This is a genomic window from Clostridium sp. OF09-36 (assembly GCF_003481985.1).
In the GTDB taxonomy this organism is placed as follows: domain Bacteria; phylum Bacillota; class Clostridia; order Lachnospirales; family Lachnospiraceae; genus Brotaphodocola.
Map to the genome: position 1 here is coordinate 57,672 of NZ_QUMD01000006.1, position 57,671 is coordinate 115,342.

Consider the following 57,671-nt stretch of genomic DNA (forward strand, 5'->3'; position numbering starts at 1 on the left):
TCAAAAACAAAATCGGATTATATCTATTTTTGAGGACACAATTTGTATTCGTTGATTTTTCGCAACCGGTAGTGTGGTCACTTATAGATTATCTGCTTGTGAGCATTTTATTTATAGTCCTGGGATATGTTTGTACTTACCTTATATGTCTTAAGCATATCCATAAATATAACCACTGACAATTGTCGGTGGCTCAGACTGTAGAGAAAATAGCTCTTTTATTAATGCTATTTTTTTATAAATCGATCATACAAGTACAGCGCCACAATGATTGCCGGAGCATAGACAAAAATATTTACAATAGCCTGAATGAGAATACCACCGAGATAAGTTGATATAAAACCAAATGCCATTTTTCGTTTGCACCGTCCTTCCCTGTTTGGTAAAAAAGAGAATATCTAATGTATCTTTAATGTTATAGAATCCTTTATGCATTGTCAATCTGCTTTCATCAATCTTATATTATTTATAAAAATATGTAAGAAAATGGTAAGCCCATTGTTCTTGTCAGACAGGAATATTCCTATCTATAATAATGGCAGAAAGAGTATTGCTGGCTATATCTGTAATTGTTCATGGAAAGAGAAGTGGGGAAATTTATGAGAAAATGGATTTGCATCTTGTTGGCAGCAGGAATTGCAGCTGGCCTTATGAGTGGCTGCAGCAGAAATGTGGGAACGCAGGAATCGGCAGTGTGGCAGGTACTTGAAACCGAAATTCTGGCAGAGAAAGCAGATGCATCAGGAGAGGTGGATTTCACGCATGATTATTCGGAAGAGATCAAAGCGGATATTGAAGATGTGGTATCGAAGTCGGAATCTCTGCAGAAAGAGCTGGAACAGATCAATACGATCATTCAGAAGTTTACTCCATTGGCAGAGAAAGCAGAAACGCAGGGAGAAATGAATGCATCTTCCAGATGGTTTTATGTGATCTGGGATACGGAGCTCAATAATCTCTGGAGCAGATTTATGAATTTGGCTGACCAGAAGACAAAGGAGAGCGTTCTTGCAGAACAGAGAAACTGGGTAGCCATGAAGGAAGAAGCAACATTGCTGAGTATCGGAAGCAGCGAAGAAAATGGCAGCATTTATCCTCTCCTTCAGAATTCTTTTCTGGAAGAAATTACGAAAAACAGAGCCTGTATTCTTGCCAGTAAGCTGGCTGGGATAAAAGGAGAAGATTTCATGCTGCCGGACAGATCAAACAAATACGGCCTGTTTGTTGATAATCAGGGGACAGGAAATGTATATAGCGCATTGGTAACCAGGGAGGGATTGAACGGAGAGAATGAAGCGGTCATTTCGGTATACCGGACAGGAGAAACAAGAGGAACCTTTACGGATCATGGAAATGGAGAACTGGCCTTCGCATCGGATGATGGAAATGTACGGGGAATCATTCATATTGACGGGTGGAAGGGGGCAAGTTTTCATGTTACGGAAGTGACTGGTAACTCCGCTTTCACCGTTGGGGAAGAACTGGAATTTCCGTTCGCATTCTGATGAGGATGAAGTACATAGATAAATTCCTGCATGGAGCATTTCGGCATAGCTGTCCCGGAAAGGAGATGACCATATGAAGCAGAAAAAACGGATCTGGTGGACGTTCAATTTATGGGAAGCAGATGCATTTCAGCAATATCTGGAAGAAATGGCGCTGCAGGGCTGGTTCCTGGAAAACGTCGGCGGTTCTATCATGAAATTTTACAGGGCACAGCCGGAAAAAAGAAGATACGCGGCGCTTCTGGTTCCGGGAAGCTCTTCCCTTACCGGCGCGGACAGCTGGAAGGCAGAACAGTTTCGCAAGGAGTGCCAGGAAGCAGGATGGGATTTTCAATGCAGCGGAACTTACTGGCAGATATTTTATACCACCGATGAAAGCGTGAAGCTGACCTGAGATATGACGGAAGAGAGGCAGTTCCTGATTCAGAAATCTCTTTTCTGGAACGGGTCTGCGAAAATTTCCTATCCTGTACTGGTAGTATTAAGTTTGTGGTCGTTATACAGCAATCTGCAGAATCCGGGAAAAATGTTTGCGGATCCCGTGGCGCTTATGCTAAATCCCCTGCTGCTTGGAATCTGCATTTCCTGGACGGTAACCTATGCGCGGCTGTTTCGATGGAACTGTGGGAATACAATGGCTATAAAAGAAGGCAGGCCGTTTCCGAGAATGAATCTGCAGCGGAAGGTAAGCTTTAAAAAGCGTATCATTCTATTAGATGAAATCCTGATTCTGGCAGTTCTGGCGCTGGCATTTTCTTCTTCCATGAGAGCCCTGGCCGGAACCATGCTTTCTTCCATTCTCATTGTAGTGATTTCCCTGTTTGTAAGGAACCTGCTCAGAAATAACGGCAGCGGAAATGCCCGGGATGACTGGATGCCATATGCGGTTGGCGTTGGTGTGCTTTGCATGATTCTGATTCCCTTGTGTAATGCGGCAGCAACTCACTTTCTGGGAGCAGATGAACCGGATACCGGGAGAAAACATACGGTATTCGCTAGCTATCAGGCAAATGATGTTCAGATGAGCAGTTCTGGAAAGTCAGTAGGCGTTACCGTATATACCAGTCCCATTTCCTGGATCATTGCGAAAACCAGAAAATGCTATCCAAAGGATATGACAAAGTGGTGGGATCAGATGGAACTGGAACTTCCGGCAGAGCTGGGGGAACTTCCCGAGGGGACAGAAGTGTCCTGGTGCCGGTACATGGTCCGCAAAGATGGGGCTGAGCCTGTTTCGGAAGAAAATTTCTATCAGGATGAGCCGACTCTTGATGAAGTGATATTAAAAGACAGAAATCGTCTGGTTGTGCTGGATTATGGCGGTGGTATGAATCTTACCGACATGAAAGAAGCGGTAGACGTTTTTTATCAGGGGCAAACAGAGTAAATGCAAATGGTGCAAAGGAGATTATATTCATGAAAAAAGTATTCGGAATCGGAAGCTGTATGGTCGGAATAGTACTGGTTATTTCTGGTGCTGTGATGAAGCTGAAAGGACAAACAGCGGTTACTGTCATTGGAGGCGCAGATGGTCCTACCGCTGTGTTTGTTGCCGGAAAACTGAATGGTGATTTCTCTATCATACTGATTCTGATCGGAATTGTATTGTTGGCTGTAGCAGCAATTGTTTATTGGAAGAAAAATGGCGGAAATCCATAAGAAAAGCAGCTCGCATGGTATTGGCAGCAGGAACGGTGTGAAAAGGGGGCGATTACATGGAAGAGAGTTTCTGGAAACAGACGTACGAGAAGATTCTGATTGGAATGGGTCTCTTTGGGATTACATTGAAATTTCTCTTTCTCAATCAGATTCTCCCCTTCATTGGCGCCCTTTTGCTGTTTACAGGATTTCGAAAACTGAGATCAGAAAACCGCTGGCTGAAAGCCGGATATGCAGGCGCCGCGCTCGAAGTTGTGATTACCATTGTGACAATTGTGCTTGGAAGTGTGCTCGAACGGGAGAAAATCTATGCTTTGTACGCATGGAAAGGAATTGATTTCTGTGGCGGAATCCTGCCGGTCGTGCTGATGATTTGTCTTTTCCTTGGAATGCGTGAGGAGTTGGAACAGCGTGATGAAAAAATAAAAAGTGAAGTTCTGCTCCATATCATCATCTGGTATGCGGTGGTGACGGTGCTTGCGATTCAGGAATATGAGGGCTGGATCCTTGGTTTTGTAATCGTTGCTGCATACATTGGAATCCTTGTAGAGTTAAAGAATATAGCAGAAAAACTGGAAGAGGCCGGATATGTACTGGAAGAACATTCGGTGCGGATTTCAGACAGTAGATGTGCAGCAGGAGCAGCAATTCTGACTGCGGCAGGTCTGTTCGTCAGCTATACATGTTTTGGTGCTTATCATATGGAGTGGACAACTGCAAATGAAACCCAGGATCCGGCATGTGAAGAAACCAAAGCACATCTGTTATCCCTTGGTTTTCCGGAAGATATCTTGCATGACTTAAAGAAAGAAGATATTCTGGCGTGCAAAAATGCCAGACAGGTTCTGCTGAATCAAAGCGATGATTCGCTGCGGGGCAGGGATGGGCAGTTGCAGCTTGACGGCTTGGCAGTAGAACTGGAACAGGAAGGCCAGTGGAAGGTGATCCATCATTCTTATGGAATGGAAATCCGGGCTTTCGCGGGACAGAAGCAGTACAGATCAATCCGGCATATCAGGAAATGAACGGGGAGTTTCCCATAGTTAAAGATACCACACCCAATATCACAAACTCACGCTTAAACAATATTCCTTAGTCAACCACATACAATAACAAATACAAAAAAGCTGGAAGCAGACTTAATTTTGCTCCCAGCTTTTCTTTATTGTTTTGATGAAGTCGTTCAATGATACTTGTTTTTGCTATCTGCTTACATAATGTGCATACTTGTCACTTGTGTTCTGATATATCTGTCCCTCTTATTGCCTAAACTCATATTAAGGGTGTGATATATCCAAGTGCAATAGCCTTGTTATAGGCTTCGATAGCATTTTTAGCCCCCAGCTTATCATAGATGCTTTGGATATGGTTGTAAAGTGTCCGTTCACTGATATACAGTTCTTGCGCTATTTCATGCTTTGTTTTCCCTGTTCCAATCGCCTTAATAATTTCCGCTTCACGATCTGTCAGGGGATCTAATAAAGGGGGCGTAGTGGACTTGTGACCTTTACTAATAGCTGTGAGTTTTTTTACCAACTCGTCAGCAGAAGCAGACTTATCAATATAACTTACGGCGCCTTTTTTAAGTGCCTCCTGTCTATAAACTGGCATATCATAAGAGGATAGCATAACCACCTTTATTTTTGGCTTTTTACTATATATCGTTTCTATCAGATCAATGCCAGAACTTTTTGACTGCTCTCTTAGGTTGACATCAAGTAATACAATGTCCCATTCGTCTACGGAAAGAATATTCCAAAACTCTGTTTCATTACTTACATAGCGACAGATAGAGATTTCATCCCAATCTTCCAGAAGTTTGCTTAAACTCTCTCCAAATATCCTGTGATCATCAAATAGTAATATCTTCATTTTTTCTCCCCAAAACTGCCGTTGCAGTTAAAATACCATCTTTCTCTAAATACTGAATGTTACCACCATTCCCATTTATCAACACCGTCAAGAACAGCATACCACCTTTGGAAGAAAGAATATTTTCAATGTCATTTGGTTTCGCTCCATCATTTTGACAGGTAATTACGAGTCTACTTTCTTCATTTAGCGCGATTTCCAAATGAATAAAAGTAGCGGCAGCGTGTTTATAAACATTGTTGACAAGTTCTTTGATTATCTGCATAGTCTGTTCCAAACTGTTATCTTTTTTCAAAGCAATCCTGCTTCGCTGTCAATCGTGAAATCTACAAGTATATTCTTCTTTGGGTACAGCTTCTTAATCGCGTCAAGCATATATCCGATATGTTCCCATGAAGCATACCCCGAAAAGATATTAGAGGAATAGAAATTCATCATATTTCTTACCCGCAATTCCAAATCAGACAATATCCTTTTTGTTTCATCAACATCTGGTGAGCGAAGCGACAGGAGATTTTTGGCACCTCCAATGTCTTGAAGCACATCGTTATGAAGCAGTCTTGAGAAATCTTCCCTCTCATTTGCAATATAGTTCGTTAATTCATAATACTTTGTCAACTCCTTGTAACGGGCTTCCATGTCGCCAAGATGAATGACAGCAAAAGCCTCAAATAAAAGCATTATAAGCTGAAAAAATACATTGACTTGCAGGGTGGACAAATCAAAGCAATAAAGTACGATTGTAAGCAAAGGAATCATGAAAACAAGGACATATCTTGCTTTCCTCTGGGCAATCGGAAGAATATTAACCTGTTTCAAATTTATATATTTATAATCAAGGAAAATTCCCACGAACATTCCAATTAACATAGTTACCGCAGGTAGAATTCGGAAATTGAAAAACGACAGTATGATAGACGCAATTCCAAACAGCAAGCGAACCATTTTTCCCCGGCTTGCGTCAGTTCTTACCAGCATTATTCCGATAATCAATGCAAAAACCAGAAATGCACCCGTGTATAAGGTGGAAAATCCATCATACATCAGCGCCGCAATAAAGGAAACAGAAAGCAGGTTCCAGCCACATTCAGATATTGTTGCCTTTCGCCGTGATGTCATTACATGTAGATAGAGCAGATTGAAATAACAAAGCAAGACGGCAATCGACAATAAGTTGATGGCTCCGTCATTCGCAATTCCTTTATGTGTTCTATCCAATATAACCCATAAAGTCACAATACCCGCATGAAGAAACAGATACGGATAGAAGCGTTTATCCTGCATAGACCCCCCTCCTTTCAGCTAAAATTCATTATGTTAGTAATATGATGATACGATCCGTTCTTTAGTCATCAGACATAAACCACACGCAGTCAAAACTATTATACTCACTGGAGAAAATAGTAGCAACACCCACACATTATTCGTTTTCATAAATATCCCACATTTTAAGAAAACCAGCAAAATATGAAGCAGTGTTGCAAAGATAGGAATACTCTTAAACCAGTTCATATTTCTAATCCAGAGAATCAAAACATTTATAAATGCCGAATACAATATGCTAAGGATCAGAAAATAGGTGCCTGATAACAAGATAAGGTTTGGCAGACGAATGGAAATCATCAAAAGCAGAGGAAACAAAAGAATCAGCGTTCCAATCCATAGTGATAGCAGATTCTCTTTAACAATACTTGAGATTTTAATACCATTAGCAAGTTTCCATTCTATTCTCTTTGTAATTTTTTCTTGCTGCAACATATCCTTGCTTATTTCTCCGGCAAAAAAGATAAATAAGCACAGGTAGCCATCAAGCATAAAATACTTTATATCAACGCCAAATACAATGTTCTCTGAAATATCCCCAAAGTTCATCAGAGAGATTATGCCGAAGATAGTTGCTACCGCACTCATAAATATAAAATTCCAGTTCAATACCCTTTTAAGGTTTAAGGTTATCAAACCCATTCGCCATCCCTCCTGATAACTGTTTCGTTGCTCATGTGCCGAGTCTTAAAGAAACTTAATAGTGCAAACATCATGCAAAGTGCAACATCAACCACAATAATCAAATAGTCAATTCCTATATGATGTTGATTCACAAGCTCTGTAATTCGTTCTGCCGACATCGCAATCAAATAAACCAGTGCAAAATTACCAAAGAACAGAACATTTTTGAACAGTTTTACTCGTTTCACATCCAGTACAATGATATTCAAAGCGACAATCTCACAAAAACTAAGTACAAGAATACTAAGATAAACGCATACGATCCGCCCAAAGCTCATTGTCCAGTCGGTAAAGTAATAGCAACTCATAAAAACAAAGAACGGGATAATACCAGAAAAGCGGAAAATCTGTACCGAATACTGTTTTATAATCTCTTTTACCGCAATTCCAGAAGCTGCAAAAAATTCAATTCTCCGGCTTAACTTATCCTTTGCTGTCAAATCTACAATCATAGCACCGGATTGCAGGGAGGTAAGACCCAAAATAACCGCATAGAGCATTAAGACTAAATAATCCTCTCCCTTAGACTGCAAGGCGTCCATCTGCATTGCAAAGCTCATAAAAGTTGCCAGAATGGCAACAATCGCAGTATCAATTAGGAGGCTTTTGCTTCTGGTAAGATAGTAGACTGCGCCTTTTCCCATGTTACTCATACCGATTGCCCTCCTTAATAAAGATTTCTTCCAATGATTGTCCTTGCATTTCTTGAATACCCTTATCAAACAGCAATCTGCCATTTTTAATCATAGATACATCATCAGCGCACTTTTGAATCTCGCTAAGGTCATGTGAAGTGATAATAACCGTTTTTCCGTCAGCTTTTAGAGCCTCTATCAAACTACGGATTTCTACTCTGGATATGGGGTCTACACCCGATGTTGGTTCATCCATGAGCAGAATATCCCGTCCCATCATAATCACAATCAAAAGGGACAGTTTTCTTTTCATTCCTTTAGAATAAGTGCTAACACGCTTTCCTAAATGCTCGGTCAATCCTAATTGCGTACAATAACTGTCTGAACGATCATTTATTTCAAATCCAAAGTATTTCCCAAAAATTCTCAAATTTTCAAGACCAGTCTGTTCTTCATACAGATAGTCATTTTCAAGCTCCATTGCATATTTCCCTGCAATGTTGATTGTCCCTGCATTTGGCTGGTATACCCCTGTAATCAAGCGTAGCAGTGTTGTCTTTCCAGAACCGTTCGGGCCAATAATCGCATGGATTGTATTTGCTTTTACATTCAGGCTAAAATTCTCAAACAAAACTCTGCCACCAAAACCTTTTTTTAAGTTCTTTACTTCAATCGCATTTTGAATCTCAGACATATTTTTTGCTCCTTTCATTTGGTGCTCCACCATATAGGTATAGTGTATAAAACGAAGAAGCATTTTGCATGAGTAATTACTGCAATTTCGATACTGCCATCAGGCAAATGTCACAGAAACCTCACAACGAGAAAAAATTTAGTATTCAGTCAGCTTCACAATTACATTACTCTGCTGATACAGCCAGTCCGTAAATTCTTTCGGGCTGGCCGTTCCTGTTTTTACAGCCTTTTTTCTCTGTAAGGCTTCTTTCTTAAAGTCGGAAAAGGCAGCCTGTATTTTTTCCAGACGGTCAGCCGGAAAGCCTGCGGTATTTTTTACCCGGTTTATTTTGTTGCGCCAGTTCTGGCATTCATTTTTATAAAGCAGGTCATAGTTATTTTCTCTTGCCCTCTCGTCAAATTCCCGCTTGTTTTGAAGTGCCTGTGCTTTTCGGCACTTGTCGCTGCACAGCTCATACCGCTGGCTCTTTGCCAGAAAATATTTCCCGCAGACCTTGCACCGCCGGAAGCAAAGCCCCCAGTCATTCAGCCTGTTCAGATAATAGGTAATCAACGGGTAGAGGGACGCATAGGCAGACACACATTCTTCTGTGCGCCGGTTGTCCGGTAACCAGAGGTCAAGCCGGGTATCTTCTGACGGTGCGCCTTTGAAATAAAGGCTGCCAGCTTGAAAATGTTTCGGTTTTCCTGTCTCCCTGTCAAAGCTCATGGCTTCGTTATGGAATACCCCGGTCAGGCTGCTCATTTTATCCATGAAGCGGTCACAGGCAGCGTTACGGTCACGGGGTTCTCTGGCAAGCAGATAGCTGTTCCAGATACGGAACGCCACATACATTTTCAGAGGGTCATTGCTAAGATATTTTCCCCAGAGAAATTCGCTTGCCGTCTGCTCCAGCTCCGGCTGTTTCCGTCGGTTGGAGTGGAGGGCTTGCCGCAGCGGAGAAAGCCCGTATAAGTTCCAATCTCTGTCCGTGTCACGCTCAAAGTTTATCAAAAAAGTTCCCAGCGGGCGTGTCATATCACAAAGCACCTCTGCGTTTTGGCTCCCGTTCAGCCGGAAGCGGATCTGCTGTTCTTCCCCAATCAAAATCCGCTCTTTCATTTTCTTCCTGTCCAGCGTCAGGACAAACAAAATCCTCTCAAAACATGGCTCATGCCGTATAAACTGATTCTCCATCCCTATCCCCTGCCTTTGTTTATGGTAATTATATAATTCAGTTATATCAGTTACACTCATGGTATCGCAGAATCATTGTTTTGTCAAGGATAGTACGCTATGATGATTGCGGTTGGTAATTTCGTACCGCACAGTACCTTGACAAGTGAATGACCGTCCAAAAAGGATATGACCGGCAGGAGAAGTGACGCATCCGGCGCACCAATGCAGGGAAACACCGCAGGAATGGGGCAGGAAAACGGCTTTTGGGGAGAGCGGCAGCAGGAAGCATTTTAACCTATTTGATTTATGGGAGGAACAGAATGAACGATAAAAAGAGATTGAACAGCTACGAGGATTTACCGCTGGTTCTGGATGTGGCGGACATTCAGCGGATTATGGGAATTTCAAGAGCGAGCGCCTATGAGCTGGTACACACCCCCGGCTTTCCGGCGTTCCGCAGGGGGAGGCTTATCAAGGTCAGCAAAATTGCTTTCTTTGAATGGATGGCAAAAGGCTCCGAAACCGTACCGGGAAGCGACAAATAAGCGTGAGGTATCATTCCCTGACTGCAATACTGCCGCACTTTCCAAAGGGGCATACAGAGAGAAAAAACCTTAAAAATGATACCGAGACGCTACACCAAAACAGCCTATCTGCGTACATCAGATAGAAACGGAGAAAGGAGCCGGTTATGGCAAGAATGAGCAACAAGCGGCGGCTGGAATGGTCTTTCTTCTTAAATGACCGCAGCCGTATCACTTACAACGAACTGTGCCGGAAATGCCAGCACGAATGTAAACAGAGCTTCCGGGCGGTTGTGGTTGACTGCCCGAAGTATCTTTCCAAGCGTTCCAAGAAAAAGGACAAGACTGCCGGAAACGGAAAAATCCCTTAGGAACTAAGGGCGCACTTCTATACATAGTCTAAAGACCATGTATCGTGCGTCCTGCGGAGCTACCTCTGCCGCTGATAAAATCAGCAATCCGAGGTCTGCGTTCGCTTCGCTCCGACAAGGCGGCTGCACCCCCTTGCGCCGCTAAAGCGGCTATCCCCTGTGTACCCGCCGCAAAGAGAAATCCGCTCTGCGGTTTTCCCTTTTCATCGGGTTTTATAGAAGCACTGACACACGGACTGTCTGCGGATGGTCTTTCTTTATCTTATCAGCAAAGGATGTGAGAACATGGAAAAATCTTTGGAACAGTTGAAGCAGGAATATGAAAAAACCACTGTCCTGCTGGAACAGGAAAAACGGAAAATGCAGCGTTTGAAAAACCGGCAGGCGTATCTGGAAAGCGGTTCCCGGAAACAGAGGACGCACCGGCTGATTACCCGTGGGGCAGCTATTGAGAGCATTGCACCACAGACAAAGGAGCTATCCGAAGCGGAATTTTATTCCCTCATGGAAAGCATTTTGAATCTGCCGCAGGCGGAGCATTTCATCCGGTCTGCCGCAGAGAACCACGCCCGTATTTCCGGGCAGGAGAAAGGCGGTGACTAAGGATAGCACTTTATCATTTTTCAATCGCACAGATCAAGCGCAGCGCCGGTCAGAGCGCCATTGCCAGCGCAGCCTACCGAGCCGGGGAGCGTCTTTACAGCAGCTACTATGGAGAAGTCAGCGACTACACCAAAAAGGGCGGCGTGATCGCTTCGGAAATCATGCTGCCGCCCCATGCGCCGGAAATATATCTTGACCGGGCGACCCTCTGGAATGCTGTGGAGAACTGCGAGAAACATCCAAAAGCACAGCTTGCCTATTCCTTTGATATTGTCATGCAGAATGAATTGACGCTGGAAGAAAACATGGAGCTGGCGAGGAAGTTCGTACAGGAGCAGTTTGTGACAAAAGGCATGATTGCCGACCTTGCTTTTCACAGCCCGGAGAAAGAGGACGGCGGCATCCCTAACCCGCATTTTCATGTGATGACAACCATGCGCCCTTTGAACCCGGATGGCACATGGGGACAAAAACAGCGTCGGGAATATCTTCTTGATGAAGATGGAAACCGAATCCGGGATAAAAACGGCGATTATATGTTTAACGCTGTCCATACAACAGACTGGCATGAGCCGGAAACGCTGGAACACTGGCGGGAGCAGTGGCGGCTGCCGTTAATACAAAATTTGAGGAAAAAGGGCTGGATGTGCGTATCGACCACCGTTCCTATGTGCGGCAGGGGCTTGACCTGATACCTACTGTCCACGAGGGAGCTAATGTCCGGCAGATGGAAGCAAAGGGCATCCGCACCGAGAAAGGGGAACTGAACCGCTGGATTAAAGCCACCAACCGGCTCATGCAGGATGTGAGGAAGAAGATCAAAGCCCTGTTTGTCTGGATGGCAGAGGTAAAAGAAGAACTTTCCAAACCCCAGACACCGAGCCTTGCCGACCTGCTGATCGCTTATTACAACCAGCGCAACGCAGGGGCATGGAGCAATAAAGCCAGAACCGGAAACTTAAAGCAGTTTGCCGAAGCCGTCAATTATCTGACGGAAAACAAGCTGCTCACATTAGAGGATTTGCAGGAGCGTCTTTCCTCTGTCAGTGAAGAATTTGAAGCATTAAGCGGCTCCATGAAAAAGAAATCTGCCCGGATAAAGGAATTGCAGGAATTGATACGGGAGGGCGAGAATTACCAGCGGCTAAAACCTGTCCATACGGAATTGAACAATATCAAGTTTAAGAAACAGAGGGAGAAATTTGAAACATCCCACGATGCGGAGTTACGGCTGTTTTATGCCGCCCGCCGTATTCTGAAAGAAAAACTGGACGGAAAACCCATTGCCCTGAAAGCATGGAAACAGGAATATGCACAGTTAAAAACAGAGTATGCCGAACTGTCTCCGCAGCACAAGCCACTCCGGGAGGAAGTCATACGGCTGCGGCAGGTGCAGAACGCCGTAGATACCGCACTGCGCCGGAGGGAGCAGCCACAGGCAGTACAGAGAAAGAAACATGAGATGGAGCTATGATATAACCGGCAGCTTTACCGCTACCGGTATTTTTATGGAGGGAGTATTTGAATGTATTTGAAGCGGTGAAACAGTCTGTTACCACCCGGCAGGCTGCTTCATTCTATGGAATCCGGGTGGGAAGAAACGGCATGGTCTGCTGTCCATTCCACAATGACCGCACGCCCAGCATGAAAGTGGACAGCCGCTTTTACTGCTTCGGCTGCGGGGCTTCCGGGGATGTGATCGACTTTGCCGCTTTGCTGCATGGATTGGGGAAACGGGAAGCTGCGGTCAGGCTTGCGGAGGACTTCGGCGTTTCCTATGAGAAATCCGGCAATGCGCCGCCAGATAGGAAGCGTCACAACAGGTCACAGCCCCGACAAAAATCAGCGGAGCAGAGATTTCAGGAAACGGAACGGTATTGTTTCCGGGTGCTATGCGATTATCTGCGCCTGCTGGAGCATTGGAAAACAGCACACGCCCCACAGCCGCAGGATGCCATCTGGCATCCTCTTTTTGTGGAAGCGTTGCAGAGGATAAGCTACACAGAATACCTTTTGGATATTTTGTTATACGGAGAAATAGAAGAAAAAGCGACATTGATCGCCGCACAGGGAAAGGAGGTGTTGCGGCTTGAACAGCGAATTTCAGAGCTTGCCGCCGGAAACGCAGGAAGCGGTCAAAAGGACGATGGACACAATGGAACCGGCGCAGACACCGGAAGAAATCCGGGAGACGTTAGAGGGGACGCAGAAAGGCGGCGTGAAGAACAGCATCCGAAACTGCCTGACGGTGTTCCAGCGTGACCCGCTGTTTCGTGGGGCACTGCGTCTGAACCTTTTGACGGAGCAGATTGACATTGTGAAGCCGCTGGGCTGGGAGCGCACCAGTACCACGCTGACCGACATGGACATGAACTACCTGCTTTTGTATCTGGAAGAAAATTACGGGCTTACCAGCGAGAAAAAGGTGCAGAGCGCCATCAAGATTGTTGCCAATGAAAACCGCTACCATCCGGTCAGGGATTACCTGAACAACCTGCAATGGGACGGCACAGAGCGCATCCGTTACGCCCTGCATCACTTTCTGGGAGCCGATACGGACGAATACACTTATGAAGCCTTGAAACTGTTCCTGATGGGAGCCATCCGGCGGGTATTCAGACCGGGGAGCAAGTTTGAGGTCATGCTCTGTCTGGTTGGTGGTCAGGGAGCCGGGAAATCTACCTTTTTCCGGCTGCTGGCAGGCAGGGACGAATGGTTTTCAGACGATTTGAAGAAGCTGGACGATGAAAATGTGTACCGCAAGCTGCAAGGGCATTGGATTATCGAGATGTCGGAGATGATCGCCACAGCCAACGCCAAGAGTATTGAGGAAATCAAGTCATTCTTAAGCCGCCAGAAAGAAACCTACAAAGTGCCGTATGAGACACATCCGGCAGACCGGCTGCGGCAATGTGTATTTGGAGGGACGACCAACCGGCAGGACTTTTTACCCCGTGACCGCACCGGCAACCGGCGCTTTCTCCCTGTGACGGTGTACCCGGAACGGGCGGAGGTTCACATACTGGACGATGAAGCGGCGGCGAGGGCGTATATCGAACAGATGTGGGCGGAAGCCATGACGGTTTACCGCAGTGGGAAGTATAAGCTGTCATTCAGCATGGAAATGAACCGATACCTGAACGCCCATCAGCAGGACTTCATGCAGGAGGACACACAGGCTGGCATGATCTACGCCTATTTGGAGGACTACACCGGCGACAGGGTATGCTCCAAGCAGCTTTATGAGGAAGCATTGGGGAACTTAAATTCCCCGGCAGACTGGGAGACACGGGCAATCTGCGAGATTATGAATACCGGCATTGCGGGCGGCATCATACAGGGCTGGGCAGCCTACAAAAGCCCAAAGCGGTATAAGAAATACGGTTCTCAAAAAGGGTGGGAGCGTGTCAACCAAGCCCCGCCGGAGGGGGACGGTTTTCAGGAAATCACGGAAGAAGAAGCCCGGCAAATGGAACTGCCATTCTGAAAAGCCACCGGTTGACAGTTTGGTTGACGCTTCGGTTGACAGCCGGTTGACGGGGAAAAGCCTGATATTTGGGGCATTTCTCCCCTTTGTCAACCATGTCAACCAAGAAATTAAAGAAAAAGTAAAAAGTAATCATAGAGCGCCTATGGATTGTTTTCAAAGTCTTTTCTGCCGGTTGACACGGTTCGGTTGACATGGAGACAGTCTGCGGCTGTACACCTGCCTGACATTCCCTTGTCGGGCATATTTCATTTATGGAGGTAACTGCCTATGGCAAAAAACAAAAACGAGAGCAATAACAAAAACAGCGGCACCCTGCTTACCGAAAAAGACGGCACCCAGTATTTTGTCATGGGGAAAGTCCGTATCAAGGTATCGGAGCATTTCGCACAGGATGGGAAGCCGCTTGACAGCCTACTGGAAGATGTGATCCAGCACGCTGCCGCCGCTTCCTGAAAAAATACGGAATAACGACTGTCAATCAGCCCACGCTTATGATATACTTGTACCAGCGAGTATTGTATAAGCGTGGGTTGTTTCTTTTAGAAGGAGGATTTTTAACCGTGAAACAACCATACAATACAACGATTTATAACACTGCACTATATTTGAGATTGAGCCGTGACGATGAATTACAGGGGGAAAGCGGCAGTATCCAGACCCAGCGCATGATGCTAAGACAGTATGCCGCAGAGCATGGGCTGACCGTTGTAGACGAGTACATTGACGACGGATGGAGCGGGACAAATTTCGAGCGTCCAAGTTTCCAAAGGATGATTGATGACATCGAAGACGGGAAAATCAACTGCGTTGTCACAAAGGACTTATCCCGTCTGGGAAGAAACTATATCCTGACCGGTCAGTACACGGAAATCTATTTCCCCAGCAAGGGAGTACGCTACATTGCCATCAATGACAATGTGGACACCATCAACGGAGAAAGCGAGCTTGCACCGTTCTTAAACATCCTGAATGAAATGCACGCCCGACAGACCAGCAAAAAGGTCAAGGCTGCCATGCACACAAGATTTGCCAATGGCGCACACTATGGAGCCTATGCACCGCTGGGCTATGTAAAAGACCCGGACAAAAAAGGTCATCTTCTGATCGACCCGGAAACACGCTGGATTGTAGAGAAGATTTTTGACCTTGCTGTACACGGGCGTGGAGCCGCCAGCATTACACGGATTCTGGTGGAGGAAAAAGTACCTACCCCGGCTGGCTGAACTATGAAAGATACGGACTTTCGCCAATATCTACGCCGGTGCGCCCGCAGAAAAAGCCTATGCGTGGACGATTGCACAGGTCAAGAGCATTTTGAAAGAGGAAACCTACATCGGTCACAGCGTTCACAACAAGCAGAGCAACATTTCATTCAAGAACAAGAAAAAGGTGCGGAAGCCGCAGGAAGAATGGTATCGTGTGGAAAATACCCACGAAGCCATCATTTCCGAAGAAGTGTTCCAAAAAGTTCAAGAGCTGATTGCAAGCAGACGCAGGAAACGCAGAAACGGTACGACACAGATTTTCGCAGGATTGATAAAATGTGCAGACTGCGGATGGTCTTTAGCCTATGGGGAAAACAAGCAGAACAAAAACCCATACGGGTACTACCATTGCAGCAAGAACGGACAGGGATTACGCCAGTGTTCCATGCACTATATCCGCTATGATGTACTGTATGCCTATGTGCTTGCAAGACTGCAATACTGGTCTATGATGGTACAGAAAGACGAGGACAAGCTGCTGAAACGGCTACTCAATGCCAGCGACAGGGAAAGAAACTCTGCGAAGAAAAAGCAGGCTGCGGAGCTGAAAAAGGCAGAGAAGCGTAAAGCCGAGGTTGACGGGCTGTTTGCTAAAATGTATGAGGACTGGTCTGCCGGACGCATAACCGAGTATAACTTCAATATGCTGTCCGAGAAGTACCAGAACGAGCAAAAGGAGCTTGAAACAAAAATAAGACAGCTTCACGAAATGATGGAAGCCGCCGTACAGACCGCAGCGGATGCTGAAAAGTGGATTGCCCTAATGAAACAGTATGTCAACCCTGTGGAGCTGACCGCCGAACTTCTGAACACTCTAATTGAAAAAGTAACCGTCCACGAAGCTGTCAAGGGCGAGGACGGAAGTCGTGAGCAGGAAGTAGAAATCTACTACCGCTTCATCGGCAAAATCGACTGACCTTTCTTTTTTACCCAACAATATCTTTAATTAAGGGAAACGGGGCTGGACCTCCCAGGGTAAACTTACCGGTCAGGTCCTTTACGATAAGGATGGAACTTCTTACACCGCAGATTATAAAATCTTGCAGGACGAAAATTACGATACCGGCATGAATGCTTTCTTTTACGGAAGTCAACAGAATGCCAGCATTTTCGCGGAATTTTCCTTGCCGCGGAGTGGGGAAAACTGTCGCGGATACGTGGCCTATGAAATCAAGGCAAAGGAAAGTGACTGGTGGATTGATTCCTGGCTAAATTATACCCATCAAAAGACCATCTGGCAGTATCCGGTCATCTCAGCAGCCCAGAACAGAAGACAGGGCGGCTGGCTGGACGAGCGTGTGTTCAGTACTGTGCAGGATGCGCTGCAGGTGCTTCCAGAGGGGGAAAATGAAGGCTCTATCGGTTCATAAACTCGAAAAATTGGATGTTATTGGGAGAAATATTATGACTGGGAATATGATAGGGTTTGTTATATGGGCGATGGTTGGCGTTATTATCATTAGTCTTGGAATAAGAGCATATCTTTCAGGAAAAGTGGCTGACTTTTGGGCAAACATAAAATCTATATCTGTAAATGATATAATGGGCTACAATCATGCGGTTGGTAAGCTGTTTGTTATTTATGGAGCAATATTGATTGCATTGGGATTACCGCTGCTTTCAGGACAGAATTCTCCATTTATTTTACTGTCAGTATTGGGAGTAATGATAGAAACAATAGTAATCATGGTGGTTTACAGTTTGTGTATTGAAAGAAAGTATAGAGAACAATAGTTTTTGCTCGTTCAATTTTATTCTGTATAATCTGTTGTTATTTAAAAATAAAAATGCTAAAATAAAAGTAGTTAAGATATTATCTAAAATAGTATAAATTAAGCTATTTTGGATAATATATTATTTGTAAATAAAGGCGGTGAAAACGAATGGAACAACTGATATGGGAAACAGCGGAAGAATTGGATCAGAAGCTGGCACAAAGGGTAAGAAACATCCGAAAACGGCGTTCCATTTCCCAGGAAAAATTATCCTCTATGAGTGGTGTAAGCTATGGCTCTATCAAAAGATTTGAAGCTACCGGACAGATCTCCCTGATCTCACTGACCAAGATTGCTATGGCCTTGGATATTGCAGATGAGCTTAGGAGTATTTTTACACAGGTGCCATATAAGAATATTCAGGAGGTTATTAATGAAACCAAATAATGCATTGCAGGTTCTCTACGATGAAAGGCTCGTTGGAACGCTGGCGATGACTGCAGACCATAAAGCGGCATTTCAATATAGCGAAGAATGGCTTGAACATGGATTCCCGATCAGTCCATTTTCTCTTCCACTGAAAAGGCAGGTTTTTGTTCCAAACAAAGACTATTTTGATGGACTTTTTGGAGTATTTGCGGACAGTTTACCAGACAACTGGGGAAGATTATTGTTGAAGCGACTACTGCGCGCCCATGGACAAAATCCGGATAAACTTACAGCTTTGGAGCGGCTGGCTATCGTTGGAAAATCAGGAATGGGGGCGCTTACCTATTATCCAGAAAAGGAAATGCAGGAAAAACAGGGCCATAGTAATCTGGATGAACTTGCGGAGCAATGTCAGAAGCTGTTGAATACAGAGTATTCTGATAAACTGGATGAGCTATATCGCCTGGGAGGTACCAGCGGTGGAGCCAGACCCAAAATTATGACAACTATTGAGGGGGAAGAGTGGATCATTAAATTTCCGGCCCATGTAGATGGAAGAAATGCTGGAAAGATGGAATATGATTATTCCTGCTGTGCCAGACAATGTGGTATTGCCATGAGTAAGGCCAGATTATTTCCATCAGACAAATGCGAAGGGTATTTTGGAACAAAACGATTTGACAGAATGATGGATAATGGCAGTCAAAAACGAATCCATATGTTAACCGCCGCTGCTCTTTTGGAATTAGATTTCGAACAGCCAAGTCTGGATTACCACAGTTTGATGAAGCTGACGAAAATTTTAACCAGGGATCATCCAGAAGATGTGAACAATATGTTCCGCAGGATGTGCTTTAATGTGTTCGCTCATAACCGAGATGATCATTCTAAAAATTTTACGTATCTATACCATGAGGCAGAGGATTGCTGGCGGTTGAGTCCTGCATACGATCTCACTTACAGCAATACCTATTACGGAGAACATACAACCACAGTGGATGGAAATGGGCGCAATCCAGGAGAAAAGGAGATTCTGGCAGTTGGCATTGCCGCTGGGATGGCGAGAGCGGAATGCAGGAGAATTATGAACCAGATCAAGGATTGTGTGAACCAGATGCTGGGACAGTATCTTTCTTAGAAAAATGGAGTACAATTGCAACTTAAGGAAGTATCACAAATATTTTTCACCCCATATGGCCATTTCATAATAAATCTTGATGAAATTGTAAAATATCTATAATTTGTAAATAATTTTAAAGCTGCATTGCCGCCATCAAATGGCGGCAATTGTATTTTTCTCCTGTTCGGAATCATCGCGCAGATAGCTGGGAGCAGGATGGTGTAGTTTAATGGATTCTGCCACGTCAACGGCCAGACGATTTGGACGTTGTTGTTGCTGATCTCATGAACTGTCACCGACTTGCTTTTTCGCAAGGAAATCAGTTATTGGTCAGGCTGAGAAGTCAGCAACATTTATTTGTTATTGAGTGCCGGGTTATACCTATTTTTCGTGTGTATGATATACTTGTGGTATAATCCATATACTAAACAAGATAAAGGGTGGTACTATGCAGATTTTTGTTGATGCAGATGCTTGTCCGGTGGTTTCCATTGTGGAAGCAGTTGCGAAAAAATATAGGGTGGCGGTAACGCTGCTATGCGATACAAACCATGTATTGTATTCTGATTATAGTGAGGTAGTGGTTGTTGGAGCCGGCACGGATGCCGTAGATTATAAGCTGATCAGCATTTGTCATAAAGGAGATATCGTGGTATCGCAGGATTATGGAGTAGCAGCTATGGCTCTTGGCAAAGGGGCTTATGCAATTCATCAGTCAGGCAAGTGGTATACAAATGAAAATATTGACCAGATGCTGATGGAACGGCACTTGAACAAAAAAGCGCGGCGGAGCAGCCATAAAAATCATATAAAGGGGCCGAGAAAGCGCACTGATGCAGATGATGAAAGATTTTTTCAGTCTGTGGAAAAAATGGTATTAATGGCTATGAAAAACTGTTCGGAAGATACAGAGAGAGGGCAGAACGCGTGAATGAGAAATATCAGCTTTATTATTATTGGAATCATGGCATCTGCGATCAGTGTGGAGCACCAATACTGATTTTAAATGAGGCATTAAGTTACGAGGGCAATGATCAGCAGGAATTACAGGCTTTTTTGGATGAGCATGCGGAGTGCAAGTATTTTTCTAATATAGATGAACAGAAAAATTTTGAAGAAATTGGCGGCTGTAAAAAGTTGGAAGAAACATATAATTACAAATCGCCATATTGGGCCATGCGATCTGTAGGAAGCAAATCCCTGCTGGGGCAGTTTTGCGGCAGCGCGTGCAGAGAAAAATGGATCCGGGAAAGAGAGGCCGATCATTTAAAAATTTATACATACTTCTGGGAATTGCGAGAGTATGCACTGAAAGTAGCCCCAGAACCATGTGATAATCCATCTGGAATTGTTGTGTTTGATCTGGAGACTACGGGGTTGAACAGTAACGATAATGAAATTTTACAGATCAGTGCGGTTGATGGAAACGGGGATTTACTTCTTAATGAGTATGTCCGACCAGAGCTGATCAGGTCATGGCCAGACGCGGAACGGGTGAATGGTATTACACCAGAGAGGGTAAGAAAATGTAAGACCATCAGAGAACTGATAGGGAAGATAAAGGGCGTTTTTGCATCAGGGAAAACATGGATCGCGTATAATTGTGATTTCGATCTCGGATTTTTATTTTTTGTAGGTATTGAACCAGGTACGAATACCGAATTAGAAGATGTGATGTATGATTTTGCCGAAATTTGTGGGAATTATGATAAGCGCTACGGAACCCGACGATGGCAGACGTTAGAAGCGGCCGCCGCACATTTTGGGTATAACTATAAAGCGCATGATTCCTTGGAAGACGCAAGAGCTACACTGTATATTAGGAATAGAATTAAGCGGGAAAAAGAAATATTAGATGAATTGACTGCTCCATATCAGACGGTGAAAGGAGAACAGATTTAGGCAAAATGATACCTTACTTACAGTGTGAAAATGATACCTCATTTATATCGGAAACAACCCCAAATTTTTCTGCTATCCAAGATGGGTGAAAAATTTGGGGTTTGGTCATTCAAAATGTGCAATAAAATCAAGCGGATTACTGGACTTTTGACTAAACACTGCAAGAATTCCCCCATCCTCTTTAGGGGGTGGGATGAATTGCCTGCTTTTGATTTCTGATATTGCAATAACTGGCATGATTCTATATTGCACATAGCTGCGCGGATAAAGAGAACTTACGTTCGATAAAACATGGACATATAGAAAAATATATGGTACAATATAATCAGTCGAGATAATAGGGAAGGCTGATTATTATGAGAAAATTGGATAGCAATGCACACTCGGTATTTTTATTATATTACCATTTGATTCTGGTTATAAAATACCGAAAAAAGGTTTTGAATGATCCGATTTCAAATCGGGCGAGAGAAATATTTGAGCATATTGCTCCGAACTATCACATTACTCTGGAAGAATGGAATCATGATCAGGACCATGTGCATATCATGTTCCGTGCTCATCTCAAATCAGAACTGAGCAAGTTCATCAATGCATATAAAAGCGCAAGCAGCCGCCTGATTAAAAAGGAGTATCCGGAAGTCCGGCAAAAGCTCTGGAAAGAAACATTCTGGAGCCAGAGTTTTTGTCTGCTGAGTGCTGGCGGTGCCCCAATTGAGGTCATCCGTCAGTACATTGAAACACAGGGAGAGGGTAAAAGTGAACACCGTGTACCGTTTTCGGATTTATCCGAATAAAGCACAAAGGGAATTATTTGCAAAAACGTTTGGCTGCGTTCGTCTTGTTTATAACCGGATGCTTGCTGAGAAAAAAGCGCATTATGAGAAAACCGGGAAGAACTTAAGCTTGACACCAGCCAGGTATAAATCGGAGTTTCCATGGTTAAAGGAAGTAGACAGTCTGGCACTGTGTAATGCGCAGCTGCATTTGCAGACTGCATACAAAAATTTCTTTCGTGATGCCTCAGTTGGGTTTCCGAAATTCAAATCAAAAAAGAAATCTGTGAAAAGTTATACAACCAATTATGTGAATGGAAACATCGTCTTACAAAATGGAAAACTGAAACTTCCAAAAGCTGGCTGGGTCCGAATCAGACAACATCGGAAGATTGATGAATGTTACCAGCTGAAAGGTGCAACAATTAGTCAGGAAGCAGATGAACGATATTACGTTGCTCTGTTATATTCCTGCGAGGAACCGGTGCATGAAACCAGGAAAGCAGAAACCGCAATTGGTCTTGATTTTTCCATGAAGGAGTTGTATGTAGATTCCAATGGAAATCATGCAGCATATCCTCATTTTTTTCAAAAAGCCCGGCAGAAGCTGGCAAGGGAGCAGCGTAGACTGAGCCGCTGTGAACAGGGGAGCAACCGTTATAAAAAACAAAAGAAGAAAGTGGCACGAATTCATACCCGTATCGCACACCAGCGAAAGGATTTTTTGCATAAAGAATCAAAGAAGATAGCCAATTCCTACGATATCGTGTGCATCGAAAATCTGAATATGAAAGAGATGAGCCAGGATATGCATTTGGGAAAGAGTGTTCATGACAATAGCTGGGGAATGTTTACTGATTTTCTGACATATAAAATGGAACGTGCAGGTAAGAAACTGATCCGCATTGATCGCTGGTATCCCAGTTCCAAAACATGCAGCTGCTGTGGAAAGGTAAAAGAAGATTTGCAGCTGAGCGATCGCATTTATGAGTGTGTATGCGGAAATCGAATGGATCGGGACGAAAACGCAGCAATCAATATATGCAGAGAAGGGATTCGAATATCCGGAATGATGCTTGATATAGAAAAGAAAATTTTCTGATCTTTGCAGCAAAAATTCCAACAATATCATTCTGATAAAACCGTGGGACACACGGGGATAGCTCGCTTATGCTTTGCCCTATCGGGCAATCGAACGAGAAGCCCCCACTTCAAGCGTTAGCTAAGTGGTGGGAGCATGTCACTGAGGAAAATGATACCTGATCTATGTAGTAGGGTATCATTTTTCCCAAAATTGAATAGTGAATTATATGGTGCAGAAAAATATGAAATATTGGGGATAGATTATGCGGAGAGCAGCTATATCTCGGAGCTGCCCTTAATGCAAATGGCGGATTTGGAAATTATAAGATACCTATTTCTTCCATTTCGTTGCATAATTCTTCGAACGTACCGGTAACATAGTTTTTTGTGGTGTTGATATCGGAATGTCCTAAAATATTTGAGAGCATGACCAAATCATGCGTCTTGTCATAAAAGGATTTGGCGAAAAAGTGGCGAAGTGCATGGGGATGTGCCTTCCTTTTATCAATGCCAGCATTGGCAGCAATGGTCTGGAGCATATTATAAATATTTTGCCGTTCCAATGGTTTTTTATTTTTATCAGTGAAAATAGGGCCAGATGGGATGTTTTTTTCAATGACATAATCATTAAGCATTTCCTGAAGTTCCCGGATTAAAGGAACTTTTCTGTTTTTATTCTTATTTCTAATTGTGATTTCCTGTTGCTGTATGGATTCAACGGTAATAAACTGCAATTCTGAAACACGGATACCAGTTTGTCCGAAGGCGCGGATCATAAGGTTAACCTTTCTTTTTTGAGGGCGACTGCTTTCTTCCAGGAGTTTATGGTAATCTTCCGGGGTAAGAATAGCATAGGTAGCTTTTAATTCTTTCTTTTGAACTTTTTCTAATTGAACAAAACAATCAGCGCGATCCAAAAAGGTCAAAAAAGAATGAATGGAACACAATTTTGAATTTACCGTGGAAACGGCATAGTTTTGTTTTAATAGATATTTTTTATAATCTAGGCATTGTTCTTTCGAAATTTCTGCACCGGATAAAAAAGTTATGAAGCCAGTTACATCAGAAATGTATTTGCTAATTGTATTCTTGGACCGCTCATTTGCTATTAAAAAATCCTGATAAGGTTTCAAATTATCTGGAGAGAAAGAGGGCGTGTCAGTAATGGTATCAGAATTTGTTCTGTCACAGCAATCCAGAGGATCAGCTGCAAAATTCGGGCTTTCTAAGTGGGGCAGAATATCTGGTGTATTCGTTAATTCTGCATAAATGCTGCCAAGTAAGGACTTCAGCATATCGAGATCTTTTTCTTTAAATTCTGCTTTTATATAGTGCAATAAGGTTTTTTTTATATCAACAGTAGTGGAACCGACTGTATTCATCATATTACTCCATTCATACGCTTTCCGTTTTATTGGATAGTTCGATTATATAGCGAACGTGCGTTTGATGTCAAAGAAAACAAAAGCAAAACTTCTTGTTCAGAAAATAAATGAATGGAAGTTTTGCTTTTGTTTTGCTTTTATAATGGTCGTTTTTTGGGGAAAATGCCCAAACCTAATATGGTATTTTATAATGGAATATCAAAATAATGACATAATTCGATTTATGACATTATTTTACAATTATTTTTTCCCAAACCTAATATGGTATTTTATAATGGAATATCAAAATAATGACATAATTCGATTTATGACATTATTTTACAATTATTTTTTCTTAAAAACAACGTGGATTCAAGTTTTTGACTGTGATACTATTAAGTTTTTGACTGTGATACTATTAATAATTTTATTAAATTTTAAATATTGTTGATTAAATTACTAAAATTGTTGCTATTTTTGGACCTACATGGTTTCATAAATCGAATTATGTAGAAAGTAGGGGGAAATGTGGCATTGGAACATGATACACAGGTGTTGGCAAAGCAGATTTTGGAAGATTTGAAGCCGGAATTGGTTCTTCCATCTCCTTATTCTGTATGGGATCCCGGCAAAATGAAATTTGAGGTCGCGGGCGTTACAAATCCGCAGTCATTGGCGGAAATGCAGGCGTTATTGGTAAAGAAAGCATTTACCGTTTCTGATATGTATATTTTACGTGTGATCCGAATGCTTGGGCATGCGGATCTGCTATCAATTTGTACAGTGCTGATGGCAGAACGTGAAAAGGAAGAACGAAAAGCTAAGGAAGAAAATCGGCCGATACGTTGTATTCCAAAGTTGGATCGACGATCCCTGAAAGAACGCCTTGATACGTTAGCAATGAGTGGTTTGGTTATTGTTGAAAAGTTTCAGATCAACGAAACTGTATACGCATATTTGAAGAGTGCAAAATCGGAAGCACATCAGACCAGGCAGATGTATTCTCTTACTGCCCATGCAACATACGCTTTTCGGACCATGCTGGAGGCAGATCAGCAATTAAGGTTTGATTCAAAAACAATATGGCTTAATGAAATGACAAAAATGGAGCGGGCTAATGCGGGGTTACTTGCGGCGGTTTTTTTGAAGCAGAAGTATATGTCAAAATATATATTTTCTTATCGCCTGAAAAATGTGAAGGGTATAGATGAGTTGCCAGCAATTATTGATTTTAAGAAAGAAGGTGTTATGCCCACTCGTCTGGTAATCTTTGCAGTCAATTTTTATACGAATGAGAGGATCGTAACCGAAAAAGATCATTCATATTATATAAATTCAAAGGTTAGAGGCTTTTGTACGGCGCTGCGTGCGGTAATCCATGAGACTACAGGAAATGGATCTACGTTTGCGGCCATCATATGCGAGGATGCTAAAGGCATACAAAAAGTAATTTCAATGATACAGAGTATTGATGAGCCGCTGATGAAGCATTGCATTTTTACGACAGGAACGGTATTGATATCACGGAGCGCACTTTCAAAAGCAGATGTCTTACCAGGATGTTTTGTAGAGCCGGTATTCAATTCAGAGAAGGCCCGGTGGCAGATCGTTGGGGCGACAGGTTTTTATTTCCTGGAAGCATAAGAAGGGAGGAAGTGGACTGCCTGGCAGCGGACTTAGGCAGGAAATTAAATGGCAAAAATAATGAAGGACATGGCACAGGAGCAGGCTCTTTTAGAAGTGGCCGACTTGCTTCAGCAGCTTAAAATATTGGATAACAGTACTAAAAATCCGGAATCTTCGCTGAGCTGTACCTATCGCGTTGGAAGTGGACGAATGCAGCGCCTTCCAATTTCTGAAAACTATCTGGTTAGTATGATTGCAACTGTTCAGACTGACTTGCAGAAGAAAATAAATAGCCTTTGTAAAAAATATCGTATTGAACTGGAAGCTGATGAGGCAGCATTGATGGGAACGGGGATGGGAGAGGATATTGAGTAATCCACTTTGCTATAGCCTGCAGTTTCGACTATAGCGGTTAGCTTGGGGAAAGATTGTAGAGGATGATCTTCACCGGTTAGAGAAGCAGAAAAGACTGTATGGTAAAGAATTCATTATGTCATTTTTGAAATTGCTGCAGAAAACAGAATTTATTGATCGATTGATGGAGATTTGCAATGAATAAAAGAAAATCAATGAGCCGTTATGCCTTCTTGCTTTTTGGAATTGTGATTATGTCAGAACCGGTCCTGTCTTATGGTTATACGATAAAACAGCCGGTGGAAAGTGAACTTTCTGCATATGGAAATGCTTTAGAGGATACAGACCAGAATGCAACAGTGGAAGTTGCCCCGCGGGAACTGGTTTCATGGAAGGTTTATTTTGTAGATGAAGAGAGCAGACAAATCCAGTTATCTGCAATGCGCAGTGGAACGATTTTAGAGGGTGAAGAGCTGGTTATACCATATGCGAACAGCCTGATCGTAAACGGGCATCGCTGGCTAGCAAATGAGGACTCACCATACCGGATAAATGTATATGGGCCGGGTGAAAAAATCATCTATATCACTTATTCGGATGAAGGATCTGTCGGGGATGCAGACGATCCAGAGGCGTCGGAACGGGAACGCTTTGAAATGTATCTTGAAAGGGTTAAAAAAGCGGATGCAGCAATCACTGGAAAGGAAGCAGAGGAGATTCTGGATGATCAGATAATTTGTGAAAGTAACGCCAAATGTTCTTATCGTCTGCGAAGTCTGTCAACGCAGATAAAGAATACTGCTGCCACTCCTGTTTATGTGATTGCGAAAGACTGTGCGGCAACAGGGGTGATTTTGAAGGAATTATACAGTACTTCTGTGGAGTACAGCACAAATCTTCTGGATACGATTCAGCTGGATGGAGCGGAATATAGAATTTACGTGTTTCTCGTAAATAAAAAATTTGGAGAAACTTGTAGTCATAACTGGAAACTGGAGAAGCGAACAGAAGCAACATGCCTGTCATCAGGGTCAGAGAAATATGTTTGCAGTATCTGCAGTAAGACAGAAGTAAAAACGTTACCGGCCCTGGGGCATGTGGATGAAAATGGTGACTCATTATGTGACAGGTGTGGGAAGCGCACAGAGGAACAGAATGACGGAGACCGGATCACGGCAACGTATAGGCCATCCCAGAGTGAATATCAGATGCAGTTTGTCTGTGTGAGTGAAAACTTTCAGAATGGCTATCTTTATATTTCGGATACGGGAATACCGGCAAGTGAATTTGGAGGTTATGGATCACTTGATTATATGCTTTCCAATCCATACCAGGCTTTTGTTGGTACATTTGCGGACTGTTTCAGCATTACAGGGCAGGCACTGATGCCGATTGATGCAGATGGTGCGCTTGCGTATGCAGCTATTATGTCTAAGGAAGAAGTGCTTGCATATCGTGGGCAGATAGAAGGTGATTACATTACAAGAACCGTAGAAAATGGACAACTTGTGGTTGTACATGAGGATGGTTCAACGAGCCTTGTGGCACCTACGGATGATATGTTGCTTCGCCCGGCTATTGTGCTCAGTGCTCCAGATGCCGGTACCGCGGATCCAATCTATTGGTCAGTGGGAGATGTCCAGAAAGTAGTGATCGATCAGAAAACTTATGAATTTCGGTGTGTAGATACAAATTATTATGATAAATCCGAAAATCATCAGAAACTGGCATTGTTCCTTTGTGATGATGTGATTCCGGCAAATTATGGGAGTGAGTATTCCTATTTACCGGATAAAGAAGGCATTATGGGCCAGGTATTTCTTCCGGGGCCGGTAGTAAATTTTGGTGATGAAAGTGATTATAAGTATTCCAAGATACATAATTGGCTGAGCAAGCATCAGAATAGAATTTTTCAGAGCTTTAACTGCCATATTGGCGTGGACAGTGCATTTACCGGAAGCACAGGTAAGGGGCGGTTCAGTGAATTAAGCGACCAGGATTTGACTGTGCATAGTATCGGATATCAGAGACTGACAGCCAGACTTTTTAGTTTATCGGTGGAAGAGGCCTTAAAGTATAAAGATTATCTTTGGAAATTTGGTGATACGGATGCGGATAATCCGGAAGTGGTAACCGATAATTTCTGCAATGGATATTGGCTGCGTTCTCCTATGGGGAATGCAGATGCCAATAGTGGGTATGCCTATATCGTGGATCTGGTCAATGGAATGATTCGGCCAGAGGCAGTGAAACCGGATGGCGGCAGTACAGATGAAGAGTTAAGGGTAACTACTTCGATTGGTGTAAGACCAGCCTTTGCGGTACCGCAGGGATGATCATAGAAAATTAGTAGGAGGAATTTGAATGAGGAAACGAGGCGTTGTGATCTTAATGGCAGCTGCACTTACCGCTTCTGTTCCAGCAACCGCGCTGGCTGATCAGTTTGCCGGTCAGATAGCTTTGAATGGGGAGGCTGCTTCGGAGGATGTTGCTGATGAAGACAGTCAGGTGGACATGGATCAGACAGAAGAAGCTGATGATGAAGACCATGAAAAGTCGGAAGACACGGATTTGAAGGGCACGGATGAGGCAGAAGCAGGAACGGAAGAATCTAATCCAGAAGAATCGGAACCCGAAGAGTCAGAGGAAGAGGTAAAGGAAGCGGAAAAATCTGATGAGAGCGGTGAATCAGAAAATGAGGATGCTGACTCAGCGGAAATGGAATCGAAAGAAGATGAGTTGGAGGACGAGGACACAGAAGAAACCGAAGAGGAGAAGGTAGTGGATGAGACAGAGCTGGCGGATGAACTCCAGAAAGAACCGTCAAAAGCGCCAGAAGAGGAATACGGGGATATGCCGGAAATCGGAACGGAAGAATTTACAGCATGGTTTAAGAAAAACTGTAAAGAAGATTTTTTATGGGAGATGCTGGCAGAGCATGTAGAGGATGACACATTTTTTACCTGGGCGGTAGAACACGATAAGCTGTATTATAAAGCGTTTAAATCCTATCAGAAGATCCTGGAGAAAGACGGGCAGCCAGATGAAAAAATATCTTCCGAGGTAGATGCAGAAACAGAAGAGAACATGGCCGTACTGGATGAAGAGGTGGAGGAACTGACATGAAAAAACGTAGATATCGAAGACTGTTTGCGGTGTTGACTGCTGCGATGTTCAGTGCCTGCAATGTTTCTACCGCGCTTGCGATGCCACTGCAGGAACTCACGGAAGATTATCAGCACTTCAATACAAAGCTGGTTGAAGAGAGTCGGCCGAAGGATATTGGCAGTGATGCATTTTCAGAGTGGTTTTTTACATATTTGGAAGAAGAAACTCTGTGGGACTGGTTTTATGGTGTTATGGAGGATGATACCAACGAAGATTACAGCGCACTGTATTCCTGGTATGAAAAAAATCAGGAGCAAATTGCAAAACAGTTGGGTGCAAATGCTTCGGCACTTATGGCAAGCAGTGTAGGAGATCTTTGGAATAACTGGATCGATGGGAATTTTGATCTTACTGGAGACGGAACAGAGAGCAATCCGTATCAGATTGAAGATCTGGAAGATCTGATGATCATGACACAGGCGATTGCAGCTGGTACAGGTAATTATGATACTGCCCATTATCGGTTAATGGATGATATTGATCTTTCCTTTACCATTAATAATGGAAACTGGAACCCAATTGGCTGGTATCAGAATGCAGCACAGTTATCCGGTAATGTATCCAATAGTTTTAAGGGTACTTTTGACGGAGATGGCCATACAATCAGTGGCCTGAAAATTGTAAATATTTCAAAAAATCTTCAGAATGTTGGCCTTTTTGGAGTCTTGGATGGCGCGGTTGTAAAAAATCTGGTCATCGAAGATGCCCGTGTATATGGATATAACCATGTTGGCATTCTGGCCGGCAGATAAAGGGGAGTCCGTAATCACGGACGTGACAGTTGAAGGAACTGCTGCTGCCAATACATCATCTGGTGGTTATGCTTCTGATGCAGCGGTAGGTGGTCTGGCTGGAAAAATTTTCGGAAGCAGTTCTGGCTCCAGGGCTACGATCGAAAATGTAACAGCAACCGTGAATACAGTGAACCTCGGTGCTACCAGTAAAACGGGCGGTATTGCCGGTGAGGTGAGCAATGCCTATATCGTTGATACCAGTGTATCCGCGACCGGAAATAATATCCTGGGCAGATATTATGTAGGCGGTATCGTCGGAGCAATGAGCAGCGGTACATCCCTTTACAATGTGTCCGTGGACGGAACAATTGGCGGAAACGGTGCCTATGCGGTTGGCGGTATCACTGGTTATTATGAAGGCGGAGAAATTGTTGTTGCCCGCATGTTTGGAGAGATCGGAAAGACAAATGCGGGAACAGCAAGAGAAGGCATCTTTATCGGTACCCGCAAAGATTCCGTTGATATGAAATATGGCACAACCTCTGGGAAGAACCTGGCGTACTGGTTCACGACCGTAGCCAATAAGACAAAAGCGATTGTCGGAAGTGGAAAATCATCAGATACGACCGTTACCGATGCGGCCCACATCGGATATTGGAATGATAATGAAGTTCACTACTATTTGAAAAATGGAGCCAATGAAACCTATGATGCCAGCAGATATTTCTATGAAGAACTGGAAGACGGAATCCGCAATATTGTAGTTACCAGACTGGATCGGGATTTTACGGTAGCAGATTACGAAAATGGCCTGCCATTTTCCATTGATCATTATGCACCGGGAACATATGGGCAGCCGGTGAAAGGCTATTTATTGTCGGTTAGTCGTGTAGATGTGGCAAATTCCAATGGCACATTTGATCAGGATGTGGCTACTTTTACGGCATATCCGGGAGGTGCCAACAGTTTTTACCGGATCATCGATAAAGATAGTTCTGCTGCTGTCAGACCGGGAGAAACGGTCCATGTAACGACCGCAGCCAAGAATACAAATGGAAGCATTTATCAGATGGTAACGGATGAAAATGAGCCTGGCGGCGTAAAGCCACCAACCTATACGGATGAGGACGGAAATCCGCAGGATATGACGTATCAGACCGGTGGGGGATATACGTTTGAAATGCCAGAGCATAGCACAGAGCTGGATGTAGAGTACATCAGGACAACCTCAAAACTTTCCATGGATCCGGCCAATGTGACGTTCCATGTGGTACAGACCCGGACCGGGGACCGGAAAAATCCGACGGTGCAGACAGTAGTATTGGATGGCAACAACAATCAGCTTGCAACGTATACCGGAAATGATCTTTCTGCGATCAATGTTAATCCGGTTACTGTAAATGCTGTACACAATGATACCGGAGCAAGTACGGATAAAACACACAGCTGGAGCATTGACGATTCCGATCTTGTGGTAAATGCATCCGATGCAGGTTATGTGGAGACGGCTGCAAAGATCAAACCGAATATGGCCGGCAGTTGGATCAATGGCCTGTTAAATAAAGCGGTAAAAGCGCAGCAGGATAATAACTACTTAAGCGCAATTCCAGCTACTGTAACCAGCAAAAATGCAATTTTGACAGCTTCAACCAATGCAGACACCTCACCGGATCATAAATCTGTTTACGGAAATGTGACCGTCACGGTTGATTTTAAGATTGTGGATGAGACAACGCTCCGCGTTGAAGGAGTGGAATTAAACAAGAACAATATCACTTATACCATTACCAGGAAACTCACTGGAGACCGGAAAAATCCGACAGAAACCATTTTTGCAGATGAACCGCAGATCCTGGCAGCAAGTCTCAGACCGGCCAGAGTTTTACCCAGAATGTGCGTTGGGAAGATGAGAATCCCAAACAGTATTTAAAGATTACTCCACAGGGAAGCTTTGAGCATGAGTTGAAAGTGGAAGCAAAGTATGATCCGAATGGCGCTGATAACCCTGCATGGATCCAGAATGTCATTAATGCAGATAATCAGAAGCGGGATGCGGATCCTTATGAGAAGCTCTCCGGAACAGCAACGCAGGTAGAGCATGTGACCGTTACCAGTGAGGATGCTACGAATGGCCACCAGACCGCAGACTGCGAGGTTACATTGAAATTTGTCACAGTGGATGAGACCGTCATTCACCCGGAAAGTGTTCAGATGGGCCAGCAACAGGTGAAATTTGATCTTCAGGCAACCAAAGAGGGTGATATTAATTCTGCAGTGAAAACCCGGACTGGATTTGATCCGGTACAGCTTAGCTGCACCGTACTGCCGGATTGTAGTTCAGATGCTTTACATACACCATATAACCGTGAAGTAATCTGGTCCGTATCGGATACGGATGTGGCAAGTATTTCCCAGACCGGTCTTCTGGCACCGAATCCAAATGCACAGTGGATTAAGGATGCTGAGCATGTAGCGCCGTATACTGGAACCAAGACGATCAAAGCGATTGCAACGACTGTTGACGGTCAGAAAGTGGGCGAAACCACGGTCGTTTTAAATTATGCTGCAAGGTGTATTGAGATGCCGGAAACAGAAACTCTGGATCTGGTACTCACGATGACCGGAAGAAGAAACTCTCCAACCTATACATTTGGTGATATGCCGCAGAAACAGGTGATTGCAACAACATATCAGGAAAAACGACCGGTTACTTACAGTTCTTCCAATACATCTGTGCTGCAGGTTTCTGCAGACGGAACGATCCGGCCAGTTCAGGATGCTGGTCTGAAGTGGATCAGAAAGGCGTGTGTAAGTCCGTATACGGGAACAATTCAGGCGGTTATTACCGGAACGGATGCGACTGGTTCAGACAGCACCGTTGTGACATTAAAAATTACAGTATCCGACCAGACAACTTATTCATCATCCTCCAGCGGTGGCGGCGGAGGTGGTGGCGGTGGCGGAAGCCACAGCTCAAAGGCAGTAGCCACCTCCGGCACAACACCTGCTGCCAGCAGTCTGCCGGAATATGTTGTGCGAGGAACATGGACAGAAACTGAGCAGCATAAATGGATGTTCCGCGATGATACACGTACTTATGCATCTAAATGGGCAGCAATTTATAATCCATATGCGGATAAAACCAAAGGCCAGCAGGAGTATGACTGGTTCCGGTTTGATGAATCCGGTTATATGGTGACAGGTTGGTTTACAGATGTCGATGGAAACAGATACTATTTGAACCCGGTATCGGATGGTACACAGGGACGTATGGTAACCGGTTGGTACTGGATCGACGGAATGTGCTATTACTTTAACCCAGTCTCTAATGGAACCAGAGGAGCCATGAAAAGAAATTGTGAAATTGACGGATATCAGTTAAATGCAGATGGTATCTGGGTTGTGAATGGAGTAGTTCAGACAAAATAAATATACCAGTGTATTTATTATTTTGGTGGTGCCCTGTTAAGGGCACTGCCATCAAAAGAATAAGTGACCATACACAGGGGGAACTGCCGTTGGAAAAGCCGGGAAACAAACAAGATGAAGAATCCGAGGAAGATTGGAAATTACTTTTTGAATTGTATGAAATTCTTAAAAAGAGGGTTGATGCCAGGGAAGAAAAGATGCGGGATTATGTAAGAAAAGTTGGTTTGACAGAGAAAGAAAAGAATAAGGATGAGCAGCAATAACAATGCAGGGAATCGTATGCTGTCAAAGGGATACGGTTCAGTTTCCGCAGGCGCGGTGTGTACCTTGAAAACTGAATAGTATGATAGCAAAAGAATATGCAGTATGGAAAATTCCCATGCTGCGGAATATGAATAACGTTTCTTGATTATAATTGAAATACTGGAAGCACCGAAAAAGTGTTTTATATTCCGGATTAACAACCAAAAAAATGTTAAGATTTATAAAATAACATCCGAAAAAATGTTAAAATAATTAGAATTACAGCCGAAAAAATGTTATAATTAAAACGACGGTAGGAAACATATGCGTTTTGGAGGAGTTTTTTTATGGAAAGAGAACTGTTTACTAAGTTGGAACGGTGGATGAAGAAAAAGAATAGAAAGCCTTTGATCATACAGGGGGCAAGACAGGTCGGCAAAACATGGATCATGAAGGAATTTGGTGCCAGATTCTATGAAAATACAGTCTATATCAATTTTGATAATAATAAAGCGATGAAGGACGTATTTGAACTGGATTTTGATTTAAAGAGGATCTTGTCGGCAATTAAAATAGAATACGGAAAAAGTTTTCAGGCAGAGAATACCCTGATTATTTTTGATGAGATTCAGGAAGCGCCAAAGGCTCTGGCATCATTAAAGTATTTTTATGAGAACGCGCCACAGTATTCTATTATTGCAGCCGGTTCATTGCTCGGTGTTGCATTGCATCAGGGAACATCCTTTCCGGTGGGAAAAGTGGATTTTTTAAAACTCTGTCCAATGAGTTTTAGTGAATTTCTTTTGGCGGTTGGTGAAAATGGGCTGTATGAAACACTTAAGGCCCAGGACTATGAGCTGATCAATGCATATGCAGGAAAGTACGTGGATCTGTTGAAGAAGTATTACTATGTGGGCGGAATGCCAGAGGTGGTACAGACTTATATTGATTCCGATGATCTGTATGAAGTTCGTGAGATCCAGAACAATCTTCTCACGTACTATGAGGAAGATTTCAGCAAGCATGCTCCCAAAGAGGTTGTTCCGCGTATTATGATGGTCTGGAATTCAATTCCGTCCCAACTGGCGAAGGAAAACCGAAAGTTCATGTACGGTGCGCTGCGTGAAGGAGCACGGGCTAAAGATTTTGAGCTTGCAATACAGTGGCTCGAAGATGCAGGATTGATTTTGAGAAGCTACAGGGTATCAAAGCCGGATATTCCACTTATTGCATATATGGAAATGAACAGTTTCAAGATGTTCATGTTTGATGTGGGATTATTAACAGCGAAGGCCGGTTTATCGGCCAGATTGTTGCTTGACGGCAGCCGTATTTTTGAAGAGTTCAAAGGGGCGCTCACAGAGCAGTATGTCGCGCAGGAGTTGCATGCAGCTGGATATCCACTCTATTATTTTGCGACAGAGCGTTCAACGGGTGAAATTAATTTCATGCTGCAGGGAGATCTGGATTGCATCCCAATTGAAGTAAAAGCGGAACAAAATCTTCGCGCAAAGAGCCTGAAAGCTTTTTGTGATAAATATCAGCCGGACATGGCGGTTCGAAGCAGCATGGCAAATTATAAAAAAGAAGACTGGCTTATTAATGTTCCATTATATATGCTCGCTGAGTATTTAAAAAATATGGTGCATGTAAATTAGGCTATGGGAGAAACGGGCTATCGTTTGGTGGCCTGTTTTTTATTTAGACAGATTTGAAGTATTCATATTCCGTAGCATGGGAAGAGAAAGAAAATTCTATAATTGATGTTCGATAGTCATGATTTTTGTTCAAAAGGGCTTTTGGATCAGGTTGGTAGTTTACATATCATCATGGATCGTATACAGTGATTATAGAGCAGAGAAGGAGGGGAGAAGTTTTATGAAAAGACTAACCATTTTGTGTGCGGCTTTGACTGCAGCGATGTTTATGAATATGTCAGCATACGCTGGGACTTCAGAAGTGGCAGCAGAAGTCAGTGCCGGTACTGTATGCTTACCGGGAGCTGATTTAACGGATGTAATGGGCTGCGGTTCTATTTTCAGTGATCAGCATCCGGAAATTACGGATCCAGAATATTACTTAAAAGAATGGTACAATTCTCCGCAAGAAGGGGAACAGAGCATTTTAAATGCGCATGGAGAATATAAGACACCATACAACAATTACATGGATGAGGCATATCCACTTTTGCAGGAATTTCTTCATAGTTTTGACTGGATCCATGCAGATGAATATACCAGATACCAGAAAGCTTTTGAAAGAGTCGGGGCAGCATACCATGGAAATATCTATGATGCGGATGCGGGATACAATCGCAGTAAAGAGCGGTGGTTGGTCCTTCGTACCAGACATGGGATGTGTGAACAGTTTTCAAATGAACTGGCAGAGCTTTGTAAGCTGGTAGGCGTCAGATGTGAAGCATATCAGTCTTCGGCCTATCATAAGCGGTGTTTGGTACAGATCGGAGAAATCTGGTACGTGGTTGATCCAACCAATAATGGGGTGAAGAACTGCAAGGCCGTTGATTATGCGGCGGAGAGAGATCGGTATAAAAACGAGTATTTTGCATCAGAAGAAGCGCAAATATTGCAGGAACAGTTAGATATGGGAGAAAAAGCCCAAAAAGGTGAAATTACATGGAGAGAGTATTTTCATTATTTATTCCCAGACTATACAGACGAACAGATCCAGTCGCAATTGGGAATGAGCTATGAAGAATACGGAAATCTTTGGAAATAATAGAATAGATATTTGTGAGCAGGCTATCAGTTTTGATGGCCTGCTTTTTTAAATTACAAAAAGGGAAAGAGAGTAGATAAAGATGAAAAAACTTCGAAGGAACAAAAATCGAATTTGTGCAGGGATGCTTGCATTTATTCTCAGTACGTCTCCAGTGTTAAATAACATCCCGGCATTTTTCATCTCCAGTGAAGCTGCGACATATGGTGATACGATGCAGGCTTATATTAAGGACTCTGGATTTCGCCAGTATTGTATTGACGGAATGTCACCGAATAATGCATTGGGAGTGGCAGATCGATACGTATATGTAAGCCCGTATGCGTCACTGAGCGAAGCAGAGGCTGGGCAGATATTTTTTGCATTGCTATCATTAGAGGTGAGTCAAGGCGGTAGCCAGGATCTTAATAAAGCGTTAAACCAGCTTCAGAAGGCAGCGGTATCATTAGGGTTGTTGCCAATGACATCACCAGTAACAAAGGATGATTTAAAGCTGTATTTACACAGTGCTGCCACCAGGGCAAAATATCCGTGGGTAAAGGTCTGGAGTGATAATGCAGACAAATTGTTGGAAACAGCCGGGTTACTAAGCAGTAGTTCCGCTGGGGCTACAATGGGTGGACTGGTTCCGGCAACTCTGGCAGGCCATACCACTCCGGAAACAGCGGTAGCAGTAGATGGAACCTTAAGTATTAAGTTTGCGCAGGACGGCTCAGATGCCGGGTTTATCCAGTCGGTACCGTTGAAATTTTCTGCGACGGGGGAGGCCGGCTCCTACGTATCTGAAATTCCGAATGGTTGGACGTATGTAAAAACGGATACGGAGATTATCTTTACCAATCCTGGAAACAGCCCGACTCCGTTATATGTGCAGTTTGATCCAATAGGAACAAGGTATGAAACGGCAATGGGAACATTCGCTTCGGCCAGAGATTTGTATGAACAGTGTCTGCAGCTGTGGGTGCTTCAGCAGTGTGCTGGTCAGCATAAGAAATTCCCGCGAATTGGGGTAGTGCCGGCCCAGCAGCATCAGAGACTGGCATACGTGGAAATGGCTCTTCCTAGCAGTGTGTATTATGCGTCCGTGGGAGCATCAGGAGTTTTCGGTACAGGAATTTTCTGGGGCCAGCAAGGTTTTGGTGGGAATGGTGGAAATACGCCATCGTATCCATCTGGAACCTCCAGCAGTGGCAGCCTTGAATTTAACTGTTATCGGCATGAGGAGGACTGGACTTCTACTTATAATACGCAGCTGACTAAGTATGATCATGAAACGGGAGAAACTTTGGAGGGATCAAGTTTCCGGTTTTATGAGCGTTTTGATGATAAGGACCAGGTCAATCTGGAACGTGACGGAGCAGTAGAACTGTATGGTGGAACAGATCATGAAATGTATCTGTCAAAATACCTGGATAATCCGGTTGTATGGGATGATTATCGGTTTGTTGCGACCGTTACGACCAATGAAGAAGGCTATGCATCCAATACTGTAGAGCACAAATATCATTACGATAAAACCTTCTGTGATGGACATCCGGCACCGGCTTTTGTCGAAGTCCCGGAAGAGGAAGAAGATGAGGAAGGAGAAGTTACAAATCAGGACGAAATTGATGAAGCAAAGGAAGAAAACCGAAGACTTGCAAGTGGCTGGCTGGAATGTTTTGATGCGTGCGACGAAACTGCATCTGCAGGTACCTATGAGGGAGTCCACTTTCATTGGCTGATGTCGGAAGTCAGCCAGGGAGAAATCTCTTTCATTGCATCAAGCGGCGGCGAGGAGGGAAGCACTCCGAATGCAGGGCCGACCAGTTCGGCATCCGGGGAGGATTCCTATGTAAATTCTGGCTGTAAGCAGGATGCGGAAGCGACATACAATAAATTTATTGCTTTGAAATACAGCTATACCTATCAGGAGGATACCGCGCGAAATGGGTATATTCTCCACGATCTGCATAATGATGACCTTCCTATTGAGGTGATCACAACGGATTCTTCGGAAAATGGTGCAAATTCATATTTTGCGAATGAATACAGCAATCAGATCCAGATCAACGAAGATGCTGCTCCGGAGACAGATTCTTTCACGAGTAGAGTGGAGCAAGGCGCCGTTCATAGTATCACGGAGTCCGAGTATGCGGAGCTGATAGGAGAAGATCTGGATGTTCCGGCACTGGAGGAAGAGAAGAAAGAAGGAATTCTTTCAAAGGCCATTTCATTTTTTACAAAAATATTTAAGATCGAAAAAGAAGTGGAGCTTGAAGAAACAAAGGCACCGGAGCGTGTGGACGGCTCAGCTGCGGATACAAAAAAATCAGATGATGAAGAGTTTCAGAAGCATGAGACAGTGGACGGAGCGGATGAAACAACGGATTCCGACAACATTGATAATAAAAATTCATCGGATTCCGATGGTGAAATTTTGGATTCCACGGAAGTTTCGGATAAGGATGAGGAAAATCAGGAGGATAAAGGTGAAGTAGAGAACCCTGACGGCGGAATATCAGATACGGACTCAAAAGATGAGCCTGAGAAAAATGATTCCGAAACAGGATCTGAGGACGCAGCAGAGAAAGATTCCGATACGGGTACTAGCTTTGGAGACCTGGAAAATTCAGACAGTGTGGATGACGCAGCTTCTAAAGAGCTGGACAGCACGGTTGGAGATGTGTCTGCGAGATTGAAAACCTTTGAAGGAAAGGTATTTTCCGGCTGGATTGAAAAAGGCATTCAAAAACTTTTCGGTATTATGACTGTTTATGCAGAGACAACGGAGAATGCAGCGGGCAGTGATATAGAAAAGGAGCTGGTTTCTGCCGTAGAAACTAGGGACGATGATTCCGAGGATGTTTCTGATGAAGAGGAAAGCAGGCCGTCTAAGGAAGAAACGCCAATTCAGGATGTTGTAAAAGATAATCGTGATTTAAAAAAGGAGGAAAATCCCACAAAAGAAGAATTGGCAGACATTGATTCAGAAGAATTCCTTGATGACGATATTGAAGATGAACAGGAATTTATTGAGGATGAAGAACGAATCAGAGAGATAGAGGCTCTTGGCGGCAGGAAGGTAGATCTTGCGTCAGACTCCAATGCGACCTATGTGGCGTATGTAGAATTTACTAAGCAAAGGGAAGAGGGTGATCTGACTGTATCCGGAAGTGATGATCCGGACATTTCCCTTTATGCGCAGCTTTCAGGATCTGGTAAAGAATTGTTTGAAAGTGCCTACAGCACGGCAAAGGGTTCACCGAGCGTGGGCGTACTTATTACACCAGGACCGGCGGATCATTTTAGTCACTGCAATGATGAAGATGGCTGCGGAAATATGTGGCGTATCTATGATCACCGGACAGAGGGCGAAATCCATATCAATAAGCGGGATTTGGATCTGGAAAATGGGGCAAACGACGCATATGATTCCTATGGAGATACCCAGGGAGATGCCACATTAGAAGGAGCTGTGTATGGCCTGTTTGCAGCAGCGGATATTATTCATCCGGACGGAAAAACGGGAATCGTTTATATGGCAAATGATCTGGTGGCAGTCACGACAACGGATAAAAATGGCGATGCTTCGTTTATGGCCTTTACGGAAGCACCAGGAATGATCTATGACTATGAAGAGGGTAAGATCGTGGACCGTGGCCAGGGCTGGAATGCAGCATCTCCACAAAATCTCTATGATCATGCAGAAGCATACGATGAGTATACGGCGGACGCAGATGTGGTAAGGACTTATCCGGATTACAAACTGGCGAATGGAAACTGCTGGATTGGAAGACCGCTGATCCTGGGGGATTATTACGTAAAGGAATTGACCCGCTCTGAGGGATATGAATTGTCGATTGGAAACCGAATGCAGCAGCAAACCAATCTGGGCCAGGATGTAAATGCGGGAGTTCCAGGCGATTTGACCGGTTACGCTGGAATTGTGGGAATCCTTACCGCGGAGGAACAGATCAGTGATGAGTCGACTGGAGATGTGGAAGATCCTGATTACAACCAGTTGTTTTTTACAGCTGAAAGTGAAAAAACAGGGGATTCGGGATTTGATCTTGTATTTCGAAATCTGCCGGAGGGAGCAAAACTTTACCGGAAGGACAGTATTTCTACGACGAAAGAGGTAGAGGCCGGTACGGGTATCTATGATGAAGTGCCAGTCAAAAATATTTTTGGCCTGCCGGAGTATGTTGTGGCGGAAAACGACCATCAGTACCCGAAATATAATGCAGATGGAAGCATTAAAACCAAAACGACCAATGTGAATTTTACTGCGAAAAACGTAATCCGTGTGACCCGAAAAGGTTGGATCCTGCGAAAGTTACGGATGTAATCCTGGCATCTGTGCCAGGAATGTCTGATGATGAACTTCTTTTAAGACTCGCATCTGTACCAGATGTGGATAATGACTTTGCGCTTCTTAAAATCAAGGTGGAGCAGGCGCTTCGCACAAATGGAAAAAGCTCACCGAACTATAAAAGAAGCGGAGTTACAGCTTATTCGAGCATGGATGAATTGGTATTCGACCGCGGTGTATGGGAAGGTGAGACAGATACCTATGGTATATCCGGTGTCAGCGCTGGAAGCGCAGCTGATAAAACGGTATGCGGTTCTCCTCTTGTAACATTGACGATCAATAAGGAAGGAACAGACGGAGACGCAGTATCGTTATCTTCACTGATTGTTTCTATTCTGGATTATTACAATACCCATGATTATTACAATTATGGTGGAGTAGATTATATCAAAGAAAATGCGGACAGCTGGACGGTCGGTTTATACGCAAACCGGACCAATTATCCGATGCTCTTTTATGTTCCGGCAGACGGTTCTTCAGGGGATGCGATATTTTACCGGGTAGCAAGTATGCCGGCAGACCACAGCATGCGGCCAAGAGCTATTTATGTTGCATACGGCGAGGATGCCATTTATGATCCCCGCGGTGAAATGAAGAATTTTTCCACGAACGAGGACGGCACCGTCAATGCGATCCTTTCTCCCGCTGTACAGGCAGATGAGAACGGGGATATCGTGAATGGTGTCGTAACCGAAACTGAATTTTATAAAACCGGGGAAACACCTCTGGATAAAAATGGCATTAAAATTCCGAAGGTAACCTATGTGGAGCGGACAGAAAAGATTTCCGTGGAAGTAAATGAATGCAAGTGGACGGAGATCCCTCTCACAAAGGAAGGTAATGTGTGGATTGCCCATCAGACTGGTAATTATACGGATGGATATGGAGCGGAGCATAATGACGAGGCAGCAGCACGTTATGAGTATACGCTGAAACTTCCATCCCGGTTCATTTCACTGACTGAGCAGGATTGCACAGATTTTGGAATTTCAAAAGAACTTGCCGGCATTCAGGTTGGTAGCGCCTCCTATTATCTGGCAAAAGGTTCCAGCGTAAAAGCATACCTTAACTATCGCAGCCTTTTAGTAGGCCAGGAAAATTCTTATGTACAATCGGTGGCCCTTGATTATCCGGTCCAGGACTATGTATTTCAGGATGGGGCAGAACGGCCGGGGACGAACACCAGAAAGGAACCTGTAGGTGTAGAAGAGAGGATCATCAGTCAGCAGATCAAAGTAACAAAAACGATTGATGAGAAGAGTTACCGCAATACGAACTCCTACAGTGAAGTCCATGAGGACTGGTGGAGTCGCTTATTTGGTAACCATGAAGGGAATGGAGCATCGGACCATTCGGCGAAAAAGCTTGATAATTTCCGTTTCAAAACTTATTTGAAGTCAAATCTGGAAGCATTGTACCGGAATGAAAATGGAGAAATTGTATGGCAGGACCGTATGGGAACTGACCGGACGGATGCTGAGCAGCTTGCCGCAAATAAAGCATTTCCAATGCTGGTCAATAAGATCTATACAAAGGTCCCTCATCAGACGGATCCGCTGTTTAAAAATTCCAATGATGCAGTGATTGCCAATACGGCTCTTTATGATTACCATAATGGTCTGATCAGTGATGAGGCAAACACGGGCTATACGAGACTGCTGGAAACGGCAAACTATCTGGTTGAAGACAGTGACAGCACAAGTACGGTCAAAAATTACAATTATGAGAAGTTTTTTGATGCGATCAGCGTTTCTAATGGAGATAAATGGGATGAAAATCATCCGACCTACACAAGTTATAAGCCGATTGGAAATCTCATAAACCGTACCGAAGAGCAGCTGGATAATGCCAGGGTATCTGACCGGGTGCGTCAGTTTGCAATCAGCTGGTACCTGGATGATGAGGTAAAAAAACTGGTGCAGGAGGTAGACGCAGGTACTGGAGAGAAGAAGGCCAGTGCTGGTGCGACGGCATACAGTGAAGAAACGTATGATCTGGCACTCCGCCAGGCCATTAAAAAAGCAGAAAATTATTTGAAGCCGTTCTTTGCGTATGATCTTGATGAGCTTTACGCAATTCACTGGGATAGCGAGGCAAACGGAGGCAGCGACCATGATACAACAACACTGGCTGCCAATACGATTTATGGAGATAAAGATCTTTCAAAAGACGGTGGATATGCCTATGGGTTATCGAAATATTTACCGTATGGAATCTATGTGGTGGCAGAGCAGCAGCCGCATGTTGATGAACTGAAGGATTTTAAAAACCGGCATTATCAGATTGATCAGCCAAGGGAAGTAACTTTGCCGAGTGTGTATGCATCTTATGATGCATCACAGGAAACTCCGGAAACACTCAATTCTTTCTATAATTATGGCCGGGCTGATTCCATGCAGCAGCTGGAACAGAAATATCAGATCCGGTTTGGTGAGGAGGACCATAAGATCCAGGCCCATAATCATCATGGGGATTTTGAAGTTTATAAGTATGGCCTTGATCTAAATGAGATCACAAATGGGGTTCGGGCAGAAGCCGGTAACTATTTTGCATTGACGCAAAGCCCATGGCGGCCGCTGAAAAATTATTATAATCCGGAAAATGATCGTTCTGCTGCCGAAGTTACCTATTATCTGACAGAGGGACAGAGCGGCAGAAAAGGAATTTCAGAAAATTACCGGTATAGTTCCCTGTCTGAAGATGCGGGACTTTCCGATGACGTTCCATATCCGGGTGCGGATATTACGGCAGATAACCGGTTAGGAATCCAGTACCGGGATCATGTTGCAACGATGACAGGAATGCAGACAGCTTATGACGGGAAATATGCTGCCATGCTGGTTCCGTATAGCGTGGTTGCATCAACGGATGAACAGGCAGAGGTGACAGATGAAGAGCCGACTCAGGGAGGAAACGCAACATATCGGGGATTTGCTTACGATAAGTTTGTGAACCGCTTCTTTACGGCAAAGCTTAGAATAGAAAAGATTGACTCAGAAACCCATGAGAATATCCTTCACGACGGTGCACTTTTCAATCTGTATGCGGCATCCCGTGATGACAGTGAGAGTGGTCAGGGAACCGTAAAATTTACGACAGAACCCACGCAGTTTACCGGAACAAAAGAATTCTTAACGGCAATGGGGGCTATCGACATCCGGCCGATTGCAAAAGGCCGGATTGCAAGGTGGATTGATCGCATTACCGGAAAAGAGAATGGCATCGGTGATCTGTATAGTGGCACCGTGCCGGAGGGCACACCGACCTGCAGTGAGGATGAGCAGATTGTCCTGGGAGATGAATACGGGAATAAGACTGTAGCCTTTAAAACCTATTCAACAACCAGGGACGGCCTGATGCGGGATGAGATGACAGACACGGGATCTTCTTATCAGGACCAGAATGTCGGTTATTTGGAGCTGCCGCAGCCTTTAGGCGTGGGTGTTTATGTCCTGGCGGAAGTGGATCCGCCAGCCGGATACGCGCGGAGTAAGCCAATCGCGATCGAGGTTTACAGCGACAAGATCACTTATTATAAGGAAGGAGCAAAGGATAATCGGGTCCTGGCAGTCGTTTATGAGGATGATGCGGACCACCAGACAACCAATGCAAACAAACCGGAAGACAAAGTAAACGTGGCGCAGGTCTATGTGGAGAATACTCCGATCCGGTTGGAGGTTGAAAAGGTAAAAGAATCCTCTGCAGAGAAAGCCAATACAACGGCGGACAAGACGGTCAGCTATAAGATTTCCGGTCGTGTGGATAGAAAATACAGCGAGATCGGAAAAAATCCGGACCTGGTTTATGCGTACCGGGATGGAAAATATTTAGGATATGCATGGCAGAAAGGAACCCTGGAGTATTTAGAGGAACGCAAGGCAGCAGGAGAACAGGTGGAAATTGTCTATTCCCACGGAACATTTGCGGGCTATGGATATGTTACCAGAACTCTTGAAACTGCAGATGATGAAAATGGCTACGTAGCAGGGGCATTGATGACATTGTTTGATGCAATTCCTGTAGAACGCTCTGGATTTGAGGGAGATGAGACTTATAAAGGACTGAAGATTGAAAGAAATCTCACGAACAATATCACCAGAATGTATATCGAGCAGGGGTATGCCGGCGAAAAGGTAGAGTTTGTTCGTGAAAAGGATGAAGCAGGTAAAGAACTGGAAGTAACTTTCCCGGTCGGCATTGACAAGGACGGAAACTCCATTTCAGCTACCGGCGGAGTATGGTCTGCGGTTACGTTGCAGCGGCCGGATACAGATATTTTATATTATGACCTGGATGGACTGGATCCATATCAGGAGCGCTATATTGACGGACAGTTCATTACCTATGTGTATGACAGAATGCACAAACTGACGCCTGTGGAAGAGGCAGAACGGGACCGCAGAAATTTCGCAAAGAGTGACAGCGATCATTCAATGTATGTCTTTAAGAATGGAGTTCCGTATTTAGAGATTACAGAAGGCGATTTTACAAGGGTAAAATACCGTAAGAATGATAAGCAGCTTGAAGTGGAGGCAGGCACCAAAATCTATCATTTGGATAAAGACGGGTACCGCGATGCTTTGGTTGATCCGGCAACAGGAATGGCATATATCGAAGAATACTGTGAAGACGGAACGGTAAGAATTTTGGTATGGCCAGTCAACGTAAGGAAGGATGAATTTGGAAATGTGATTGCTCGTGATAAGGTTACGACTTCCCGTATTGCTACGGTGGGCGAAAATAAGGACGGCTATGCAGAGGATGAAACGCTGGATGTGGTAAATAATTCCACCGCGGAGATACCGGATGCGGATAAACCGTCGTATACCCATACGGAGTCCGGCCATATTACTGGAACCTGGAAAGGAAATGGGGAGCAATCACACGAAGAGAGTAGCATTGAGCAGAACCGTTTTAAGCAGGATATGAATGGCTCTGTCCTGGTAGATGATAATAATGGTGATTTCTTAAATGAACTCAATCCAGTCTATGATGACCATGGTTTGGTTTTGTATTACCAGAGAAGTTCAGAAACCTACAAAAAGGGTGAGGATCTTTATGACCGAAATGGAGATTTTGTCAGACACCAGGATTCAGATAATCTGGAAGAATATAACCAGAATGCGTACCGCATCAATGAACACGATGAACTGTATGATTCTTCCTGGGATGAAGAGTCTCCGAACAGGAAAAATCTGTATCACAGGCTGGGTGAGGGATACATCCTTGAAAACACCTGGCTCAGCTCCGACAAGACTCCAAATGATCCATTCGATACGTTCCAAATGGACGGTCAGGCAGATGTTTTAAAACGCCTTCCGAGCGGAACCTATATTTTGGAGGAGTTAAAGGCACCGGAGGGGTATGTGAAGGGGCTGCCTAGCGGCATTACTGTTGCGGAGACGGGAGAACTTCAGCATGTTCAGATGGTTGACCGGACCACAAAGATTGAAATTAGTAAGATCCATGCGCCGCAGGATACCAAAATGACAGTTCTGGATATGGACCATGAACATCCGGAAACGGGAGAGAAACCGTATGAGCGCGAGGTGGTGACTGGTGATATTGCTTCCTATACATACAGTTCTGTTCCTGGAGCAAAACTGGCGCTGTATCCGGCCAGACGGGTATATAGTGTGGATACGGAAAAATATCCAAAGGGATATTATATGGTAAAAACACAGGATACTCCACTGGTTTGGGAAGATTCAAACAGTACTGCTTCCAATCCGGTATGGAATACTGCGGAGTGGGTAAGCGGAAATGAACCGGCCTATTTCGAGCGGATCCCGGCAGGAGATTATCTGCTGGAAGAGATTGAAACGCCGGAAGGTTTTGTGACAGCAGATCCAGTGGAAGTTACGATCGGTGATCAGTCAGAAGTTGAAATTGCCTGCATGAAGAATGATACCACAAAGGTTGAGATTGAAAAATTCTTTACAGATGAGCATGGAGAAAAAGTCCAGCTGTCTGGAGCAGAATTTAGTCTCCAACAGGCAGTGGTAAATGCAGAAGGTGAAATTATTTACGATGTGGATGGCACGCCGGTATATGATGCCCGTGTTCTGGCATCATTTAAGAGCGGCACCGTTGAGAATTATCAGAATTTCCGCGATGCATTTGAAAAAGCGTATGCGTCCTATGGTGTGGATCTTTCACTGTTTGGCTGGAAGGAGAATGGACAGGAAAAATCTGCAACCGTCACATCTAAAACAGTAATGGATGCGGCAAGCGCCGGAGGAAGTCATGACCGATTTGCAACGAAAGCACTCCTTACCATGATTACAAGCGACGGGGAGACTATACGCGTGGCAGTATCTGGCAATTTGCCGGAAACCGTCTTTGATTACCAGTTTGATTATCAGAAATTGGAGCATATAAATGCTTATGCGGATACCTACCTTACGGACAGAGGCACCAGAAGGATCAATGGCCTGCCTGCAGGGAAAAAGTATGTCCTTGTAGAAACCAAGGCTCCCGATGGATTTTTAAAAGCAGATGCCCAGGTGATCGTAGTGGAGAACCGGAAGGAGATCCAGCAGTATCACATCGAAGATCTGGCGGGGCAGATCTGGCTTTCTAAATCTGCTGTTGGTGTGACCGGGGAACTGGCTGGTGCTGTCATGGCCCTGTATAGAGCAGATTTATCAGGAAATCTGAACCAGTCTGAGGAGTATCTGGTCAGCCAATGGGTAACCGGAGCGGACGGCATTTATACAGTGACAGATAAAGTAAATGGCAGGATCCCGGAAGGATATCAGGTGGGAGATTTAAGGCTTCATATTGAAACGGGCCTGGCAGAAGGTATCTATTATTTAGTAGAACTGTCAGCACCGGATTATTATACCTTAGCAGAACCGGTACGATTTGAGTATCATCTGGATGATTCGGTACAGACGATCCGGGCAGTCAATGAAGCGGTGAAAGGTGCGCTTTCTATCACCAAGACTGGAGAAGACGGTCAGGGACTTGCCGGAGCGACATTTGAGATCAAAGCCTATAAAGGGGATGAACTGGATGAGCCGGTTTCCACAAACATGATCTATGGAACAGAGGCAGTCATCATCGTGCAGGATCTTCCTGTTGGTGAGATGCAGCCAGATGGAAGCATCATTCCTTATACCTATACGTTACAGGAGATTGCAGCGCCGGAGGGTTATAGTGTAAATCCGGAAATCATCACCTGGCAGTTTGAGCCGAAACAGAGTGACGGCCAGAGCTTTGCCCATGAGACGGTAGTAATTCATCAGGAAAGCGTAAAGGATCAGAAGACCAGGCTGTATTTTAGTAAGCAGGACTTCGATGCTTTAGGGGATGACAATACAGAAGGTGCTTTTATAGATGGGGCAATTCTTTCCATTTATGAAGTGACAGGAAAAGATGAACACGATCAGCCTGTATATGATAAAGATGCACCGTTTACGACCTGGACCACCAGAAAATCGGAGAAGAGGCATGAGGTTATCGGACTTATTGCAGGGCATACCTATATTCTGGTGGAAGATGCTGCGCCAAATGGGTGGAATCTGATGAAGCCGGTACTGTTTACGGTATCCAGTGATGGAAGGAGTATCCAGGGCCTTTCTAACCAGATGGAGAGTATTGAAATCCAACGGGTATCAAAGAATGATTATGAATTGGATACGATTAATCGTGATACCACAAGCATTGAGCAGGTAAAACTGAAGGGCCGTTATGTGACCCAGATATATTATGAGTTGACGGACGCAAACAAAGACCTGGTAGAAAGCTGGATCGGTGTCGGCGAGAAACATGTGATAAGAAAACCGCTTTCTTCCGTGTCAGAAGGATCGGCCTATACCATTACAGAGTATTGCAGATATTCCGACGGAACCATTCTTGTGACGGATCGGTTCACCAAAACATTCTGGTTTGATGAAAATGAAGAGATTAAAATTCCAACCAGAGAAATTGACCGTGTAAATGTGACCTTATCTTATGCGGACGGAACCAAGATCACTGCGTTTCTTCCAGATGCGGACAATCAGGAAAAGCAAGTGAAAAATCCTCTGCAGAAAGATGATCTGGTAATAACCAGACTGTCTGCGGATGGCGCCAGTGCATTAGCGCCGGACCAGGCAATTTTTGAAAGAATCCGCGTGATCAACACGGATCATAAAAAGGCGGATATGGTATTAACCGTGACTGTCGATGCAGATACAAGCATCATTGATCCAGGAACAGGAACTTTTGACGGAGAAAAACTGGTATTCCGTTTTGAGAGCGTGGCGCCAGGTGAAGCTGCATACGCTGCTTTTACAACACAGGTAAGTGGTGAGGCATCTACGATTAAGGCAAAAGCAGAATATAAGGGAATTGTAAGGGAAACCCAGAAGACAGTGCCGGTATTAACTTATGGAAAGGTAGTATTGTTCAACGAACTTACGGGATCCGGAAAGGAGAGGTATAAAGATCAGAAAACATCATTTAGGGTAAAACTCTATGACACATCGACAGGAAGGGAACTTTCAGGCACATATTCATACAGCGGCAGCAGGACCGGCATGATAAAGAGTGGTGATACCATCAGCCTCTCTGGTAATGAATATGTCAAGATCGATCCGGGTTACTATAAAAATGTGACCTATGAGATTGAAAAGATCGAGAATGGCCTGCACCATACGGAGAAAATGACGTCCGGAAGTGTAGATGCAACTCGCGGAAACGGAGCCAGATTTACCAGAAATATTGAGGATACGGCGAAACGCACGATATTTAAGCCGGGAGAAACCTATGTGCTTATGGAAGAAACCGTATTCGCAAATGGGGACAGCCTTCCGACAAATAAGATCAGTACAATTCTGGGCCAGTCTGTGAATGTTGAGGGCATTGCAGCCGCGGACCGGAAAACCAAAGTTATGATCTCAAAGACGGAAATTGGTGGTGGTAAAGAGCTTCCTGGCTGTGAAATGGAATTATACGATGAGGAAAATAACTTGATTCACAGCTGGACCAGCTCTGACGTAGCGGAAAGCCTTGAAGAATTCCTGGAACCGGGAAAGACCTATAGACTGGTTGAAAAAAGCCCGGCACCTGGATATTCCTATGCGGAAGATGTTACCTTTACCGTAAATGAGGATGGTACGGTGGACCGGGTGATCATGGTGGATAAGCCTACTCACATCGTGTTATCTAAAAAGAAGATCACAAACAGTGAGGAACTTCCGGGTGCGCTGCTTCAGGTCGTAGATAAGGACGGAAACGTAGTAGAGGAGTGGATCTCTACGGACCAGCCGCATGAAATCGTTGCAAAACTGGTAGTTGATGAGAGTTATGTGCTGCGAGAGGTTCGTCCGGCAGATGGTTGGGCCTATGCGGAAGATGTGCCGTTTAAGGTAAGTCATGACGGAACGGTCGATTATGTCAAAATGGAAGACAAGCCGACGCATGTTGTAATTTCCAAACAGGAGATTACGGGAAGCAAAGAGCTGCCAGGCTGTACGCTTCAGGTCATTGATAAGAATGGAAATGTGGTAGATGAGTGGGTTTCTACGGACCAGCCGCATGAAATTAAGGAGAAGCTGATCGCAGATGAGGAATATACACTACGGGAGGTTCGTCCGGCAGACGGTTGGGCCTATGCGGAAGATATTCAGTTTAAAGTAAGCCATGACGGAACGGTCGATCAGGTCAAAATGGAGGATAAGCCGACGCATGTGGTTGTATCCAAGAAGAAAATTACGGGAAAAGAAGAACTTCCGGGCTGTCATCTGGTGATAAAGGATAAGAATGGAAATGTGGATGAGTGGACCTCTTCGACGACACCACACGAAATCGTAGCAAAACTGATTGCCGGAGAAACTTATACACTTATTGAGATCCGACCGGAAGATGGCTATTCGGTTGCGGAGAACATTGAATTTACGGTATCCAAAGATGGCAGCATTGATATGGTGGAGATGTTCGATGATGTAACCCATGTAGAATTTGGCAAGGTAAATCCAAATGGCACGCTTCTTAGTGGCGGCCGGATACAGATCAAGGATCTGTACGGAAATGTTCTGGTTGATTTCGTGCCAGACGGTACGGTTTACCGGATTGACGGTGTACTGAAGGCCGGAGAAACCTATGTCATTCATGAAGTATCAGCCCTGGTGGATACCGGGTATCTGAGGATCAGGAGTTTATTATGCCACTGGGTCAGGAAACAAAAGAAATCCGATTCGTGAATTATGCAATCAGTAGCGGTGGCGGCGGAGGTGGCACACTCCGGGAAAACGTCAACTGTCCATTCGCAAGTACGATCCAGTAAACCAGATCGGCGTGGCCGGAGCAGAGCTTACTGTTTACAGTGTGGATGGAAGCCTGTACTTAAAAGGGATTACAGATGAGAGCGGATATCTGATATTTACTATGCCGACAGACGGAACCTATACATATCAGGAAACAGAGGCACCGGCTGGATATTACCTGAACCCGACCGTGCAGTACCTGTATATTAAGGATGGTAAAGTAACCAATCCAGAAAATCGGACCTTGTATGATTATCCAAATGTGGAGGTGATACTTGAAAAGAAAGATTCAGAAGACGGCACAGCGGTTCCAGATACGCTGCTTCAGGTGACTGATCCGGACGGCCAGGTGGTATTTCATGGCAGAACGGATGAAACAGGAGAGTGCAAGGTTCTGGCCGGTAAGGCAGGAACTTACCGTATCGTGGAGATCGAGCCGGCAAACGGATATGAGCTGTCCGAAGCACCATGGCAGTTCCTTGTTTCATATGACGGAACCATCGCTGGGGAAACAACACTTTATAATGAAAAAACTGATAAAAAGGTTGGTATCGGGCGGATCTATGCGCATTATGAGAGCACGAATGGAAGCAGCGGATCCTATGGATTGGGTGTTCCAGACTGGCTGAAGCAACCGAAGGCAGGAGATACTACAGATTCATTCAAATGGTATGTACTGGCAACCATCTTTGCGATAGGCGCAGGGGGACTGGTGCTTATCGGACGAAGGAAAGGAAAGAAAAAAGATGATGAGGCGTAGATATTTTAGCGCCTGATGTTTACGGCGGTACTGGTATTTGCCAGTCCCGCCGGGAAAACCATGGCGAGTCAGGTATCAGAAAACCAGACGCAGAATACTACAGAGGATATGAATGCAGCGGTGTCTTCTGAAACGGAAAAGCAGGTCAGCGACGCAGATGATGCGATTACCACCGTGGAAGAAGTATTTGGAGAGCGGCCATATTATGGTCCGGGAGAGACCGACGGAAGTTATGTATATTATTCTCAGGTGTTTCCAAAGGATGCGGATCAGGATCCATATCTGCCAGAGGAAGAACATGTGGAAGGCAATGATACATACCGATTAGTGGATTATGAGGTGCAGGAACAAACTCTTTCCGGAAGAAAAAAGCATATCCAGGATACGTTGCTGCTGAAAGATTATGAAGGAATTGACGAGATCTCGGAAACTTATAAGGTAGAAATTGCAGATAATCCGTTTCAAACGGTAACCGATTATACGTTACCGGTTACAGAGACAAAGCGGGTAAATGAACGCTGGGAAGATTCCTTTACGTTTGATATTGTCGTAGAACATGCGGACTCAGGACTATTCCAGATTGGAAATGAGGTGATATCACTCAATCAGACAGCAGATCCGTTTGCGGGCAATGAGGGGCTTTTGTTAAAGCTGATCGGCGTGCCAAAGGACGCATACCAGATCGACCATACGGCCTGGGCCGGTAATATGTATGAGCAGAATGGGATTCTGTATCGGAACGCAGTTGCGTATGGGAAAAAGCTGGTTTACGATCTGGAAATTTCATATGAAGATGTGATTACCCTGCCGGAAGAAGAGGGGTATCAGATCCGTGCACAGTATGAACTGCTGCCAAAGGATGCCTCTGTTATGCCGGAAAGCACATCAAAATCATCGGGATCCAATCGCTGGGATTGGCTTAAAAACCTATGGGAAGAGATGATAAAGTTTCTGAAAAAGATAGCAGAAACTGTAAAAAAGCATCCGTACATTACGGCGGTTGTATTTTTCCTATTGTTTATCGCAATCATATTATATCTCGCTGTCAGGCGCAGAACGAAAGATGCCGAAGAGCCTGAGCACGTTTCAAGTCGGTGGCATCGCGGCCCGAAACGTGGACGAAGAAGGTAGATTTAGCTGCGTATGGTGTCACAGCCATGCGCAGTTTTTTTTAAAAGAATTTAAGGAGGCTGTATTGAAGCAGAAAATCGGTTTTTTAGTATTGAAATTAGGTGAAAAAGAAGAAGGACGCTATTTATATCCAACGGTATTATATCATTTAGCACTTCGTTCCAGGATCAAAAGAGAATTAGAAACAGGAAAGGTGCTGCGGTGCTGCTGCAGAGAGGATGAGGCGGAAGTGACTATCAATGAAAATTTGGAACTTCAGTTTTTACGTGGCAGACATGCAGCAGCATGCGTAGAATACGTTCAGCAGCTTGCTAAGTATTCGGAAGCCGCCGGTATCATTCCGTTCATCTATGGGCATGGATTTTCCATTCCGGTTGCCTTTAAGTGCAAAAAAGGGGCCAGAAAGGAAACCGGCATATACTCTGGAGAAGTGCTTGACCTGTACAAGTGGAAGCGATTTGATCTAACAATCCTAAATGCGGTCATTGCGGCCAGAGCATTTGAAATGTGTGCACAGACAGTGCAAATGACGGCGGATGCTGTGCTTTCCCAGATGGAGTATGAATATGGCTTATATCAGTATGAGGACCCAGATGGTGCGCTGATCTCAATCAACAGTTCACTTGTACTTACCCGTAGGACAAAGATTGGAGAAACGGCATTCTTTTGTGGAAAGGTGCGTAAAATCAGCGCTCAGTATGGTGCTCAGATATATTTGATTTGTGAGAATGATTATGGAAATTTTAATATTTCGCTTCCTCGCGTGAAGTGGGAGAAAATTTCTTCTGCCGTATACCGTAGTGACCGTATGGCCTGTTGCATTACCGGGTTTGTTCAGGTGAAAGAAATTATTCCATATAAGAAGAGACATTATGACAAAATTACAAAGACCTCAACTGCAGGAAAGCAGGATGCAAAACGTGTCCTCGAATTTGCAAGCTTCACCTTGTTTTATCTGAATGAATATGGTCTGATTGGTGGAAAAGAGGAGGAACTGGCAGAGGTGAGTGAACTGATGCGGCAGGGGAAGCATGTGATCAAGCCATATTACCCGGTACCAGGATGTGACAAAATTCCAAAGTATTATGTGTTTTAGAATGCAGCAGAAAGGTAAATAAATGCACTATATCAAAGGATGCCCATGCCTGTTTAAGGTGGCGTGGATAGCAGATCAGGCACTAAAAAATATCTATGTAATTCAGAAATGCGCTTCATGTGGATACACGAAGGAGCAGTGTGATTATGTGTTTGAAGAATTAAAGAGCATGAAAATAGTAGACACAAAGCCTGAATCAGCCTACATTTCCGATTTATACCAGACATATGGGGAACTGTCATTTCATTGCGAAGAAGTGGATACAAACTTTCACTTTGAACCGGAATGTCAGAAAGTAGATTTTTGCAAAATATGTGAATTCTCGAAAGATTTTTGTAATTGTCAGCTTAACGCGGAACTGCAGGTGCTGCGTTATATGTTTCATAATCCGACTGTTTCAATGATACGGAAAAATGTATTTCACATGCAGGTTTGCATCATTTTAGAACAGATGGGGCACATAAGAGGGTATGTATTACCGGTTGGAGAACAATTATATAAAGCGTTCAAAGATGCCAGGAAGCGTACCTCTGCTTCATTCCTATATGACAAAGAAAAGTTGCTGGATCATATATTAAATGGAAATCGGGGAATACTGTCAGAGCAACATGCCTTGGCAGCCAGGAAAATTCTGCGGAGTTACTGGATGCCATTTTAATAGAGAATGAGGTGTGTTCGGCAAAAAGGTATGAGGATTGTCTGAAGAAACTTCGTGCTGCACCTGCTTACCAGGGACGCGAGCGACAGCAGTTCTTTGAAGATATCTGTATATATGATGAAATTCCTTATCTGTTTTTTGCGTTAGTAGCGGTAGAATTTGGTCAGAAAGATGATAAACAGATATGTCTTGAAGAAGCACAATCCGCTCATAAAAAGAAAATATTGGTTCCTACATACAGCGACAGGCCGGCTTTATCACTGGAGGAACTGATGAGTCAGGCGAGCATGAGTGCAGGTTTTTTAGGGCATGAAGCGAAGAAAGAAGAGAAAACTTCGGGACTGAATTGCCTGGAAAATTCCAGTAAGCCCGTTCCAGACACTCAAAAAAATAATCATAAATTGCCGTTGGATTCGATAAAAAATGATCCACAGGCACATATGGAAATCCGAGAAAAGCGGGCATTGCCCGGCGAAAAAGTTCCATTCCTGTTACTGAAAACAGCAGAAAATGTGCCGAAAAATGTAGAGTATATGCTTGATTTTTTACCAGGTTCTGACCGTATAAGTCAGACATCAGAGAGTGGGACAGAAGCAGGATCGGATAAAAATACAGCACAAAATGAGGAATCTCAAAAGGTTTCAATGGCATTTATGACAGATGAAGGCGCGCTGATTGTGGAAGACGGGGATGTGATAGACATACACAGCGAGGACTTTTTGCCGTTTTGCGCCGTAGTATCTTTGGAAGAATGGCTGACTATAGATTATGCGAAACGCTGGAAGCAGGAAGGGCTATTCATAACGGTTGCGTCACGAAGATGTGCCTATTTTCTGAACAAAAAGATGATCAAACCACTTGTGTTCGAGTATCTATTTCATGTGATCCGGCGGCCAATTTATACATATTCAGTGTATCTTGTGTGGCGTATCCTTCTATGAATGATCTTGGAAATATCCGTCCAAAAGCAAAAATTTATTCATTGTCGTCTCTTTATAATGCTGTTCAGGGGACAGACCAGTTGCAGCCAATGGCAGATATAGTGAAAGAAACTGTTCCCGATAACAGTAATGTGTATTCCGTGACAGCACTATATAAGCGTTATGTGACAAGCAAAGAACCTTTGCTGTTATCGGAAGATATAAGAAAGCTGTACCGACATTATGTGAATGTAGAATATGCTTTTGGCACATCACGCGAGTGTCACAATGGAGATTTTTTGTGCCGGAAGACATTCCTGTCATGCGAGTTTTCGCCATTTGATTTGAATGAAAAGAAGAAGGATCAGATCTTTATGTGTTACGAAATTTCTCCGGATTTGATTCCACAAAATGCACCGTCAGATCTACTTCTGGCAACGAGATATACCATTGTGCAGGCCTTAACAGAACCGATTTTTATACGTTCTAATGCAATGTTGGTGGCGCTGGACGCAAGCAGTTTTTCGTTGATAGTAGATACCAGAAACCGTCATATCATTGATGAAATGGATCAGATATTAATGAGCCGGTATGCGCATTTGCTGTCTGAAAGCGGGTGCAGGATGCCAGTGATAAAACGATACTGGATTTGAAAGATATGGGGCGGATTTTGTGCCATGTGCGTGGCATAACCCAGGTGAGAAACGCAGCGGCCCGTGCATGGCATAACTATGTTGTGCCATGTACAACAGAAGAAACTGCGCCATGCACATGGAGCTTATACAGTAAGAAAAACCTATAGAATGCCTGAAATAATGTTTTTGAACCCATAAAAAGGCATACATAAAAAGGATATTTTTAGAGCTGAAAAACCCAGAAGCCAGGCACCATGAAATATGTATGAGAAAAAATTAGAAATAAATGAGAGTAGATGAGGTGGTACATGTTACATCTTCGAATGATTTACGATGAGATTTTAAAAAATAGTGTATTTGCAAGTTCCAGGCCCGGCCGAACAGATGCAAGGGTGATTTTAATTCTGGCCCTGCTCTTAAAATATAAGCGCCTCAGGCGGGAGATGATCCTATTCCTGATTCAGCATATTGATCCGTGTATCCAGGAAGCTGGAAGCATGGGGCAGCGGACGGTCAAAACATGTATTGAACGGGGCTGGATAAAAATGCAGGAACAAGGAGGAGCGCGGGAGAAAGGACTGTATTCCATTACCCAGGCTGGGAAGAAGCACCTTTACGAATTGATAAACGAATATTTCCATGGAGATCAAAATATGGTTTCGGTCCTGGATGCATATGTTACAGGCAGGACAAATATGGAATTATCCCAGCATAAGGAAGCAGAAATCGCAGCGGCGCTGAAAATGGTACTCTCTGATTATAGAGAGAAATGGATGCAGCTGGAGTTTGAAGTTCCGTATTCAGTTGAAACGATGCGGGAGTATGGCGGCCAGGCGAAGAAGCGTGGAGATGTCTTTGCAGATCTAAAATTGTCATACCGATGCACGGATCACTTAGAAGAACGTCCACTTTGTATAGAGATTGATATGGGAACAGAGCGGTAGGTACGCATGGGGGATTACTTTTTAAATGCAATGCGTATGCACAAGTAAACCGCCGGATGCGGCAAATCTCCCTGCATCAGGCAATTAATGTGATGTTTGTTTTCAGCAATGATCCTGCGGATGATCTTCAGCAGACAGATCTTTTAAAATTTGAATCCATAAAACGTTATCAACAGCCGCTACTGCCATTTCTGTCCTTTATCTGCAGGCAACAGGATCCGGATGCTTCTGTAACTTTGGAAAAAATGGAACAGGCCCTGGTAAAGGTAAAAGAATGTGATGCGTTTGGCTATGAAAAGAAACAGTTTTATCGGGATGCAGGATTCTTTTTGCATGTTTTAAAGGAGCAGTGCAGTAATCAGGAACAGGCCGGAGAGAAAGAAATCCTAGCTTGTATGACAGAAATATCGGATTTTTGCAGAAATGATTTGGAAACATCCAGAACAGAGTAC

48 protein-coding genes and 2 pseudogenes (2 of these 50 cut by a window edge) are annotated in these 57,671 nt (G+C 44.1%); 42 read left to right on the top strand and 8 right to left on the bottom strand.

Features of this window, described 5'->3' with window-relative positions; genetic code table 11:
- From DXA97_RS06810 to DXA97_RS06835, 6 genes are all read left to right on the top strand, one after another.
- A protein-coding gene (locus tag DXA97_RS06810; RefSeq protein WP_118585026.1) for a DUF4405 domain-containing protein crosses the window boundary here: on the top strand, positions 1–179 show its final stretch. It extends 511 nt beyond the left edge of the window; the window shows 179 of its 690 coding nt (coding positions 512–690); its start codon lies off the left edge, out of view; it ends in the stop codon at positions 177–179.
- 420 nt (positions 180–599) lie between these two features.
- Positions 600–1,505 (top strand): lysozyme inhibitor LprI family protein, encoded by a 906-nt coding sequence (locus DXA97_RS06815; RefSeq protein WP_118719079.1) that lies wholly within the window; start codon positions 600–602, stop codon positions 1,503–1,505.
- Between the two features lie 73 nt (positions 1,506–1,578).
- Complete coding sequence (locus tag DXA97_RS06820) at positions 1,579–1,899, top strand: DUF2812 domain-containing protein (protein WP_118719081.1); 321 nt, start codon at positions 1,579–1,581, stop codon at positions 1,897–1,899.
- 3 nt (positions 1,900–1,902) lie between these two features.
- Entirely contained in the window at positions 1,903–2,892 is a 990-nt protein-coding gene (locus tag DXA97_RS06825; protein WP_118719083.1) for a hypothetical protein, read from the top strand.
- A 29-nt stretch (positions 2,893–2,921) separates the two neighbouring features.
- A complete protein-coding gene (locus DXA97_RS06830; RefSeq protein ID WP_118719085.1) occupies positions 2,922–3,164 on the top strand; it encodes an LPXTG cell wall anchor domain-containing protein in 243 nt (80 codons plus the stop codon).
- A gap of 56 nt (positions 3,165–3,220) precedes the next feature.
- On the top strand, positions 3,221–4,189 hold the full coding sequence (locus DXA97_RS06835) for a hypothetical protein (RefSeq protein ID WP_118719087.1): 969 nt from the start codon (positions 3,221–3,223) through the stop codon (positions 4,187–4,189).
- Positions 4,190–4,436: 247 nt separating this feature from the next.
- On the opposite strand, the gene DXA97_RS21500 is transcribed toward DXA97_RS06835, so the two are convergent.
- From DXA97_RS21500 to DXA97_RS06865, 7 genes are all read right to left on the bottom strand, one after another.
- Positions 4,437–5,036: a response regulator transcription factor gene (locus DXA97_RS21500; protein ID WP_009243057.1), complete on the bottom strand. Its 600-nt coding sequence runs from the start codon at positions 5,034–5,036 to the stop codon at positions 4,437–4,439.
- On the bottom strand, positions 5,017–5,331 hold the full coding sequence (locus DXA97_RS20795) for a hypothetical protein (protein WP_243031181.1): 315 nt from the start codon (positions 5,329–5,331) through the stop codon (positions 5,017–5,019). The genes DXA97_RS21500 and DXA97_RS20795 overlap by 20 nt, the downstream gene beginning before the upstream one ends.
- Positions 5,328–6,320: a hypothetical protein gene (locus DXA97_RS06845; RefSeq protein WP_243107582.1), complete on the bottom strand. Its 993-nt coding sequence runs from the start codon at positions 6,318–6,320 to the stop codon at positions 5,328–5,330. Before DXA97_RS06845 ends, DXA97_RS20795 begins: the two co-directional genes overlap by 4 nt.
- Positions 6,321–6,353: 33 nt before the next feature.
- Positions 6,354–7,001 (bottom strand): hypothetical protein, encoded by a 648-nt coding sequence (locus DXA97_RS06850; protein ID WP_118719088.1) that lies wholly within the window; start codon positions 6,999–7,001, stop codon positions 6,354–6,356.
- A complete protein-coding gene (locus DXA97_RS06855) occupies positions 6,992–7,696 on the bottom strand; it encodes a hypothetical protein (RefSeq protein ID WP_118347100.1) in 705 nt (234 codons plus the stop codon). The genes DXA97_RS06850 and DXA97_RS06855 overlap by 10 nt, the downstream gene beginning before the upstream one ends.
- A complete protein-coding gene (locus DXA97_RS06860) occupies positions 7,689–8,390 on the bottom strand; it encodes an ABC transporter ATP-binding protein (RefSeq protein ID WP_118347102.1) in 702 nt (233 codons plus the stop codon). The genes DXA97_RS06855 and DXA97_RS06860 overlap by 8 nt, the downstream gene beginning before the upstream one ends.
- A 120-nt stretch (positions 8,391–8,510) precedes the next feature.
- Positions 8,511–9,551 carry a DUF6076 domain-containing protein gene (locus DXA97_RS06865; RefSeq protein WP_118719090.1) on the bottom strand — a complete coding sequence of 347 codons (1,041 nt, stop codon included), beginning with the start codon at positions 9,549–9,551 and terminating at the stop codon, positions 8,511–8,513.
- 302 nt (positions 9,552–9,853) lie between these two features.
- Between DXA97_RS06865 and DXA97_RS06870 the strand changes: the two genes are divergently transcribed.
- The 16 genes and pseudogenes from DXA97_RS06870 to DXA97_RS06950 all read left to right on the top strand — a co-directional run bounded on the left by DXA97_RS06870 (position 9,854) and on the right by DXA97_RS06950 (position 22,830).
- Positions 9,854–10,078, top strand: coding sequence for a helix-turn-helix domain-containing protein (locus DXA97_RS06870; protein WP_005362423.1), 225 nt, complete (start codon positions 9,854–9,856; stop codon positions 10,076–10,078).
- Positions 10,079–10,224: 146 nt separating this feature from the next.
- Positions 10,225–10,428: a hypothetical protein gene (locus tag DXA97_RS06875; RefSeq protein ID WP_004614949.1), complete on the top strand. Its 204-nt coding sequence runs from the start codon at positions 10,225–10,227 to the stop codon at positions 10,426–10,428.
- Between the two features lie 285 nt (positions 10,429–10,713).
- Positions 10,714–11,031, top strand: coding sequence for a DUF3847 domain-containing protein (locus tag DXA97_RS06880; RefSeq protein ID WP_182436539.1), 318 nt, complete (start codon positions 10,714–10,716; stop codon positions 11,029–11,031).
- Positions 11,032–11,090: 59 nt separating this feature from the next.
- Positions 11,091–12,505: pseudogene (gene mobQ / locus DXA97_RS06885) on the top strand (MobQ family relaxase).
- 47 nt (positions 12,506–12,552) lie between these two features.
- On the top strand, positions 12,553–13,293 hold the full coding sequence (locus DXA97_RS06890; RefSeq protein WP_118719094.1) for a CHC2 zinc finger domain-containing protein: 741 nt from the start codon (positions 12,553–12,555) through the stop codon (positions 13,291–13,293).
- Entirely contained in the window at positions 13,178–14,518 is a 1,341-nt protein-coding gene (locus DXA97_RS06895; protein WP_118655702.1) for a virulence-associated E family protein, read from the top strand. Before DXA97_RS06890 ends, DXA97_RS06895 begins: the two co-directional genes overlap by 116 nt.
- 270 nt (positions 14,519–14,788) lie before the next feature.
- Positions 14,789–14,974, top strand: coding sequence for a hypothetical protein (locus DXA97_RS06900; RefSeq protein WP_004614956.1), 186 nt, complete (start codon positions 14,789–14,791; stop codon positions 14,972–14,974).
- A 107-nt stretch (positions 14,975–15,081) separates the two neighbouring features.
- Positions 15,082–16,702: pseudogene (locus DXA97_RS06905) on the top strand (recombinase family protein).
- Positions 16,703–16,826: 124 nt separating this feature from the next.
- The gene (locus tag DXA97_RS06910) at positions 16,827–17,156 is read left to right on the top strand and encodes a hypothetical protein (RefSeq protein ID WP_118562939.1); all 330 of its coding nucleotides are present in this window, start codon (positions 16,827–16,829) and stop codon (positions 17,154–17,156) included.
- A 34-nt stretch (positions 17,157–17,190) separates the two neighbouring features.
- Positions 17,191–17,520, top strand: a complete 330-nt coding sequence (locus DXA97_RS06915; RefSeq protein WP_118542932.1) for a hypothetical protein — start codon at positions 17,191–17,193, stop codon at positions 17,518–17,520.
- A 149-nt stretch (positions 17,521–17,669) separates the two neighbouring features.
- Positions 17,670–17,948, top strand: a complete 279-nt coding sequence (locus tag DXA97_RS06920) for a helix-turn-helix domain-containing protein (RefSeq protein WP_118542867.1) — start codon at positions 17,670–17,672, stop codon at positions 17,946–17,948.
- The gene (locus DXA97_RS06925) at positions 17,935–19,068 is read left to right on the top strand and encodes a type II toxin-antitoxin system HipA family toxin (protein WP_118719096.1); all 1,134 of its coding nucleotides are present in this window, start codon (positions 17,935–17,937) and stop codon (positions 19,066–19,068) included. The genes DXA97_RS06920 and DXA97_RS06925 overlap by 14 nt, the downstream gene beginning before the upstream one ends.
- A 430-nt stretch (positions 19,069–19,498) precedes the next feature.
- Complete coding sequence (locus DXA97_RS06930; RefSeq protein ID WP_118585038.1) at positions 19,499–19,981, top strand: YaiI/YqxD family protein; 483 nt, start codon at positions 19,499–19,501, stop codon at positions 19,979–19,981.
- Positions 19,978–20,952, top strand: a complete 975-nt coding sequence (locus tag DXA97_RS06935; RefSeq protein WP_118562936.1) for a 3'-5' exonuclease — start codon at positions 19,978–19,980, stop codon at positions 20,950–20,952. The genes DXA97_RS06930 and DXA97_RS06935 overlap by 4 nt, the downstream gene beginning before the upstream one ends.
- Positions 20,953–21,308: 356 nt before the next feature.
- On the top strand, positions 21,309–21,749 hold the full coding sequence (gene tnpA / locus DXA97_RS06945) for an IS200/IS605 family transposase (protein ID WP_118719100.1): 441 nt from the start codon (positions 21,309–21,311) through the stop codon (positions 21,747–21,749).
- Positions 21,721–22,830 (top strand): RNA-guided endonuclease TnpB family protein, encoded by a 1,110-nt coding sequence (locus DXA97_RS06950; RefSeq protein WP_347561491.1) that lies wholly within the window; start codon positions 21,721–21,723, stop codon positions 22,828–22,830. The genes tnpA and DXA97_RS06950 overlap by 29 nt, the downstream gene beginning before the upstream one ends.
- A gap of 301 nt (positions 22,831–23,131) precedes the next feature.
- On the opposite strand, the gene DXA97_RS06955 is transcribed toward DXA97_RS06950, so the two are convergent.
- Positions 23,132–24,196 (bottom strand): tyrosine-type recombinase/integrase, encoded by a 1,065-nt coding sequence (locus DXA97_RS06955; protein ID WP_118719104.1) that lies wholly within the window; start codon positions 24,194–24,196, stop codon positions 23,132–23,134.
- 507 nt (positions 24,197–24,703) lie between these two features.
- Here DXA97_RS06955 and DXA97_RS06965 point away from each other — a divergent pair.
- The 20 genes from DXA97_RS06965 to DXA97_RS07055 all read left to right on the top strand — a co-directional run.
- Entirely contained in the window at positions 24,704–25,819 is a 1,116-nt protein-coding gene (locus DXA97_RS06965; RefSeq protein WP_118585046.1) for a hypothetical protein, read from the top strand.
- A 48-nt stretch (positions 25,820–25,867) separates the two neighbouring features.
- The gene (locus DXA97_RS06970; RefSeq protein ID WP_118656261.1) at positions 25,868–26,176 is read left to right on the top strand and encodes a hypothetical protein; all 309 of its coding nucleotides are present in this window, start codon (positions 25,868–25,870) and stop codon (positions 26,174–26,176) included.
- 176 nt (positions 26,177–26,352) lie between these two features.
- On the top strand, positions 26,353–28,491 hold the full coding sequence (locus DXA97_RS06975) for a DUF6273 domain-containing protein (protein WP_118719108.1): 2,139 nt from the start codon (positions 26,353–26,355) through the stop codon (positions 28,489–28,491).
- Between the two features lie 28 nt (positions 28,492–28,519).
- Positions 28,520–29,281, top strand: coding sequence for a hypothetical protein (locus DXA97_RS06980; RefSeq protein WP_118585050.1), 762 nt, complete (start codon positions 28,520–28,522; stop codon positions 29,279–29,281).
- Entirely contained in the window at positions 29,278–30,075 is a 798-nt protein-coding gene (locus DXA97_RS06985; RefSeq protein ID WP_118719110.1) for a hypothetical protein, read from the top strand. The genes DXA97_RS06980 and DXA97_RS06985 overlap by 4 nt, the downstream gene beginning before the upstream one ends.
- Positions 30,038–31,987: a hypothetical protein gene (locus tag DXA97_RS06990; protein WP_147355540.1), complete on the top strand. Its 1,950-nt coding sequence runs from the start codon at positions 30,038–30,040 to the stop codon at positions 31,985–31,987. Before DXA97_RS06985 ends, DXA97_RS06990 begins: the two co-directional genes overlap by 38 nt.
- Positions 31,951–33,486 (top strand): hypothetical protein, encoded by a 1,536-nt coding sequence (locus DXA97_RS06995; protein WP_118719114.1) that lies wholly within the window; start codon positions 31,951–31,953, stop codon positions 33,484–33,486. Before DXA97_RS06990 ends, DXA97_RS06995 begins: the two co-directional genes overlap by 37 nt.
- A gap of 89 nt (positions 33,487–33,575) precedes the next feature.
- Positions 33,576–33,749, top strand: coding sequence for a hypothetical protein (locus DXA97_RS20095; RefSeq protein WP_182436044.1), 174 nt, complete (start codon positions 33,576–33,578; stop codon positions 33,747–33,749).
- Between the two features lie 327 nt (positions 33,750–34,076).
- Entirely contained in the window at positions 34,077–35,387 is a 1,311-nt protein-coding gene (locus DXA97_RS07000; protein ID WP_118656253.1) for an ATP-binding protein, read from the top strand.
- A gap of 220 nt (positions 35,388–35,607) precedes the next feature.
- Positions 35,608–36,468: a hypothetical protein gene (locus DXA97_RS07005; RefSeq protein ID WP_118656251.1), complete on the top strand. Its 861-nt coding sequence runs from the start codon at positions 35,608–35,610 to the stop codon at positions 36,466–36,468.
- 154 nt (positions 36,469–36,622) lie between these two features.
- A complete protein-coding gene (locus DXA97_RS07010) occupies positions 36,623–40,798 on the top strand; it encodes a hypothetical protein (protein WP_147355541.1) in 4,176 nt (1,391 codons plus the stop codon).
- Between the two features lie 20 nt (positions 40,799–40,818).
- Positions 40,819–51,012: a SpaA isopeptide-forming pilin-related protein gene (locus DXA97_RS07015; RefSeq protein ID WP_243107583.1), complete on the top strand. Its 10,194-nt coding sequence runs from the start codon at positions 40,819–40,821 to the stop codon at positions 51,010–51,012.
- Positions 51,013–51,106: 94 nt separating this feature from the next.
- Positions 51,107–51,835, top strand: coding sequence for a SpaA isopeptide-forming pilin-related protein (locus DXA97_RS07020; protein ID WP_118719120.1), 729 nt, complete (start codon positions 51,107–51,109; stop codon positions 51,833–51,835).
- A gap of 15 nt (positions 51,836–51,850) precedes the next feature.
- Positions 51,851–52,966 carry a hypothetical protein gene (locus tag DXA97_RS07025; RefSeq protein WP_118719122.1) on the top strand — a complete coding sequence of 372 codons (1,116 nt, stop codon included), beginning with the start codon at positions 51,851–51,853 and terminating at the stop codon, positions 52,964–52,966.
- A 64-nt stretch (positions 52,967–53,030) separates the two neighbouring features.
- Positions 53,031–54,062, top strand: a complete 1,032-nt coding sequence (locus DXA97_RS07030) for a hypothetical protein (protein ID WP_118719124.1) — start codon at positions 53,031–53,033, stop codon at positions 54,060–54,062.
- 148 nt (positions 54,063–54,210) lie between these two features.
- Positions 54,211–54,720, top strand: a complete 510-nt coding sequence (locus DXA97_RS07035; RefSeq protein ID WP_147355544.1) for a hypothetical protein — start codon at positions 54,211–54,213, stop codon at positions 54,718–54,720.
- A gap of 11 nt (positions 54,721–54,731) precedes the next feature.
- Complete coding sequence (locus tag DXA97_RS07040) at positions 54,732–55,661, top strand: hypothetical protein (protein ID WP_118719128.1); 930 nt, start codon at positions 54,732–54,734, stop codon at positions 55,659–55,661.
- Positions 55,658–56,293, top strand: a complete 636-nt coding sequence (locus tag DXA97_RS07045; RefSeq protein WP_118719130.1) for a hypothetical protein — start codon at positions 55,658–55,660, stop codon at positions 56,291–56,293. Before DXA97_RS07040 ends, DXA97_RS07045 begins: the two co-directional genes overlap by 4 nt.
- Positions 56,294–56,583: 290 nt before the next feature.
- A complete protein-coding gene (locus DXA97_RS07050) occupies positions 56,584–57,219 on the top strand; it encodes a hypothetical protein (RefSeq protein WP_147355545.1) in 636 nt (211 codons plus the stop codon).
- A 236-nt stretch (positions 57,220–57,455) separates the two neighbouring features.
- Positions 57,456–57,671, top strand: partial view of a hypothetical protein gene (locus DXA97_RS07055; protein ID WP_147355546.1) — the start only. 411 nt of this gene lie beyond the right edge of the window; 216 of the gene's 627 nt are visible here — the first part of the coding sequence; it begins with the start codon at positions 57,456–57,458; its stop codon lies off the right edge, out of view.

Bases quoted from the DNA above. Each gene is read 5' to 3' on its own strand.
- DXA97_RS06815 (WP_118719079.1), top strand. From the start codon at position 600: ATGAGAAAATGGATTTGCATCTTGTTGGCAGCAGGAATTGCAGCTGGC.
- DXA97_RS06820 (WP_118719081.1), top strand. From the start codon at position 1,579: ATGAAGCAGAAAAAACGGATCTGGTGGACGTTCAATTTATGGGAAGCA.
- DXA97_RS06825 (WP_118719083.1), top strand. From the start codon at position 1,903: ATGACGGAAGAGAGGCAGTTCCTGATTCAGAAATCTCTTTTCTGGAAC.
- DXA97_RS06830 (WP_118719085.1), top strand. From the start codon at position 2,922: ATGAAAAAAGTATTCGGAATCGGAAGCTGTATGGTCGGAATAGTACTG.
- DXA97_RS06835 (WP_118719087.1), top strand. From the start codon at position 3,221: ATGGAAGAGAGTTTCTGGAAACAGACGTACGAGAAGATTCTGATTGGA.
- DXA97_RS21500 (WP_009243057.1), bottom strand. From the start codon at position 5,036: ATGAAGATATTACTATTTGATGATCACAGGATATTTGGAGAGAGTTTA.
- DXA97_RS06845 (WP_243107582.1), bottom strand. From the start codon at position 6,320: ATGCAGGATAAACGCTTCTATCCGTATCTGTTTCTTCATGCGGGTATT.
- DXA97_RS06850 (WP_118719088.1), bottom strand. From the start codon at position 7,001: ATGGGTTTGATAACCTTAAACCTTAAAAGGGTATTGAACTGGAATTTT.
- DXA97_RS06855 (WP_118347100.1), bottom strand. From the start codon at position 7,696: ATGAGTAACATGGGAAAAGGCGCAGTCTACTATCTTACCAGAAGCAAA.
- DXA97_RS06860 (WP_118347102.1), bottom strand. From the start codon at position 8,390: ATGAAAGGAGCAAAAAATATGTCTGAGATTCAAAATGCGATTGAAGTA.
- DXA97_RS06865 (WP_118719090.1), bottom strand. From the start codon at position 9,551: ATGGAGAATCAGTTTATACGGCATGAGCCATGTTTTGAGAGGATTTTG.
- DXA97_RS06870 (WP_005362423.1), top strand. From the start codon at position 9,854: ATGAACGATAAAAAGAGATTGAACAGCTACGAGGATTTACCGCTGGTT.
- DXA97_RS06875 (WP_004614949.1), top strand. From the start codon at position 10,225: ATGGCAAGAATGAGCAACAAGCGGCGGCTGGAATGGTCTTTCTTCTTA.
- DXA97_RS06880 (WP_182436539.1), top strand. From the start codon at position 10,714: ATGGAAAAATCTTTGGAACAGTTGAAGCAGGAATATGAAAAAACCACT.
- DXA97_RS06895 (WP_118655702.1), top strand. From the start codon at position 13,178: ATGGACACAATGGAACCGGCGCAGACACCGGAAGAAATCCGGGAGACG.
- DXA97_RS06900 (WP_004614956.1), top strand. From the start codon at position 14,789: ATGGCAAAAAACAAAAACGAGAGCAATAACAAAAACAGCGGCACCCTG.
- DXA97_RS06915 (WP_118542932.1), top strand. From the start codon at position 17,191: ATGACTGGGAATATGATAGGGTTTGTTATATGGGCGATGGTTGGCGTT.
- DXA97_RS06920 (WP_118542867.1), top strand. From the start codon at position 17,670: ATGGAACAACTGATATGGGAAACAGCGGAAGAATTGGATCAGAAGCTG.
- DXA97_RS06925 (WP_118719096.1), top strand. From the start codon at position 17,935: ATGAAACCAAATAATGCATTGCAGGTTCTCTACGATGAAAGGCTCGTT.
- DXA97_RS06930 (WP_118585038.1), top strand. From the start codon at position 19,499: ATGCAGATTTTTGTTGATGCAGATGCTTGTCCGGTGGTTTCCATTGTG.
- tnpA (WP_118719100.1), top strand. From the start codon at position 21,309: ATGAGAAAATTGGATAGCAATGCACACTCGGTATTTTTATTATATTAC.
- DXA97_RS06955 (WP_118719104.1), bottom strand. From the start codon at position 24,196: ATGATGAATACAGTCGGTTCCACTACTGTTGATATAAAAAAAACCTTA.
- DXA97_RS06970 (WP_118656261.1), top strand. From the start codon at position 25,868: ATGGCAAAAATAATGAAGGACATGGCACAGGAGCAGGCTCTTTTAGAA.
- DXA97_RS06975 (WP_118719108.1), top strand. From the start codon at position 26,353: ATGAATAAAAGAAAATCAATGAGCCGTTATGCCTTCTTGCTTTTTGGA.
- DXA97_RS06980 (WP_118585050.1), top strand. From the start codon at position 28,520: ATGAGGAAACGAGGCGTTGTGATCTTAATGGCAGCTGCACTTACCGCT.
- DXA97_RS06985 (WP_118719110.1), top strand. From the start codon at position 29,278: ATGAAAAAACGTAGATATCGAAGACTGTTTGCGGTGTTGACTGCTGCG.
- DXA97_RS06990 (WP_147355540.1), top strand. From the start codon at position 30,038: ATGGATATAACCATGTTGGCATTCTGGCCGGCAGATAAAGGGGAGTCC.
- DXA97_RS07000 (WP_118656253.1), top strand. From the start codon at position 34,077: ATGGAAAGAGAACTGTTTACTAAGTTGGAACGGTGGATGAAGAAAAAG.
- DXA97_RS07005 (WP_118656251.1), top strand. From the start codon at position 35,608: ATGAAAAGACTAACCATTTTGTGTGCGGCTTTGACTGCAGCGATGTTT.
- DXA97_RS07015 (WP_243107583.1), top strand. From the start codon at position 40,819: ATGTCTGATGATGAACTTCTTTTAAGACTCGCATCTGTACCAGATGTG.
- DXA97_RS07025 (WP_118719122.1), top strand. From the start codon at position 51,851: ATGTTTACGGCGGTACTGGTATTTGCCAGTCCCGCCGGGAAAACCATG.
- DXA97_RS07045 (WP_118719130.1), top strand. From the start codon at position 55,658: ATGAATGATCTTGGAAATATCCGTCCAAAAGCAAAAATTTATTCATTG.
- DXA97_RS07050 (WP_147355545.1), top strand. From the start codon at position 56,584: ATGTTACATCTTCGAATGATTTACGATGAGATTTTAAAAAATAGTGTA.